Annotated in this window: 54 protein-coding genes and 1 other RNA gene; 48 read left to right on the plus strand and 7 right to left on the minus strand. The window is 34.0% G+C overall.

What is annotated here, in order from left to right:
- Nucleotides 1-164 precede the first annotated feature (164 nt).
- The 33 genes from WKT09_RS09400 (at nucleotide 165) to nth (ending at nucleotide 27,012) form a co-directional block, all read left to right on the plus strand.
- Nucleotides 165-947 carry a heptaprenyl diphosphate synthase component 1 gene (locus WKT09_RS09400; protein WP_340415779.1) on the plus strand — a complete coding sequence of 261 codons (783 nt, stop codon included), beginning with the start codon at nucleotides 165-167 and terminating at the stop codon, nucleotides 945-947.
- Nucleotides 948-952: 5 nt separating this feature from the next.
- Nucleotides 953-1,660, plus strand: a complete 708-nt coding sequence (locus WKT09_RS09405) for a demethylmenaquinone methyltransferase (protein WP_340415780.1) — start codon at nucleotides 953-955, stop codon at nucleotides 1,658-1,660.
- A gap of 41 nt (nucleotides 1,661-1,701) precedes the next feature.
- Nucleotides 1,702-2,679, plus strand: coding sequence for a heptaprenyl diphosphate synthase component II (hepT, locus tag WKT09_RS09410; protein WP_340415781.1), 978 nt, complete (start codon nucleotides 1,702-1,704; stop codon nucleotides 2,677-2,679).
- A 105-nt stretch (nucleotides 2,680-2,784) separates the two neighbouring features.
- Entirely contained in the window at nucleotides 2,785-3,231 is a 447-nt protein-coding gene (gene ndk, locus WKT09_RS09415) for a nucleoside-diphosphate kinase (protein WP_340415782.1), read from the plus strand.
- 66 nt (nucleotides 3,232-3,297) lie between these two features.
- Nucleotides 3,298-4,083, plus strand: coding sequence for a CheR family methyltransferase (locus WKT09_RS09420; protein ID WP_340415783.1), 786 nt, complete (start codon nucleotides 3,298-3,300; stop codon nucleotides 4,081-4,083).
- Nucleotides 4,084-4,142: 59 nt separating this feature from the next.
- Nucleotides 4,143-5,309 carry a chorismate synthase gene (gene aroC / locus WKT09_RS09425; RefSeq protein ID WP_340415784.1) on the plus strand — a complete coding sequence of 389 codons (1,167 nt, stop codon included), beginning with the start codon at nucleotides 4,143-4,145 and terminating at the stop codon, nucleotides 5,307-5,309.
- 2 nt (nucleotides 5,310-5,311) lie between these two features.
- Nucleotides 5,312-6,385, plus strand: a complete 1,074-nt coding sequence (gene aroB, locus WKT09_RS09430) for a 3-dehydroquinate synthase (RefSeq protein ID WP_340415785.1) — start codon at nucleotides 5,312-5,314, stop codon at nucleotides 6,383-6,385.
- Nucleotides 6,382-6,753 (plus strand): chorismate mutase, encoded by a 372-nt coding sequence (gene aroH / locus WKT09_RS09435; RefSeq protein WP_340415786.1) that lies wholly within the window; start codon nucleotides 6,382-6,384, stop codon nucleotides 6,751-6,753. Before aroB ends, aroH begins: the two co-directional genes overlap by 4 nt.
- Complete coding sequence (gene hisC, locus WKT09_RS09440; RefSeq protein WP_340415787.1) at nucleotides 6,753-7,847, plus strand: histidinol-phosphate transaminase; 1,095 nt, start codon at nucleotides 6,753-6,755, stop codon at nucleotides 7,845-7,847. Before aroH ends, hisC begins: the two co-directional genes overlap by 1 nt.
- Before the next feature lie 12 nt (nucleotides 7,848-7,859).
- The gene (locus WKT09_RS09445; RefSeq protein WP_340415788.1) at nucleotides 7,860-8,957 is read left to right on the plus strand and encodes a prephenate dehydrogenase; all 1,098 of its coding nucleotides are present in this window, start codon (nucleotides 7,860-7,862) and stop codon (nucleotides 8,955-8,957) included.
- 18 nt (nucleotides 8,958-8,975) lie between these two features.
- Nucleotides 8,976-10,268 carry a 3-phosphoshikimate 1-carboxyvinyltransferase gene (gene aroA, locus WKT09_RS09450; RefSeq protein ID WP_340415789.1) on the plus strand — a complete coding sequence of 431 codons (1,293 nt, stop codon included), beginning with the start codon at nucleotides 8,976-8,978 and terminating at the stop codon, nucleotides 10,266-10,268.
- A gap of 155 nt (nucleotides 10,269-10,423) precedes the next feature.
- Nucleotides 10,424-11,686 carry a tetratricopeptide repeat protein gene (locus WKT09_RS09455; protein ID WP_340415790.1) on the plus strand — a complete coding sequence of 421 codons (1,263 nt, stop codon included), beginning with the start codon at nucleotides 10,424-10,426 and terminating at the stop codon, nucleotides 11,684-11,686.
- 51 nt (nucleotides 11,687-11,737) lie between these two features.
- Nucleotides 11,738-12,262: a YpiB family protein gene (locus WKT09_RS09460; RefSeq protein ID WP_340415791.1), complete on the plus strand. Its 525-nt coding sequence runs from the start codon at nucleotides 11,738-11,740 to the stop codon at nucleotides 12,260-12,262.
- Nucleotides 12,263-12,277: 15 nt separating this feature from the next.
- Nucleotides 12,278-12,742, plus strand: a complete 465-nt coding sequence (locus WKT09_RS09465; RefSeq protein ID WP_340415792.1) for a DUF2487 family protein — start codon at nucleotides 12,278-12,280, stop codon at nucleotides 12,740-12,742.
- Between the two features lie 142 nt (nucleotides 12,743-12,884).
- Complete coding sequence (locus tag WKT09_RS09470; RefSeq protein ID WP_340415793.1) at nucleotides 12,885-13,391, plus strand: QcrA and Rieske domain-containing protein; 507 nt, start codon at nucleotides 12,885-12,887, stop codon at nucleotides 13,389-13,391.
- A gap of 20 nt (nucleotides 13,392-13,411) precedes the next feature.
- The gene (gene qcrB, locus WKT09_RS09475; RefSeq protein WP_340415794.1) at nucleotides 13,412-14,086 is read left to right on the plus strand and encodes a menaquinol-cytochrome c reductase cytochrome b subunit; all 675 of its coding nucleotides are present in this window, start codon (nucleotides 13,412-13,414) and stop codon (nucleotides 14,084-14,086) included.
- Nucleotides 14,087-14,101: 15 nt separating this feature from the next.
- On the plus strand, nucleotides 14,102-14,878 hold the full coding sequence (locus WKT09_RS09480) for a menaquinol-cytochrome c reductase cytochrome b/c subunit (protein WP_340415795.1): 777 nt from the start codon (nucleotides 14,102-14,104) through the stop codon (nucleotides 14,876-14,878).
- 271 nt (nucleotides 14,879-15,149) lie between these two features.
- A complete protein-coding gene (locus WKT09_RS09485) occupies nucleotides 15,150-15,740 on the plus strand; it encodes a DUF1405 domain-containing protein (protein ID WP_340415796.1) in 591 nt (196 codons plus the stop codon).
- 129 nt (nucleotides 15,741-15,869) lie between these two features.
- Nucleotides 15,870-15,989 (plus strand): sporulation protein YpjB, encoded by a 120-nt coding sequence (locus WKT09_RS09490; RefSeq protein ID WP_340415797.1) that lies wholly within the window; start codon nucleotides 15,870-15,872, stop codon nucleotides 15,987-15,989.
- A 60-nt stretch (nucleotides 15,990-16,049) separates the two neighbouring features.
- Entirely contained in the window at nucleotides 16,050-16,730 is a 681-nt protein-coding gene (locus WKT09_RS09495; protein ID WP_340415798.1) for a zinc metallopeptidase, read from the plus strand.
- Nucleotides 16,731-16,865: 135 nt separating this feature from the next.
- A complete protein-coding gene (locus tag WKT09_RS09500) occupies nucleotides 16,866-17,207 on the plus strand; it encodes a nucleotide pyrophosphohydrolase (protein WP_340415799.1) in 342 nt (113 codons plus the stop codon).
- A 9-nt stretch (nucleotides 17,208-17,216) separates the two neighbouring features.
- Nucleotides 17,217-18,023, plus strand: a complete 807-nt coding sequence (dapB, locus tag WKT09_RS09505; protein ID WP_340415830.1) for a 4-hydroxy-tetrahydrodipicolinate reductase — start codon at nucleotides 17,217-17,219, stop codon at nucleotides 18,021-18,023.
- Nucleotides 18,024-18,044: 21 nt separating this feature from the next.
- Nucleotides 18,045-18,464 carry a methylglyoxal synthase gene (gene mgsA, locus WKT09_RS09510; RefSeq protein WP_340415800.1) on the plus strand — a complete coding sequence of 140 codons (420 nt, stop codon included), beginning with the start codon at nucleotides 18,045-18,047 and terminating at the stop codon, nucleotides 18,462-18,464.
- Nucleotides 18,461-19,588 carry an N-acetyl-alpha-D-glucosaminyl L-malate synthase BshA gene (gene bshA, locus WKT09_RS09515; protein WP_340415801.1) on the plus strand — a complete coding sequence of 376 codons (1,128 nt, stop codon included), beginning with the start codon at nucleotides 18,461-18,463 and terminating at the stop codon, nucleotides 19,586-19,588. Before mgsA ends, bshA begins: the two co-directional genes overlap by 4 nt.
- A gap of 4 nt (nucleotides 19,589-19,592) precedes the next feature.
- Nucleotides 19,593-20,759, plus strand: a complete 1,167-nt coding sequence (locus WKT09_RS09520) for a CCA tRNA nucleotidyltransferase (RefSeq protein ID WP_340415802.1) — start codon at nucleotides 19,593-19,595, stop codon at nucleotides 20,757-20,759.
- Entirely contained in the window at nucleotides 20,735-21,709 is a 975-nt protein-coding gene (locus tag WKT09_RS09525) for a biotin--[acetyl-CoA-carboxylase] ligase (protein ID WP_340415803.1), read from the plus strand. Before WKT09_RS09520 ends, WKT09_RS09525 begins: the two co-directional genes overlap by 25 nt.
- 12 nt (nucleotides 21,710-21,721) lie before the next feature.
- Nucleotides 21,722-22,546 (plus strand): 3-methyl-2-oxobutanoate hydroxymethyltransferase, encoded by an 825-nt coding sequence (gene panB / locus WKT09_RS09530; RefSeq protein WP_340415804.1) that lies wholly within the window; start codon nucleotides 21,722-21,724, stop codon nucleotides 22,544-22,546.
- A 4-nt stretch (nucleotides 22,547-22,550) separates the two neighbouring features.
- Nucleotides 22,551-23,447: a pantoate--beta-alanine ligase gene (panC, locus tag WKT09_RS09535; RefSeq protein ID WP_340415805.1), complete on the plus strand. Its 897-nt coding sequence runs from the start codon at nucleotides 22,551-22,553 to the stop codon at nucleotides 23,445-23,447.
- Nucleotides 23,432-23,815, plus strand: a complete 384-nt coding sequence (panD, locus tag WKT09_RS09540) for an aspartate 1-decarboxylase (protein WP_336265589.1) — start codon at nucleotides 23,432-23,434, stop codon at nucleotides 23,813-23,815. The genes panC and panD overlap by 16 nt, the downstream gene beginning before the upstream one ends.
- A 28-nt stretch (nucleotides 23,816-23,843) precedes the next feature.
- Nucleotides 23,844-24,374 carry a hypothetical protein gene (locus WKT09_RS09545; RefSeq protein ID WP_340415806.1) on the plus strand — a complete coding sequence of 177 codons (531 nt, stop codon included), beginning with the start codon at nucleotides 23,844-23,846 and terminating at the stop codon, nucleotides 24,372-24,374.
- 21 nt (nucleotides 24,375-24,395) lie between these two features.
- On the plus strand, nucleotides 24,396-25,589 hold the full coding sequence (locus WKT09_RS09550) for a pyridoxal phosphate-dependent aminotransferase (protein ID WP_340415807.1): 1,194 nt from the start codon (nucleotides 24,396-24,398) through the stop codon (nucleotides 25,587-25,589).
- A gap of 81 nt (nucleotides 25,590-25,670) precedes the next feature.
- Nucleotides 25,671-26,345 (plus strand): DnaD domain-containing protein, encoded by a 675-nt coding sequence (locus WKT09_RS09555; RefSeq protein ID WP_340415808.1) that lies wholly within the window; start codon nucleotides 25,671-25,673, stop codon nucleotides 26,343-26,345.
- A gap of 1 nt (nucleotide 26,346) precedes the next feature.
- Nucleotides 26,347-27,012, plus strand: a complete 666-nt coding sequence (nth, locus tag WKT09_RS09560; protein WP_340415809.1) for an endonuclease III — start codon at nucleotides 26,347-26,349, stop codon at nucleotides 27,010-27,012.
- A gap of 273 nt (nucleotides 27,013-27,285) precedes the next feature.
- Here nth and WKT09_RS09565 read toward each other — a convergent pair whose 3' ends face one another.
- Together WKT09_RS09565 and recU are read right to left on the minus strand one after the other, a co-directional pair.
- Entirely contained in the window at nucleotides 27,286-30,060 is a 2,775-nt protein-coding gene (locus tag WKT09_RS09565) for a PBP1A family penicillin-binding protein (RefSeq protein WP_340415810.1), read from the minus strand.
- An 11-nt stretch (nucleotides 30,061-30,071) separates the two neighbouring features.
- Nucleotides 30,072-30,671, minus strand: coding sequence for a Holliday junction resolvase RecU (gene recU, locus WKT09_RS09570; protein ID WP_340415811.1), 600 nt, complete (start codon nucleotides 30,669-30,671; stop codon nucleotides 30,072-30,074).
- Between the two features lie 221 nt (nucleotides 30,672-30,892).
- Between recU and WKT09_RS09575 the strand changes: the two genes are divergently transcribed.
- From WKT09_RS09575 to WKT09_RS09605, 7 genes are all read left to right on the plus strand, one after another.
- Nucleotides 30,893-31,069: a hypothetical protein gene (locus WKT09_RS09575; RefSeq protein WP_340415812.1), complete on the plus strand. Its 177-nt coding sequence runs from the start codon at nucleotides 30,893-30,895 to the stop codon at nucleotides 31,067-31,069.
- A gap of 19 nt (nucleotides 31,070-31,088) precedes the next feature.
- The gene (locus tag WKT09_RS09580) at nucleotides 31,089-31,442 is read left to right on the plus strand and encodes a DUF1798 family protein (protein WP_340415813.1); all 354 of its coding nucleotides are present in this window, start codon (nucleotides 31,089-31,091) and stop codon (nucleotides 31,440-31,442) included.
- Nucleotides 31,439-31,828 (plus strand): cytidine deaminase, encoded by a 390-nt coding sequence (locus tag WKT09_RS09585; protein WP_340415814.1) that lies wholly within the window; start codon nucleotides 31,439-31,441, stop codon nucleotides 31,826-31,828. Before WKT09_RS09580 ends, WKT09_RS09585 begins: the two co-directional genes overlap by 4 nt.
- A 108-nt stretch (nucleotides 31,829-31,936) precedes the next feature.
- Nucleotides 31,937-32,242, plus strand: a complete 306-nt coding sequence (gpsB, locus tag WKT09_RS09590; protein WP_340415815.1) for a cell division regulator GpsB — start codon at nucleotides 31,937-31,939, stop codon at nucleotides 32,240-32,242.
- Between the two features lie 42 nt (nucleotides 32,243-32,284).
- Nucleotides 32,285-32,668: RNase P RNA component class B (gene rnpB, locus WKT09_RS09595), an RNA gene on the plus strand.
- Between the two features lie 101 nt (nucleotides 32,669-32,769).
- Nucleotides 32,770-33,915: a THUMP domain-containing class I SAM-dependent RNA methyltransferase gene (locus WKT09_RS09600; RefSeq protein WP_340415816.1), complete on the plus strand. Its 1,146-nt coding sequence runs from the start codon at nucleotides 32,770-32,772 to the stop codon at nucleotides 33,913-33,915.
- Between the two features lie 23 nt (nucleotides 33,916-33,938).
- Nucleotides 33,939-34,466, plus strand: coding sequence for a hypothetical protein (locus tag WKT09_RS09605; RefSeq protein WP_340415817.1), 528 nt, complete (start codon nucleotides 33,939-33,941; stop codon nucleotides 34,464-34,466).
- Between the two features lie 44 nt (nucleotides 34,467-34,510).
- Here WKT09_RS09605 and WKT09_RS09610 read toward each other — a convergent pair whose 3' ends face one another.
- From WKT09_RS09610 to WKT09_RS09630, 5 genes are all read right to left on the minus strand, one after another.
- Nucleotides 34,511-35,098, minus strand: coding sequence for an SCO family protein (locus WKT09_RS09610; protein ID WP_340415818.1), 588 nt, complete (start codon nucleotides 35,096-35,098; stop codon nucleotides 34,511-34,513).
- A gap of 54 nt (nucleotides 35,099-35,152) precedes the next feature.
- Complete coding sequence (locus WKT09_RS09615; RefSeq protein WP_340415819.1) at nucleotides 35,153-36,802, minus strand: b(o/a)3-type cytochrome-c oxidase subunit 1; 1,650 nt, start codon at nucleotides 36,800-36,802, stop codon at nucleotides 35,153-35,155.
- Nucleotides 36,802-37,284, minus strand: coding sequence for a cytochrome c oxidase subunit II (locus WKT09_RS09620; protein WP_340415820.1), 483 nt, complete (start codon nucleotides 37,282-37,284; stop codon nucleotides 36,802-36,804). The genes WKT09_RS09615 and WKT09_RS09620 overlap by 1 nt, the downstream gene beginning before the upstream one ends.
- Nucleotides 37,285-37,310: 26 nt before the next feature.
- Nucleotides 37,311-37,457, minus strand: coding sequence for a cytochrome c oxidase subunit 2A (locus tag WKT09_RS09625; protein ID WP_340415821.1), 147 nt, complete (start codon nucleotides 37,455-37,457; stop codon nucleotides 37,311-37,313).
- Nucleotides 37,458-37,836: 379 nt separating this feature from the next.
- Complete coding sequence (locus WKT09_RS09630; RefSeq protein ID WP_336265571.1) at nucleotides 37,837-38,043, minus strand: cold-shock protein; 207 nt, start codon at nucleotides 38,041-38,043, stop codon at nucleotides 37,837-37,839.
- A gap of 450 nt (nucleotides 38,044-38,493) precedes the next feature.
- On the opposite strand from WKT09_RS09630, the gene WKT09_RS09635 reads away from it, so the two are divergent.
- The 8 genes from WKT09_RS09635 to WKT09_RS09670 all read left to right on the plus strand — a co-directional run bounded on the left by WKT09_RS09635 (nucleotide 38,494) and on the right by WKT09_RS09670 (nucleotide 43,756).
- Nucleotides 38,494-39,438: a thymidylate synthase gene (locus WKT09_RS09635; RefSeq protein ID WP_340415822.1), complete on the plus strand. Its 945-nt coding sequence runs from the start codon at nucleotides 38,494-38,496 to the stop codon at nucleotides 39,436-39,438.
- Nucleotides 39,439-39,874: 436 nt separating this feature from the next.
- Complete coding sequence (locus tag WKT09_RS09640; protein ID WP_340415823.1) at nucleotides 39,875-40,042, plus strand: hypothetical protein; 168 nt, start codon at nucleotides 39,875-39,877, stop codon at nucleotides 40,040-40,042.
- A 169-nt stretch (nucleotides 40,043-40,211) separates the two neighbouring features.
- Complete coding sequence (locus WKT09_RS09645) at nucleotides 40,212-40,703, plus strand: dihydrofolate reductase (protein ID WP_340415824.1); 492 nt, start codon at nucleotides 40,212-40,214, stop codon at nucleotides 40,701-40,703.
- Nucleotides 40,704-40,819: 116 nt separating this feature from the next.
- Nucleotides 40,820-41,002, plus strand: a complete 183-nt coding sequence (gene tatA, locus WKT09_RS09650) for a twin-arginine translocase TatA/TatE family subunit (RefSeq protein WP_340415825.1) — start codon at nucleotides 40,820-40,822, stop codon at nucleotides 41,000-41,002.
- 71 nt (nucleotides 41,003-41,073) lie between these two features.
- On the plus strand, nucleotides 41,074-41,817 hold the full coding sequence (gene tatC, locus WKT09_RS09655; RefSeq protein ID WP_340415826.1) for a twin-arginine translocase subunit TatC: 744 nt from the start codon (nucleotides 41,074-41,076) through the stop codon (nucleotides 41,815-41,817).
- 220 nt (nucleotides 41,818-42,037) lie between these two features.
- On the plus strand, nucleotides 42,038-42,742 hold the full coding sequence (locus WKT09_RS09660; RefSeq protein ID WP_340415827.1) for a cytochrome c biogenesis CcdA family protein: 705 nt from the start codon (nucleotides 42,038-42,040) through the stop codon (nucleotides 42,740-42,742).
- 73 nt (nucleotides 42,743-42,815) lie between these two features.
- Nucleotides 42,816-43,256, plus strand: coding sequence for a Na(+)/H(+) antiporter subunit B (locus WKT09_RS09665; RefSeq protein WP_340415828.1), 441 nt, complete (start codon nucleotides 42,816-42,818; stop codon nucleotides 43,254-43,256).
- Nucleotides 43,257-43,261: 5 nt separating this feature from the next.
- Nucleotides 43,262-43,756 (plus strand): CcdC family protein, encoded by a 495-nt coding sequence (locus tag WKT09_RS09670; RefSeq protein ID WP_340415829.1) that lies wholly within the window; start codon nucleotides 43,262-43,264, stop codon nucleotides 43,754-43,756.
- The last annotated feature ends 207 nt before the right edge of the window (nucleotides 43,757-43,963 follow it).

Genomic DNA, 43,963 nt, shown 5'->3' on the forward strand with positions numbered 1-43,963 from the left:
TTTAGTTCCACACAAAAATCGTACTCTGTTTCTTTATTGACTCGTTTACTTTTATTTAATATACAATGTTGTTATAATATGAGAAGTAGTTTTAGTAAAATATCATTTTTTATATGTTATTTTATTGTGCTATACTATGAGTAATGAGGAATAGAAGGGCATAGGTGGTTTACGTGCGCACTTTAAGTTCGAAAGTTAATGAAATTGAAACAATGATATATAATAAAACAGAGCATCCATACGTGGAGAGATTTATTCAAAAGCCCTTTATCGATTCAGATAAATTATTTGTGTTACATCACTTATATGAAAAATCTTCTGTAAAGGACGATCTAAAACAACCATATATAGTATCCATTATGCTTGTTCAAATGGCATTAGATACACATGAAACCATTCCATCAGAATTTTCAACTCCTATGCAAGAAACGACAAAACAAATTACTGTTTTAGCAGGAGACTTTTATAGTGGGCTATACTATTACTTATTAGCAGACTTGGAAGATATCTCAATGATTCGAACGTTAGCACATGCGATCGAGCAAATTAACGAAGCAAAAATGAAGTTATATAAAAATGATTGTGTCTCATTTGATTCATTCGTACAAACGATTGAAAAAATAGAGACTTTCTTATTGGAAGCAGTCGTCCATGAAATAGGAATGGATACGGAGATGTTTTCGATTATTAAGCAATTTTTAACATTGCGTCGTCTAATGACAGAAAATGAAAAATGGATGAATGGACAAGTCTCTTATATTGAACAGTTTGCACGACAATATTTGTCTCATCTGCAAATGGAGCAATACGTTAAAGAAGAAATGAACCACTTTAAAGAAAAATTCATCGAACAATTGAAACATTCAGTTGTAGACATAGAGTTGCGGAATTATATGTGTGAAAAATTAAACGTTACGATAGATACAACGGCTGTGGAAGAAGGGTAATAGAGATGACTGGACAAACAAAAGAAGAACGAGTACATGGTGTGTTTGAAAAGATTTCAGAGCAATATGATACGATGAATTCGATTATTTCTTTCAAACGTCATATCGCTTGGAGAAAAAACGTCATGAAAAAAATGGACGTAGAAAAAGGTGCAAAAGCATTGGATATATGCACTGGAACAGGAGATTGGGCATTAGCACTTGCTGAAGCAGTAGGCCCTAGTGGAGAAGTGATAGGACTTGACTTCAGTGAAAATATGTTAAAAGTTGCACAAGAGAAAAAGAAAAATGCTCATGTAGAACATGTAACATTTATTCAAGGAAATGCAATGGAACTTCCGTTTGACGATAATTCCTTTGACTATGTTACGATAGGGTTTGGCTTACGAAATGTACCAGATTACAACCAAGTCATTCAAGAAATGTATCGTGTGGTGAAGCCTGGTGGGAAGGTTGTTTGTCTAGAAACATCACAACCGACTTTAATAGGCTATCGACAATTATATTTATTATATTTTCGTTTTATTATGCCACTGTTCGGTAAAATATTTGCGAAAAGTTATGATGAGTATTCATGGCTCCAAGAATCAGCAAGAGATTTTCCAGATAAACAAACATTGAAAGAAATGTTTCACCGAGTAGGATTTCCAGAAGTGTATGTGAAAGGGTATTCGGGTGGTGTCGCTGCAATGCATATGGCGATTAAACGATGAAAAGCTACGAATTGATTTTTATAATAAAAAGGTGAAATGTAATGAAACTTGCAAATATTTATGGCTTTTTAAGAAAAGACCTACAAGAAATCGAAAATGAATTAGCGAATACAATTGATGCAGAGCATCCTCTATTGAAAGAAGCTTCTATTCAACTGTTGCGTGCGGGCGGGAAAAGAATCCGTCCAGTTTTTGTTTTATTAGCAGGCCATTTCGGTCAATTTAAAGAACATGAAATACATATTAAAAAAGTAGCAGTCGCCTTAGAATTAATTCATATGGCAACACTTGTACATGATGATGTTGTAGATGATGCAGACTTACGACGTGGAAAACCAACTGTAAAGCAATTGTATGGAGACAGAGCAGCAATGTATACAGGTGACTATATGCTTGCAAAGTCATTAACATTAATTACAGAAGTGGAAAATCCATCTTTACATAAAACATTATCCAAAACATTAGTGAAAGTTGTAGAAGGCGAAATCGCTCAAATAGAAGATAAATATAATGTGGAACAAGATTTACGTAATTATTTACGACGAATTAAACGAAAAACAGCTTTACTTATTGCAACGAGTTGTAAATTAGGTGCAATTGCAAGTGGAGCTACAAAAAAGGAAGCTAATTTATTGTATCGGTATGGATACAATGTAGGGATGTCCTTCCAAATTATTGATGACATATTAGATTTTACTGCTTCGGAAAAAGAACTTGGAAAACCAACGGGAAGTGATCTCATTCAAGGGAACGTTACTTTGCCAATTTTATATGCAATGGAAAATGAACGTTTTTATTCCCGATTATCTTCTTTATTTGATGAACCGAATAAAGTAAATGAATCCAATATTAATGTTATTTTAGAAGAGTTAAAAGAGACCGATGCGATTGATCGTTCCTATCATTTAAGTAATTTATATTTACAAAAAGCTCTACACTGTTTAGACAGTTTACCAATGAACAAAGCTCGAAAAACATTAGAAACAATTGCTAAGCTTATTGGAAAGAGAAGATTTTAACGTTTATCTTTAATTGTATTTAATGTCATAATTTGATAAAATTTTATCGAATTATGTTATTTACACATAGGAGAAATTAATTTTACGAAAAGAGGAGAAATTATAATGGAAAAATCTTTTATCATGGTTAAACCTGACGGGGTACAAAGAGGATTAGTGGGAGAGATTGTAAACCGTTTTGAACAAAAAGGATTTAAATTAGTAAGTGCAAAATTAATGCAAGTTTCGACAGAATTAGCTGAAGAGCATTATGGTGAGCATAAAGAGCGACCTTTCTTTGGTGAATTAGTAGACTTTATTACTTCTGGACCAGTTTTTGCGATGGTTTGGGAAGGGGAAGAAGTTATTAAAACTTCACGTAACATGATTGGAGCAACGAATCCACAAGAAGCTACTCCAGGTTCGATTCGTGGAGATTATGGACTAACAGTTGGAAAAAATATTATTCACGGTTCTGACTCACCTGAAAGTGCAGAGCGTGAAATCAATCTATGGTTTAACGAAAACGAAATTACATCGTATACAAAGCAAGACCAAGATTGGATCTATTAATAAACTAAGTGGCCTCTGTAATTTACGGAGGCTTTCTACTATTTATTTTTGAAAGAGGACATAGAAGTGGCAGATTATGACCAGTTTATAGCGAAGGTACATGATAAAACAGGGATCGATTTACAGTTGTATAAGGAACAACAAATGCGGAGAAGATTAACCTCATTAAGAAATAAACGTGGATATGCAACATTCGCCCAATATTTTGATGCAATGGTCAAAGACGCAACATTAATGAAAGAATTTTTGGATCGAATGACCATTAATGTGACAGAGTTTTATCGTAATCCCAAACGTTGGAATGTGTTACAAGAGAAAATCATTCCGAAATTAACAGATGGAAAGCATCAAATTAAAATATGGAGTGCTGCTTGTTCAACGGGGGAAGAACCGTACAGTTTAGCAATCATGTTAAAAGAATATTTTCCACAATTACGTGTAACGATATTGGCAACAGATTTAGATGATGAAGCATTAAGACGCGCAAAAGAGGCGAAATATGCTGCGATAGCGTTAAAAGATTTACCAAATGAATTAAAAAAGAAATATTTTACATATAAAAATAATGTGTATGAACTAAATCGTGACATAAGGTCCATGGTTACATTTAAAAAACATAATTTATTGCATGATATGTATCCGGCAAATAATGATTTAATCGTCTGTCGAAATGTCGTGATATACTTTACAGATGAAGCGAAAGCACAAGTGTATAAAAGTTTTAGTGAAGCGCTCGTTTCTAATGGCGTGCTTTTCGTTGGGAGTACAGAACAGATTTTTCAACCGAGTACATATGGTTTTAAAATATTAGATACATTTTTTTATGAAAAACAATCTTCGTATACAACATAGGGGTTCATCATCTATACGTTCAAAATTTTAAAAATTCAATCTATTTAGAGGTGATAGAAGTGAGATATTTAACAGCTGGGGAATCACACGGGAAACAATTAACAACAATCATAGAAGGGATACCGGCACGTATGCCTTTATTGAAAAGTGATATTAATGCTTCGTTATTACGCCGTCAAAAAGGACATGGTCGTGGTCGACGTATGCAAATTGAAAAAGATTTAGTAGAAATTACGAGTGGTGTACGTCATGGATATACATTAGGCTCGCCAATCTCATTAACTGTAACTAATGATGATTATAAAGCCTGGGTAAGTATTATGGGAGAAGATCCTATCGATGAAGATGAAAAAGTCCGTCGTGTCGTCACACGTCCAAGACCAGGACATGCAGATTTAAATGGTGCATTAAAATATGGTCACCGTGATATGCGTAATGTGTTAGAACGTTCATCTGCCCGTGAAACGACTATGCGTGTTGCAGCAGGCGCGGTTGCTAAAACATTGCTTCGTCATTTAGGCATTGAAGTTGTCGGTTATGTAAAGGAAATTGCAGGAATTAAAGCTAAAGAAGTGGAAGGACTTGATGCAAAAGAACGTTTTGAGATTTCAGATGCATCACCAGTTCGTGTATTAGATAAAAATGTTGAACAAGAAATGATGGACTGTATTGACCAAGCAAAAGTTGATGGGGATTCCATTGGTGGTATTTGTGAAGTATATATTGAAGGAATGCCAGCTGGTGTTGGATCATATGTACATTATGACCGAAAATTAGATGCAAAATTAGCTAGTGCGGTAATGAGTATTAATGCTTTTAAAGGAGCCGAAATCGGAATTGGGTTCGAAGCTGCACGTAAAAACGGAAGTGAAGTACATGATGAGATCCTATGGGATGAAACACGCGGGTATTACAGACGAACGAATAATTTAGGTGGATTTGAAGGTGGCATGACAAATGGAATGCCTATTGTGGTAAAAGGTGTGATGAAACCCATTCCTACACTTTATAAGCCATTACAAAGTGTTGATATTGATACGAAAGAGCCATTTAATGCAAGTATCGAGCGTTCTGATTCATGTGCTGTTCCAGCAGCTTCCGTTGTGATGGAACATGTTGTCGCTTTTGAACTAGCTAAAGCAATTACAGAACAATTCCCAAGTGATAAATTTGATACATTAAAGAGAGCAATTGATGAATACCGCGAAGAAATAAGAGGGTTTTAATGATGAAAGAACTACATGTTCAAACGAGTACACATCCATATATGATTCATATAGGTGAACAAATTCGTTTCCACTTGAAAGATTATCTTGTGGAAACTTATTCATCTATTTTTATCATTACAGATGATACGATTGCCCCATTATATTTACAAGATGTGATATCAAACTTACAACATGAATCTGTCCATTTTGATATCATTCCTAGTGGAGAGGCATCTAAAAATATAGAAACGTATTATCGTCTACAAACAAAATTAATGGAAGCTCAATTAGATCGCAAATCATTGATCATCGCATTAGGTGGTGGTGTTATCGGCGATTTGGCGGGATTTGTTGCAGCAACATTTATGCGTGGTATTGACTATGTTCAAGTACCGACAACCATTTTATCTCATGACAGTAGTGTCGGTGGGAAAGTTGCGATTAATCATGAATTAGGAAAAAATATGATTGGTTGTTTTTATCCGCCAAAAGCTGTTATATACGATATAACGACATTACATACATTGCCAGCTCATGAAGTGCGTTCGGGCTATGCTGAGTTAATCAAAGAGGCATATATATATGATGAGGCTTTTGTACAAGAACTATTTACGTGTAATTTACAGAATATTAATAACTTGCCGTTAATTGATCATTTATATAGAGGCATAGCAATAAAAGCAAATATTGTTGAACAAGATGAAAAAGAATCAAATATTCGTATGTTTTTAAATTTTGGACATACGTTAGCTCATGCCATTGAAGCTTCACTAGGTTATGGCAAAATTACACATGGAGAAGCCGTGGCGATTGGTATGTTATTTGCACTTTATATAAGTGAGAAAAAATATCAAACACCCTTACAATTACCATCATATTTTAATTGGTTAAAACGAAATGGCTATCGTATGACATTGCCAGCTATACCGTTTGATCAAATTATTCAATTAATGAAACTAGATAAAAAGGCACAGTTTGGAACGATTCAAATGGTCTTATTGGAAAGAATAGGAAAGCCATTGATTGTTCCGATGACAGAAAATGAAATAGCAAACTATCTTCGTTCATTTAAAGAGGAGTGGAATATATCATGACGAGAGGGTTTCGAGGTGCAACGACAGTTACTGAAAATAATGCAAATGAAATTTTGCATGAAACAGCAAAACTAGTAAAAGAAATGGTACGTGTCAATGGGATTCAACCAGATGATATATCCCATGTATTTTTTTCTGTGACAGATGATTTAAATGCTAGTTTTCCAGCAAAAGCAGCTAGGGAACTAGATGGATGGACACATGTGCCGGTTATGTGTATGCGTGAAATTGACGTACCTAATAGTTTACCAAAATGTATTCGAGTCATGTTAGTAGCGACAACACCGTTAAAACAACATGAAGTGACACATATATTTTTAAATGATGCGATAAAATTACGACCAGATTTGATAGAAGGTGAACAATAATGACAGTTGGTAAATCGGTATTACAACATATGCAACCATATAAACAAGGAATGCAAATTGATGAGGTGAAACGTTTATATGGATTGAGTGATATTGTGAAATTAGCTTCAAATGAAAATCCGTTCGGCTTTTCTAGTAAAGTAAAAGAAGCATTCGAAACATATTCATTTGAAATGGAAATGTATCCTGATGGATATGCTTATGATTTACGTAAAAAACTAGCTGGAAAATTACAGATACAAGATGATCAACTTGTTTTTGGTAGTGGTTCAGACGAGCTTATCGCCATTATTTGTCGCACATTTTTACATGAAGGAACAAATACAGTGATGGCGTCACCCACTTTTTCACAATATCGACATAGTGCCATCATTGAGGGGGCGGAAGTGAGAGAAGTATCGACTGTAAACGGTCGTCATCAACTTGATGACATGTTGCAACAAATCGATGAAAATACAAAAGTTGTATGGTTATGTACACCTGATAATCCATCAGGAGAGTTGATAGAAGAAAAGGACTTCCTTTCATTTATACAAAAGTGCCCATCAGAAACAGTTGTCGTTTTAGATGAAGCATATTATGAGTTTGTAGATCAAGATAAACGTTATAATTTATTAAAAAATCTTGCATCATTTCCAAACTTAATCGTTTTAAGAACTTTTTCGAAAGCATATGGATTAGCGAATTTGCGACTCGGTTATGCTATTGCGAATGAGCACATCGCTAATTTATTAAATGTGGTACGTAGTCCGTTTAATACAACGTCCTTATCCCAATATTTAGCGGCAGTTGCGTTAGATGATAGCGACTTTGTTCAAAAAACGAAAAAGTTAAATGACGAAATAAAAGCATCGTTTCAAGCGTTTTTAGATGATATTGGCTGGACCTATAATGAGTCACATACGAACTTTTTATTAGTACATACGCCCATAAATGGAAATGAAATGACGCAATATTTATTAGAGAATGGATATATTGTACGTTCTGGTGAACTTTTAGGTTATCCAAACACGGTACGAATAACGATTGGTACAAAAGAACAAATGGATGGCTTACAAAATGTCATACGTAAATTTCAAACACAGCAAAAGTAATGAGGTATACAGATGAAAAAAATTTTAGTAGCAGGTTTAGGATTGATTGGTGGGTCAATTGCAAAAGCGTTGAATGGAGTAGAAGGTCGTTACGTAATCGGATATGACGTAAATGAAGCATCGTTAAAATATGCAGAAGAAACAGGGATGATTGCGGAATCAGAGACAGATTTTGAAACCGCATGTAAAAAGGCAGAAATCATCATTCTTGCGGCACCTATTTCAGCAACGATTCAATTAATGGAGAAAATTGCACATATATCTTTCGATCATCCCGTAATTGTCACAGACGTTAGCTCTGTAAAAGGTTCTATTTTACAAACATCCGATAGATTAGTAAATGACCAGGTAACTTTCATTGGTGGACATCCAATGGCAGGGTCACATAAAACTGGTGTGGAGGCGGCGAAAGAACATTTATTTGAAAATGCAATTTATGTATTAACACCACCAACTGACTGCGCAAAACAAAAAGTAGATACGTTAAAAGAAGTATTAGCTCCAACAAAATGTAACTTTATGATATTAGAGCCAAATGAACATGATGAAATGACGAGTGTTATTTCTCACTTTCCTCATTTAATTGCCTCTTCACTTGTGCATCAAGCGAGAAAATGGGAGCAAGTACATGAATATTTACCTGAACTTGCAGCAGGTGGATTTCGTGATATTACGAGAATAGCATCAAGTAATCCGAAAATGTGGCAAGATATTTTTCAACATAATGGGCAAAAAATGTCTAAACTATTACAAGATTGGATTAATGAAATGGTTACATTGAAAGAATTTCTTGATAAAAATAGTGCTGATGAGATGATTCAATATTTAGAACAGGCAAAACAATATCGAGATGGACTTGGGGAGAAAAAGACGCGTGGTGCATTACCGTCGTTTTACGATATGTATGTAGATGTTAAAGATGAGCCTGGATCTATCGCAAAGGTAGTACAGTTATTAGCGGATGCTTCAATTAGTTTAAAAAATATCCGCATATTAGAAATTCGAGATAATGTGAATGGTGCATTACGTTTAAGCGTGACAACGGAAAAAGATCGCCAACGTGCGATTACATTACTAAAGGAAAATGATTATGAAGTTACAGTGGAATAGTAGAAAGGGGCACTATATATGGGGAACATACAATTAAAACGTGCAACAACTCCGTTACAGGGAGAAGTATATATTCCAGGAGATAAATCGATTTCCCATCGTGCGATCATGTTTGCTTCTTTGGCAGAAGGTAAAACAGAAATAACTAACTTTTTAGATGGAGAAGATTGTTTACACACGATAGAGATTTTCAAAAAGTTTGGTGTGCAAATTGAACAGAGTGGAACAAAGGTAATTGTACAAAGTAAAGGTGTGAAAAACTTTGAAGAGCCAAAAGAACCACTTTATTTTGGTAACTCTGGAACGACGGCTAGATTGCTATTAGGGTTATTTAGTGGGATTCCATACTTTACGACCATGCATGGTGATCGTTATTTGACGGTTCGTCCCATGGACCGTGTCGTTCATCCATTAATAAAAATGGGGGCAAAAATAGATGGTCGTCAAAATGGGAAATATTTGCCAATTTCCGTTCGTGGAAAGCAATTGCAAGGGATGACTTATGAAGTTCCAGTGAAAAGTGCACAAGTAAAGTCTGCCATATTATTAGCAGGATTATTTGCAAAAGGCAATACGAACGTAATTGAATTAGCAAAAACAAGAGACCATACAGAAAACATGTTACGAGCATTCGGAGCAAACATAAAAATAGAGGGATTATCGGTAACTGTAGAGCCGGTAGATACGTTAACACCTGTAAATGTTACTGTACCGGGAGACATTTCATCCGCAGCATTTTTAATGGTTGCAGGAGCCATTGTGCCAAACAGTAGTATTACTTTAAAAAATGTAGGGTTAAATGAAACGAGAACAGGTATAATCGATGTCATGCAAAAAATGAATGCCAAGATGACGATTACGAATAAAAGAGAAATTAGTGGGGAATGGTTAGGAGACATCACTGTGTCATATGGACCGTTAAAGTCGATAACGATAGACGGTTCATATATGGCAAGATTAATTGATGAGATACCTATCATTGCCTTATTAGCAACACAAGCAGAAGGAATGACAGTTATAAAAGATGCAGAGGAATTACGTGTAAAAGAAACAGACCGAATTAAAGCCGTTGTGGACGTATTATCTACATTAGGAGCAAATATAGAGGAAACAGAAGATGGAATGATTATTCATGGTAAAACGGCGTTAAAGGGTGGTAATATTTCAAGTTATTATGATCATCGAATTGCGATGATGGGAGCAATAGCAGCTTTAATCGCTAACGATGAAGTATGGATAGATGATACGGACTCGATAAATATTTCTTACCCATCGTTTTTTGAGCATTTACGTATATTGTGTAAACAATAGTGTTTAGAAGGTTAGGCAGTTTCAAATGGAATGTAAAATACATTTTCTTTGCTATAATTATGAGAGAATAGTTATGATACAAAGGAAACTTTTACAAAACAATGAAACGATGTCTAACCTTTTTCGTTAGGCAAGATTTTTTAGGAGGAAATATGTTGGAAAAATTGGAGGAAATTGTTCAACTTTTTGAAATTGGCCAAGTAGAGGATGCGCTACAGTTATTAAAAGATTTTATGAAACATGCTACAGATGAACAGATGTTTACAATCAGTGAAATATATAGTCAATTCGGTTTTTTCGAAGAAGCTATCAACGTATTGGAATTATTATTGAAAAAATATCCAAACGAAGGACAAATTTTAGCTGGGCTTGCCCATATGTATATTGAATTAGAGGAAGACGATAAGGCGATTCAATTAATTAATGACATAGATCAAGAAGACCCTTTTTATGGACAATCATTGTTATATTTAGCAGATTTATACCAAGCACAAGGCTTATTTGAAGTAGCGGAACAAAAATTATTTGAAGCAAAAGCAATATATCCAGATGAGTTTATCATTGATTTTGCATTAGGAGAATTATTATTCTCTATCGGTCAAACATCGCGTGCATTGCCATTTTATGAAAAAGTATTAAAAGAAACGGATCAAGTAAATGAAGTATTGATTGAAGAACGAATAGCGGAATCCTATGCATTGATTGGAAAATACGAAGATGCATTAGCGTATTATAGTCACATTAACTCGAAAAATCCTAATACATTATTCAAATATGGAATGACAGCTTTTCAACAAAAACAATTTCGTTTAGCAATCCGTGTTTGGGAAGAATTATTAGAGCGTGATCCGTATTATCATTCAGTATATCGTGAATTAGCAACAGCTTGGAAAGAAGAAGGAATGGTACAAGAAGCATATGATACGGTTAAAAAAGGGTTAATGTACGATACTTTCGATAAAACGTTATATTTATTAGCAGGCCAATTAGCAGTACAATTAAATAATAATAAACAGGCAATGGAATATTTAGAAGAAGCAATCAAATTAGACCCCGATTATAAGGAGGCTATTATTGCATTAATCTCTTTATATAAGCAAGAAGGACAATTTGATCAAATCATTGCATTTATGACAGCTAATGAGTTAGATGTAAGTGATGAACCTGTTTACCATTGGGAATTAGCTAGAGCGTATAATGAGCTTGAAATGTATGATAAAGCTGTTCAATATTATGAGATGGCAAATGAATTTTTACAACATGATGTGGAATTTTTAAAAGAATTTGGCTATTTTATGATGGAAGAAGGGCAAATAGACATTGCTTTGGATGCATTGGAAAAGTATATTCATCAAGAACCATCTGATGAAGAAGTGTTAGCCCATATTGAACGGCTAAAATTTTCATCTTTTGATTAAAATATGATACGATGAATTTGTAAAATGAACTTGAAAGGATTGTTCTAACAGATGAATTATCCGGTAACGATTCAGTTAAAAAAACAATTTTTATTATGGTTTCAAGAAATGTATACGATAGATCATTACGAATATGATTGGTTTTTTGAAGAATTAATAGAAGATGAACAAGCATTATTTCATTTATATTTTGTAGACGATATTGAATATTGTCCTAAAGGTGTTATAGTCGATGTTGTAGATAGAGATCAAATGACTTTTCGTTTTTTTAAGGATCATGTAACAACAACAGATGTGTATACCGCATATCATGAATTGCAGTTGTATCGTCATGATTCATTTTATATGAAAGTTAATTTCTATGATGACCAACGTCCCACACTATATGATAAAGTCATTGAAAATGAACTGAGTTATGATTGCAACATAAAAGAAACTTCCGATGTCTTATTGCAATATTTATTAAAAGAAGGAAAAAATAAGTTTATTAAAGATGAGATAGACATTGCTTTAGAACAACGTAATGTAGAACGTTTTAAACAATTAACAAATTGGCTACAAATGAAAAACAATTAGGAAAGAAGGAGAACGATGAAGTGGTTTAGTGAAGATATGCCCAAATATGTTCAAGCAAAAGAATATATTGATACAGCGATTGTACCACTACAACAGTTTCATTTAACAGACGAAGTAAACTTGGAAAAAGATGCATTCCAGCGTGAGGTTTTATCGATATATGCGAATGAAATTGAAAAGGAATTAAGTGGTCGTATTTTATTAACTCCAACTTATCATTACTTAAAAGAAGAAAATATGAACATGGAAAATGAAGTAGAAAGGTTAAATGAGTGGATTACACATTTACAAACTCAACCATTTAAACATATTTTTGTTATGACATTTGATAATGGGTGGAAAAAGAACGAGCGAAACTTAGCTGGAGAATTGTTATGGCTTCCAGGAATTAAAAAAGGAAATATCCATTCGGAAGAGACAATTCATGTAATTAAGAGTCAAGTGGAACAAATAAGTGAGTTAATTCGCTCATATTGGTAAAACAATATGAAATATGCGAAATAATTCGTGACAAATTGTATAATTTATTGACCAAGGGAATAGTTTGAGATATTATAGAAATGTCCTAGTAATAAATTTATATAATTTTGTCCGTGATTAAGCAATAAGAGGGGGGAAAACCATGAGCGACAAAAAACAACAAGTGTCTCGTAGACAATTCCTTAACTATTCTTTAACTGGATTAGGGGGATTTATGGCTGCAGGTATGCTTGTACCGATGTTACGATTTGCAGTAGATCCTGTATTACAAAAATCAGCTTCTGATGGTGGTTTAGCAAGTGTTATTTCAGTAGATGATATTACAGATACACCACAGCGTGTTGACTGGAACGTTGACCAAGTTGATGGATGGTATGAATCAGAAGTAAACCGTACGGCTTGGGTCTTCAAGGATGAAAATGGAGATATTCAAGCATTTTCCCCGGTATGTAAACATTTAGGATGTTTCGTTTCTTGGGAAGGTAGTGACAAATATCAGAATGAATTCTTCTGCCCTTGTCACGATGGACGCTACAATAAAGACGGTACTAATATTCCAGGTACACCGCCTTTATCACCATTAGACGTATATGAACAAGAAGTAAAAGATGGAATGTTGTATCTTGGTGAAGCAAAACCTAGAGAATAAGGAAGGAGGCATATTAAAAGATGTTCCAAAAACTTTATGATTGGATTGACGATCGAATTGATGTTACTCCTATTTGGCGCGATATTGCTGACCACGAAGTACCTGAGCACGTTAACCCGGCTTACCACTTTTCGGCATTTGTATATTGCTTTGGGGGATTAACATTTTTCGTCGTAGTTATCCAAGTACTTTCAGGAATGTTCTTAACCATGTATTATGTTCCTGATATTGAAAATGCATGGAAATCTGTTTACTATTTACAAAGTCAAGTAGCTCATGGACAAATAGTACGTGGAATGCACCACTGGGGAGCTAGTGTTACGATAGTTATGCTTTTATTACATACTATGCGTGTGTTCTTCCAAGGAGCATACAAGAAACCTCGTGAATTAAACTGGATGGTTGGGGTATTAATTTTCTTCGTTATGTTAGGACTTGGATTTACTGGTTATTTATTACCATGGGATAACAAAGCATACTTTGCGACTCAAGTAGGTCTTGAGATGGCAGAACAAGTTCCATTTATTGGAGTATATTTAAAAACATTATTATCTGGTCACCCAACAATTGTTGGTGCACAGACATTGACACGTTTCTTTGCGATTCACGTGTTCTTCTTACCAGCTGCATTATTTGGATTATTAGCAGTTCACTTTATTTTAATCCGTAGACAAGGTATTGCTGGACCACTATAAAAAGGAGGGGTAGCTATGAAAAGAGGTAAAGGAATGCGCTTTGTCGGTGATTCACGAATTAATGCCGATAAAACGTCCCAAGTACCTAAAGATTATTCGGAATATCCTGGTAGAACGGAAGCATTCTGGCCGAACTTCTTATTAAAAGAGTGGCTAGTTGGATCTGTCTTTTTAGTAGGATTTTTATGCGCAACGATTGCTTCACCTGCTCCTTTACAAGGGCTAGCTGATCCTTCAGATGCAGGATATATTCCATTACCAGACTGGTATTTCTTATTTTTATATCAATTATTAAAGTATCCATTTGCGAGTGGAGATTTCATTATTTTAGGTATGATTGTATTACCTGGTTTAGCATTCGGAGCACTATTCCTTGCACCATTCTTAGACAATGGTCCGGGAAGAAGACCACCACAGCGTCCAATCGCTGTAGGAATGATGTTATTAGCGTTAATTTCTGCAATTTGGTTAACATATGAAGCTGCAGGTCCTGTTGACTTCAAACAGATCGCGGAAGATAACCCACCGGTATTACAAGCTGATATCGAAATTGATACAGAACATCCTGGATATGAAGCATACGAAAGTAGCTGTTTATCATGTCACGGTGATTCATTAGATGGTGGAGCAGCAGGTCCATCTCTAATCGGTATCGAACACACAGAGGAAGAAATTGCTGATATTGCTGTTAACGGTACTGGAGACATGCCTCCGGGAATGTTTGAAGGTTCGGATGAAGAATTAGCTGATTTAGCGAACTTCATTTTAACTGTAAACGAGGAAGCAGAATAATAGCAAAAACGAGACTAAGATATTATTAGTCCTTAACGATGAAAAACAGTCATGTGTATTAGAAATGATATACATGACTGTTTTTTTGTTTTAATCAATCGATGCTTACGTTTGTTTGTGCTCTTCTATCACGTACAGTATCAGACATATTATATTCATTTTCTTCTGTAGATTGTTATTCTTCTTTCAATGATATGTTTTCTTGGTTGTATACGAGTCAAGTTATGATACACTAAAAGATATTCCTGAAAAGAAGGGAGGATATCCACGTATGAATTGGAAATTCATATTGACGTATAAACCATTTTTAATCTTGTTATTTTTAATTAATTTACTTGGTACCATTTATGGATATTATTGGTACAAATATCAATTGGAAATTACTCCACCTATTTTTATCCCATTCGTACCAGATAGTCCAACAGCAAGTTTGTTTTTTACCATATTTTTGCTTTTTTTTATGTTTGGTAAGCACGTTCCTTATATAGAAGCATTAGCCATCACTTCTTTATTAAAATATGGTATTTGGGCTGTTGTCATGAATATTCTTACATTGATCATAACTGGAAGCTTAAACTGGCAAGGGTATATGTTAATAGCATCACATGGAGCAATGGCTATTCAAGGAGTTTTATATGCACCATTTTATAAGATACAATTAAAACATTTAGCTGTTGCAGCCGTTGTTTTATTACATAATGAAATAATTGATTATGTATATGGTATGATGCCAATTTACCCCGTTATAAATGAATACATGAAAGAAATAGGTTACTTTACATTTTGGTTATCCATTTTTACCATTGTTTGTACATATCATATAACGATTAAAAAGAATCCAAACAATTCAATACATAAATAAAAAAATGGATACATACAATGTCGTATAACATTTTTGAAGGTGGTGGTCTCTATACATTTTTATGTATCAATTATTCTCATTGGGATCATAATAAATGTATATATTTACACCCCGTTATATGAAGGGCAATTGTATCCATTTATGATCATTTTTATTATTATTTCTACTGTGATTATTTCTGTATTAACATATGTAAGTTGGAGAAAATATAAAGCGATGAAACAACAGGAAAAAGAACGTCATCGTTGACTTTTATCATTGATTTGACTATTATTGACGATAAGAGATGAAATAGTTGGAGGGTGAATCATGTCATTAGGAGCGTATATTCTATACTTTATCTTATTAATGATTATTCCATTGTGGGCCCAATTGAAGGTAAAAACAACATACAGTAAATATTCAAAGGTTGCAACATCTTCTTCCTTAACGGGTGCACAAGTAGCACGTAAAATATTAGATGAAAATGGGCTGTTTGATGTTCATATTGAAGAAGTAAAAGGAACGTTAACAGATCATTATGATCCGAGATCAAAGGTCGTTCGATTATCAACAGGAAATTACCATGGTCATTCTATGGCAGCTTCAGCAGTTGCGGCACATGAGGTTGGTCATGCGATTCAAGATGCTGAATCATATGCCTTTTTAAATTTCAGAACGGCTTTAGTACCGTTAGCTAGCTTTGGTTCGAATAGTGCATTCATCATTATTTTTGCTGGAATTATATTAAATTCCATGAATTTAGTATTATTAGGTATTATTTTTATGTCATTTGCCGTTTTATTTCAACTAGTAACGTTACCAGTTGAATTTAATGCATCAAGTAGAGCGATGGATCAGCTTGTGATGACAGGTATTATTACGAACAGTGAAGAAAGAGAAACAAAAAAAGTATTAAATGCAGCTGCTTTAACATATGTAGCAGCAGCACTTGTGGCAGTTGCCGAATTACTTCGTTTTATTTTGATGTTTTTAGCAAATAGAGATTAAAAAGATGGTAGTATGTAACGAGAAAGATTGTTATATACTACTTTTTTTATGTTAGAAATCAGTTAAAACAGTTGTCAAAAGAAGTTGTTTTCGTTAACATTATGATTAATTAATGAAAATAATGGAGCGATAACAATGAAAGATAATCCAGTTTATACAACAAAAGAAATTGAAAAAGCAGTAGATGATTATATTTCACAATTTAAAGAAGGATATTTTTCTCCACTCGCTTTAATGGCAAGGCTTTCCGAAGAAACTGGAGAGCTTGCAAGAGAAATAAATCATTATTACGGAGAAAAGCCGAAAAAGGCAACCGAAGAAGTGAAAACGGTGGAAGAAGAAATCGGTGATATATTGTTTGTTTTAGCGTGTATAACGAATTCACTCGATTTAAATTTATCAGATGCGTTCCATACATCTATTACTAAAATAACGACGAGAGATAAAGATCGTTGGACAAAAAAGGAAGAGAATTAGGGGGATATAATAGTGGCAATTAAAATAATATTAGCTGGTCCTAGAGGGAAAATGGGAAAAGAAGCGGTAAAAATGATTGAAAATGAACCTAAATTTGAATTAGTTAGTTGTATTGACCGAAAAAACAATGGAAAGAAATTATCGGAAGTATTGTCAAGTACAGCATTACAAGTACCAATTTTTGAGGACCCAGAATCATGTTTTTCGTCTGTTAAAGCAGATGTATTTATAGATTTAACGATCCCAAATGTTGGATATATTAATACGAAAGCAGCTTTAGAGCGTGGGATTCATGCAGTAGTAGGAACATCAGGTTTTACAGATGAACAATTAAGTGAATTAACTAAGACTGCAGAAGCAAAAGGTGTCGGGTGTATCATTGCACCTAATTTCGCATTAGGGGCTGTTTTAATGATGGTCTTTAGCAAAATGGCCGCAAAATATTTTCCTGATGTAGAAGTGATTGAAAAACATCATGATCAAAAAATTGATGCTCCATCTGGTACAGCAGTGAAAACAGTAGAAATGATTAAGGAAGTACGTCAAGCAAAGCAACAAGGGCATCCAGATGAATATGAAAGTATTGAAGGAGCAAGGGGAGCAAATATTGATGGTATTCATGTTCATAGTATGCGTCTTCCTGGCTTAGTAGCACATCAGGAAGTTGTATTTGGAAGTAAGAGTCAATTATTATCAATTAAACATGATTCATTCCATCGGGAATCATTTATGGATGGATTACATTTAGCAGTAGAAGAAGTGAGTAAATATAAAACACTTGTGTATGGTTTAGAGAACATTTTAGATTTACAATAAACAAGAAAGATTGGTGAAATAATGAACATTGCACTAATTGCACATGATAAAAAGAAAGATGATATGGTTAAATTTTCGATTGCTTATAAGCAAATTTTAGAAAAGCATACACTATTTGCAACAGGTACAACAGGTTCTTTAATTGAAAAAGAAACAGATTTACCGATTAAGAAATTCCAATCAGGACCGATAGGTGGAGACCAACAAATTGGTGCCTTAGTTGCAACGAATGATATGGATATTATTTTCTTTTTTCGGGATCCATTGACAGCACAACCTCATGAACCAGATGTTAGTGCATTAATGCGATTATGTGATGTTCATTTAATTCCTTTAGCGACAAATATTGCAGCTGCAGAAGTATTGATCCATGGATTAGAACGTGGAGATTTTCAGTGGCGAACGTATATGAAAAATCGAGAAGAGGGTTCTATTTCATGAGAAAAATCGGTATTACTTGCTATCCAACCGTTGGCGGGTCTGGAATTATAGCGACAGAACTTGGTAAAATGTTGGCGGAACGGGGATTTGAGATACATTTTATAACATCTAGCTTACCATTTCGTTTAGATTGTATTCATCCGAATATTTATTATCACGAAGTTGAAATTAACCATTATCCAGTATTTCAACATCCACCATATGATTTAGCATTAGCGGCTAAAATGGCTGATGTCATTGACCGCGAAAAATTGGATATTTTGCATGTACATTATGCTATGCCACATGCAATTAGTGCAATCTTAGCCAAAGACATCGCAAATCACGAGGTAAAAATTGTGACTACATTGCATGGAACAGATATAACGGTATTAGGCATTGATAAAACATTTAAACGAATGATTAAATATGGTATTGAGCAATCTGATGTTGTGACAGCTGTGTCAGATTCACTTGTCAATGACACGGTACAACAATTATTAGTCGAAAAAGAAATTCATGTTATTTATAATTTTGTCAACGAAGAACAATATTACAAAAAAGATCGCCAGTTTGTAAAAAAAGATTACGAGATAGAAGAAGATGAGAATGTAGTGATTCACATATCGAACTTCCGTAAAGTAAAACGAATTCAAGATGTCATTCAAACATTTTCATTTATTCAACAAGAAGTAAAAAGTAAATTATTGCTTGTTGGAGATGGACCGGAAATGCAAACAGCGATAGATTGTGTGAAAAAATACGATATGGAAGATAAAGTTTTGTTTTTAGGAAAACAAAAAAACATTAGTGATTTACTATCGATTTCTGACTTAAAATTATTAATGTCTGAGAAAGAGAGTTTTGGCTTAGTATTATTAGAAGCAATGGCTTGTGAAGTACCAACGATTGGTACAGATGTTGGTGGAATACCTGAAGTAATCATACATGATGAAACAGGATTTATTGTCCCGTTAGGTGATACAGAAAAAGCAGCTACATATGCCATTGAATTGTTAAATGATAAGGAAAAATTAGAACGATTTAGACATAATGCATTAGAGCGAGTCCATCAGATGTTTAGATCGGAAAAAATTCTAAATGAGTATATTACATTATATGACCAATTATTAGCAAATAGGTGAATCTATGTTACCAAAGTCATTTGAACCTGTATATGAAATTTTAGAACAAATTGAAAAAAATGGGGAAGTTGCTTATATCGTTGGAGGAGCAGTTCGTAACTATTTATTATCAAAAAGTATAAATGATATCGATATTACGACATCTGCAACTCCAACCCAAATTGCAACATTTTTCCCTAATGTTGTTGATATTGCTAGTGAACATGGAACCGTTTTAGTCATCCATCACAAAATTCCTTATGAAATTACTACTTTCCGTGGAACGAAAAATACATTAGAAGATGACCTCATGTATCGTGATTTTACAATGAATGCGATTGCAATGAATAAGAATGGAGACATAATAGATGTTTATGGAGGTACCACCCATTTAAATGAAAAACGTATTGTAGCGGTTCAACATGCAACCGATAGAATTAAGGAAGACCCTCTGCGAATTATTCGAGCTGTACGATTCGTTAGCGAACTTCAATTCTCCATAGATGATACATTAGCTAACGTCATGAAACATGAAGCATTTCGTTTAGAACAAGTTGCAACAGAACGGATATTACAAGAATGGACGAAGCTCATAAAAGGTCACTCTATTCAACTTGCATGGAAATGTATCGAAGCAACACAAATCGCTTTATATTTACCACTTTTTAAAGAGAAACCAACGCTTATGAATGAGTTAGCTACTATGACGGAACCATTTAATGGATTAGCAGAATTTGTCGCTTATATGTGCATACGGAATGATACATTTGACCTTCAACAGTGGATAAAAAAATGGAAAATGTCTAATGAAGTTAAAAATGATGCAAATAAGTTACTTCTTTATTATAATCATTATCAATTACATGGAATCGATGATATGCTAATATACGATGTGGAAGAACCTTTAATTACGCCATTTATACAACTATTACAAAAAGTAACAGAAAATTTATCAGCAAATATGCTTCGTCAAAAATGGATGGAAAAAAGAGATGCTTTGCCGATTAAGAGTCGTTCTACACTTGTTGTCACTGGACATGATATAATGGAATTATTCCCAGAAAAACGGACAGGTAAGTGGATAGGTGACTTACTTCGAGAAGTGGAAGTTGCTGTAGTAAGAGGTCATTTACCAAATGAAAAAATAATTTTAAAGGAGTGGATTCAATGTCATCCACCCGTAAACGATTAATAGAGTTATTAATGCATCATGAAGATACATATATTTCTGGACAAGTTTTGTCAGAAAAATTATCTATCTCTCGTAATGCGGTTTGGAAACATATGAATGAATTAAAAAAAGATGGATATACAATTGAAGCGAAAGCGAAATTAGGCTATAAAATTATAAGCTATCCGAATAAAGTAAGCGAAAACACCATTTCATGGGGGTTAAACACGAATTGGCTTGGTAACCGTATCGTCCATAGAGAAAAAGTTACTTCGACACAAAGGATTGCACATGAACTTGCTTTAGATGGTGCACAACACGGTACGATCGTGATTGCAGATGAACAAACAGAAGGAAAAGGTCGGATTGGCAAACAATGGGATTCAAAAAGTGGAAAAGGGATTTGGATGAGTATGATTTTACGTCCTAATATACCACCTTATTTAGCCCCACAATTGACTTTATTAACTGCAACGGTTGTAGCCGAAGTAATCGACAAAGAAACTTCCGTTACACCTCAAATTAAATGGCCAAATGACGTCTTAGTGGACGGTAAAAAAATTGCAGGCATTTTAACTGAAATGCAGGCTGAACAAGATAAAATATCATATGTAATTGTTGGAATTGGCTTAAATGTTAATCAGAAAAAAGATGAAATACCTGTTAATACAAATTATGAAGCAAGTTCCTTATTCGTAGAAACAAAACAGGAATTGAACATGGTCTCCCTTTTGCAAAAAATATTACAAACATTTGAAGATAAATATGATCGTTTCCTTGATCGTGGTTTTGAAGAAGTGAAACAGCAATGGGAAAGTTATGGTTTTCGTATACATGAACGTTTACAAGTAACGATTGCTAAAGAAACATGGGATGGTATTTTTCTAGGTATTGCAGAAGACGGTGCATTATTAATGGATCGAGCTGGAGAAATAAAACGAATTTATTCAGGAGAAATTGCTTGGTTTTAAGGAGGAAAACAATTGTTAACGACATTAAAATGGAAGCAAATGAAAGAGAATGATGAAAAAATTACGATGCTTACTGCTTATGATTATCCATCGGCTAAACAAGCAGAACAAGCAGGTGTTGATACAATTTTAGTTGGAGATTCTTTAGGGATGGTTGTTTTAGGGTACCAATCAACAACAGAAGTGACGATTGATGATATGGTGCACCATGCAAAAGCAGTTAGACGAGGAGCACCAAATACGTTCGTTGTCGTCGATATGCCTTTTATGTCTTATCATGAATCATTAGAAAAAGCAGTTGAAAATGCTACGCGATTGTTTCAAACATCGAATGCACAAGCACTTAAAATTGAAGGTGCATCCAGTTTAACATTGCAACTTATCGAACGTTTAACCGAAGGCGGTATTCCTGTAGTCGGTCATTTAGGTTTAACACCACAAATGGTTAATGTATTAGGAGGATATCGTGTTCAAGCTAAAAATAACGAAGCAATTGATCAATTAATGCATGACGCAAAACAGTTAGAAGCACATGGAGCGTTTTCCATTGTATTTGAATGTATACCGAAAGAAATTGGTGCACTAGTGACAGAATCTTTACATATACCAACAATTGGTATAGGGGCTGGTGCTGCATGTGATGGACAAGTATTAGTGTACCATGATATTTTACAATATGGCGGAGATAGTTATCCTAAATTCGTCAAACATTATGGTGATTTTAATCAAATCGGGGTTCAAGCAATTCAACAATACGTACAAGAAGTAAAATCAGGTGTATTTCCTGAAGAAACACATACGTATACAGTTGGAAAAGATTTGGTCAAAGAAGGGTAACGGTATGAAAGTTATATATGATGTAAAAGCATTAAATGAGGAATTAAATGCATGTCGTGATAAATCAATTGGTTTTGTCCCAACGATGGGTTATTTACATGAAGGGCATTTATCACTCGTTACAGAAGCCAAAAATGAAAATGATTTAGTTGTCATGAGTATTTTTGTTAACCCATTGCAATTTGGACCGAACGAGGACTTAGACACATACCCACGAGACGAAGAAAGGGATTGTGCATTAGCAGAAGCCGCGGGCGTAGATATTCTATTTATGCCTTCTGTAGACGTAATGTATCCAAATCATATGTCCGTTCAAATGACCGTAACGAGTAGAACGGACGTATTATGTGGACAGAGTAGGCCAGGACATTTTGACGGTGTGGTAACCGTGTTAACGAAATTATTTCATTTAATTATGCCGACTCGAGCTTATTTTGGATTAAAAGATGCCCAACAATTTGCGGTCGTTTATTATCTCGTAAAGGATTTAAATTTTCCATTAACAGTAATCGGCTTACCAACAGTTCGTGAACATGATGGATTAGCAAAAAGTAGTCGTAATGTATATTTATCTGAATCGGAAAGAAAAGATGCATTAGCATTATATCGTTCCTTACAACATGCGAAGGATTTAGTACAAAATGGGTGGACAGATGTTGTTCGTTTAAAGGAAGAAGTATATCGTTATTTAGAACATAATTGTACTGGAACGATTGATTATGTTGATATACTAAGTTATCCGAACTTAATGATTATGGACAAGCTTCAAGAACAAGTAATTATCGCCGTAGCAGTTCAATTTGAGAAAGCGAGGCTAATCGATAATATTATTTTAACTAAAGATGGTCATGAAGTGAAAACTGTAAATGGGGAGATGAATGATTCATGTTTCGAACGATGATGAAATCTAAAATACACCGTGCACGTGTGACAGAAGCAAACTTAAATTATGTTGGTAGTATAACGATTGACCAAGATATTATGGATCAAGTGAATATTATTGCAAATGAACAAGTACAAATTGTAAATAATAATAATGGTGCACGTTTCGAAACGTACGTCATTCCTGGCGAAAGAGGTTCAGGTATTATTTGCTTAAATGGGGCTGCTGCAAGATTAGTCCAAAAAGATGATGTTGTAATCATTATTGCTTATGCGATGGTCCAAGAAGAAAATTTAAAAACATTTACACCGAAGATTGCTATCATGAATGAAAAGAATGAAATCGAACAATATATCGAGGAAGAACCATCATTAACGATTTTATAAGGAATATATGAAGGAAGTTGGATGGAAAATGCTAACAAAACAACGTCCATACATTAATTGGAAGATCGTATTTATTTCTATCATCATTATCGCCATTTTGGCATGTGCGTTTTATATTCTTCAAAGTTATCGGGAGATTGTCGCATCAAAATTGCCTAATGAAGAAAAAGTGGAAAAATTAATTCTACAAGAAACAGATATAGTTGCAATAGATGACATTACTGAGTTCCAAGAAATAGATACAATTTATATCGCAACAGGTAAAAACGAAAAAAAGGAGCCTCTTATTGCTTTTATAAAAGAAAAAAGTGAGGATTCAAAACAATATATAAAACAGTATAAACAAGAAGAATTACAAAGTACAGAAGCGTTAGTAAACGAATGGGAAAGTGAATGCACTTCTTGTACATTAAAAAAGACAAATTATGCAATGATTGATAAAAATCCATTATTAGAGATAACGTATGAAGATGAACATAACCGTTACGTTTTTGTATATTATTCATTAGAAGATGGAAGTGTTTTTGAACAAATGAAATTAAACAGGAAATATCAATAGAAAGGTAAAGGTAGATATAAAATGGAGTTATCGAAACGTGTGCAATCTTTATCTGGGTCACCAACTTTAGCGATTTCAGCGAAAGCAAAACAATTAAAAGATGAAGGACATGATGTCATTGGTTTAGGGGTAGGGGAACCAGATTTTAATACGCCTACCTATATTATGGATGCGGCTAAAAAGGCAATGGATGCAGGCTTGACAAAGTATACACCAGCAGGCGGAATTTTAGCATTAAAAACAGCCATTGTAGACAAGTTACAAAGAGATCATCATTTAACATATGAAACGAATCAAGTAATTGTTACAACAGGTGCTAAATATGCGTTATATGCATTATTCCAAGTAATGTTGAATGAAGGGGACGAAGTAATCATTCCTACACCTTATTGGGTAAGTTATCCTGAGCATGTTCAGCTTGCTGGGGGAAAGCCTGTGTTTGTAGAAGGATTAGAATCGAATGACTTTAAGGTGACGAAAGAACAATTAGAAGCTGTCATTACATCTAAAACGAAAGCCATTATTATTAATACACCTAGTAATCCAACAGGGATGATGTATTCAAAAGAAGAATTAGCAACAATTGCAGAGGTTTGTATCAAACATAATATTTTAATTGTATCAGATGAAATTTATGAACGTTTAATCTATGCAAAAGAACCACATGTATCGATTGCAGAAATTAGTAACGCTGCTAAAGAACAGACAGTTATTATAAATGGAGTAAGTAAATCTCATGCAATGACAGGATGGAGAATTGGTTATGCAGTTGGACCTGAAAAGATTATTAAAGCCATGGTAAACCATGCATCACATGCGACATCAAACCCAACATCTATTGCACAATATGCAGCATTAGAAGCATATACAAATAAGACAGAAGATGAAAAAAATGCCAATGAAATGCGACAAACGTTTCATGAACGATTAGATCGTTTATATGAATTAATGAATGACATTCCAGGGTTTTCATGTGCAAAACCAAAAGGTGCATTTTATATTTTTCCAAATGTGATAGAGGCAGTAAAAATGAATGGTTTTAATGATGTGGAAGAATGGGCAAAAGCATTATTAGAGGAAGAAAAAGTTGCGGTTGTACCAGGTACCGGATTTGGTGCTCCAAATAATATTCGTTTATCATATGCTACGTCACTAGAACTATTAGAAGAAGCGGCTAAACGGATTAAACGATTCGTTATTGAACATCAACACTAAAATTTATTGAAATCGATAGAGAAATGTCCTTTTTACTCTATCGATTTTTTCATGCTATACTATAAGGTGGGAGGGGAAGAAATGAATGAACAATATAATATAGAACAAATGCTATTAGATCAAATGTCAGTTCCAATGAAACTACTAACTGATTACAAAAAAATTGGTCTCCATGAATATGATGTGATGGTTGTATTACAAATTCATCGTTATTTACAAAAAGATGAAGAATTTCCGACCCCTTCAGAACTTGCTAGTTGTTTAACGATTTCTGTCGAACAATGTATGGAAATCATTCGAAAATTAATGCAGCGAAATTTATTAACGATTGTACAAAAAGAAAATGAACTTGGTCAATTAACAGAAGCATATAGTTTATTATTGTTATGGAAAAAATTATATACAGAAACAAAACAAGAAGAAAATGAAGAGGGCACGATTTTTATATTATTTGAACAAGAGTTTGGTAGACCATTATCTCCATTTGAAATAGAAACAATTAGCGTTTGGTTAGACGAAGATAAAATGAAGCCATCGTTAATAAAGGCCGCTTTAAGAGAAGCTGTTTTAATGAGTAAATTAAACTTTAAATATATTGATCGAATTTTAAGGGAATGGAAGCGAAAAGGTATTCGCTCAGTTGAACAAGCAAGAACGGAAGGAGAAAAGTTCCGTTCAAACCAAGTAACAAAGCATTATGAAGCGGAAAAAAGAGACACTTCCATTTATTTCAATTGGCTCGAGGGGGACGACTAATTTGTTAACAAAAAAAGAAATTCGTTTTTGTTTAGATGAAATGGCAAAAATGTTTCCAGATGCTCACTGTGAACTAGTACACGAAAATCCATTTGAATTAGTGATCGCTGTTTTAATGTCAGCACAAACGACAGATGTGAATGTGAATAGGGTAACAGAAAAGTTGTTTAAAAAATACAAAACTCCAGAAGATTATTTAGCTGTACCATTGGAAGAATTGGAAAATGATATTCGAACCATTGGATTATTTCGTTCAAAGGCAAAAAATATTCAAAAATTATGCCGAACATTAATAGATGAATATAACGGGGAAGTTCCACAAACGAGAGAAGAATTAATGAAACTTGCAGGTGTAGGACGAAAGACAGCAAATGTTGTCATGTCAGTTGCATTTGGCGAACCAGCAATTGCTGTAGATACGCATGTGGAACGAGTAGCCAAACGACTAGCATTTTGTCGTTGGAAAGATTCTGTGTTAGAAGTCGAAGAAACATTAATGAGGAAAATACCGATGGAAGAGTGGAGTGTGACACATCATCGATTAATCTTTTTTGGACGATATCATTGTAAGGCAGCAAAGCCTAATTGCGAAATATGTCCTTTGCTTACGGTTTGTCGAGAAGGAAAAAAAAGAATGCGTGCAAAAGAGAAGGCACTAAAAAAATAATGTATCAATGAAGAAAAGGCTCTACAATATATGGTGTTGGTGGAAAAAATCCACCGACACTTTTTTTGCATAAAAATAAAATGACTTTAAGAAAGTCACCAACACTATTTGACAAAGAGCTAAAGAAAAACCCCTTAAGTAAACCAGATTTTTAAAATCGGTCTACTTTAAGGGGAGCATATCATTTTTCGACTAACACCATTTGTTGTAGGGTTTGAATTACTGAAATGATTTTTTGATCCTATGGTGTGATCGATTGTTTATTACACGATATTATTCTTCATTTTCATTGTTGTTATTCTCATTTGGTTCGTTATTATTATTATCTGCATCTGCTTCTACTTCGTTGTTTTGTTCCTCATTCTCATTATTTTCCTGTTGATTATTACTATTATTGTTTTCTTGTTGATTATTATCATCATCATTATTACTGTTATTATTATTATTATTATTTTCATTATCATTTTCATTATTATTTTCACTATCATCTGGGACGTCTACACTCGTGCTCTTACTATTTCCTTGCTCTCCATCGACAACAGGGGTCACAGTAATGGTGTACGTTGTTCCTGGTTCGACATCAGAAAACTGTAAACTTGTCGATGATACAGAATCGTTTTGACCATTTATGTCCACTTCAAATGTTGCACCGTCTCCGTCATAATCCCAATTTGCAGATATTGTGTTGGAAGAGGCATCATAACTAGCTTGGAGGTTTTCTATTTCCCCTATATCTTCTTCTTCATTAATGGTGATCGATGTTGATGCAGGATCACTTTTTTCATTTGATTCTTTGCTAACTGCAACAACCTCTATCGTATACGTTGCACCATCCTCTACGTCAGATATCGTTGCCCCAGTATCAGAAGTTGAAGTTAAATCATTCATGGACCCATCATCTTTTTTATAACGAACATCAAAGCTTACGTCCAAGTCACTATCGTAATCCCAACTTATATCAATTTCATTTCGATCCGCATCATATGTTGCACTTAAATTAGAAACAGGATCTAAGGAATCTACCTCGTCATCCACTTCATCTGGAACGGTTCCTTTGACGAATAACTCCCTCGTAACACTGTCGGAAGCTCCTCCACTACCAGCAACGACAGGAGGGTTAGAACCTTTCACAATATATTGTTCCACAACAGAGTCTGGTTTTACAAAATCATCTGTTTCAATATCCTTTGATAATTCTGTCATAATATGTCTGAATAAGTGTAACGGTATTTGTGTATCAGGTAATATTTCATTATTATCATTATATCCAGTCCATGCTGTTATCGTATAGTTGGTGGAATATCCAGCAAACCAAGCGTTGTTAGATCCAGCCTTATCAGGATGATTGGTTGTACCTGTTTTACCAGCAATCGGTAAATGAGAGATATTCGCATTTGTTCCGGTACCTCTTTCGACAACATCTTTTAACATGTCTGTCACCATATATGCTGTATAATCTTCCATGACCGGTTCAGATTTCGGCTTTAAGTCAACGACAGAACCATCTTCAAATTCAACTTTTGTTACAGCATATGGTTCTGTATAAACCCCTTCATTTCCAAATGCACTAAATGCACCCGCCAGCTCTAATGGTGAATATTCATTTACAGTTCCACCGATGGCATCTCTAGGGTCTAATACATCTGTGTTAAATGAGAGTCCTAAGTTTTCTCCAAATTCTTTTACTCGATCAGAACCAATCTCTTCTAATGTTTTAGCTGCTGGTACGTTATAAGATTGTTCTAAGGCAAATCTTTGTGAAACCCAACCGTGATATTGTCTATCCCAGTTTCGAATTGTATTTGAGCCAGTAGGTGTATATTCCTCATCTAAGATTTGATGATACGTAGACCATTGTTCATATTCAATTGCAGGACCATAAGCTAGTAGTGGTTTTACGACTGACCCAGGTTGTCTATGTGCGTTAATTGCATAGTTTGAACCAAATGCATTTTCTCTATTTCTACTACCACCAATTGCCTGAATCGCTCCTGTTTTAGTATCAATTACAGATACTCCAGCTAATAAATCTTCGTCTGGATATGGGATTGGGTTTTCTTCGCTATCCGTTAATAAAAATTCCACATATTCTTGCGCGTCTGTATCAAGTGTTGTATAAACTTTTAATCCTGCTGTATTAATATCTGTACCTTCTAATTTTTCTTCTAATTCTCTTTCTACTTGTTGAATAAATGCGTCATAAGGGAATGATTTTGGCTTTTCATCTGTTAACACAGAAGATACGTCAATAGCCGCAGCTTCATCTGCCTCTTCTTGTGTAATCTTCCCATGGCGCACCATTAAATTTAATACTGTATCCACTCTTTCTTGCATTAACTCAGGATTTTCAAAAGGGTTATATGCAGACGGTCGTTGTGGTAATCCAGCTAACATTGCCGCTTCAACTAATGTTAAATCATGTAAATCATCTTTACCAAAATATACCTCTGCTGCTTTTGCAACACCATACGCATTACTTCCATAGAATATTTTATTTAAGTACATTTCCATTATTTGTTCTTTTGAAAATTCTCTTTCTAACTTCATTGCAATCCATTGTTCTTGTACTTTTAATTTAATAGACTTTTCTGGAGTTAAAAATAAATTTTCTGCAACTTGTTGAGTAATCGTACTAGCTCCTTCTGAACCGAATCCTCGTTGGAAGTTTGCCTTCACTGCACCAGCGATTCTTCGTAAATCGATTCCTTTATGTTCAAAGAATCGAACGTCTTCCGTTGCGGTAACCGCATCAATTAAAACTTGAGGCAAATCGTCATATTCGATTTTTATTCTATTTTCCGCACCTCTGTCAGCGAATTGATTGCCATCCTGATCATAATATTGCGAAGCGAATGCTACATCAAGTTTGTCAATATCAATTTTTGGAGCAGTTATAATGAAATAAGTAAAAATTCCGCCGACTACTATAAACATGAATAATATAAAGGCGAATAAATACGTAATTACTCGTTTCCATACTGGCTTTTTATTTTTTTTGGACTTTTGTTGTTTTTGTCTTCTTGCTGTTCTAGATTTTGTATCTGCCATATTAAATCCTCCTAACTAAAAAAACGTTCATCAATAATTGGTAGGTAGTTTACTCTAGCTTGAAATTGTAGTGGAATTGGTTCGCCTTTTGTTTTTATTTCCTCATATGAAAGTGACTTCTTTCCACCTTGTATCATTTTTTCGTATGCTTGTAATATGAACTTTGCTTCAATGAAATATGTTTCATCCATCGCTGTAAAACGAATGAGACAAAAACAGATTCCACCATGTTCTATAACTTGTTTCATATGGGAAAACTGGTGGTCATGAAAATTTGCTAAAGGAAATAATGTTTTATTTTTTGTTTCTTTCGCTTCAAAATCAATATGTTTTCCTCGATAAATCCCATTATAATCTGTTGTTGATTTACTTTGAAAATAAGCTTCTGTTATTACAGCTGCACTACGCTTTGGATAATGTACACGGACGATTTGAATCGGTGTCGGTTTTTTATGAACAATGGCTTTGTTCGTTGCAAGATAATATTCATTCGTTGCATTAATATCTTCTTCTAATGACATTCCTCTATTACTATAAGATTGGACATGATTCGTTTTTTTTACACGGTTCGATTGATTCGTACGTGGACGAACTCCATTTGGATAATTCATGCTCATCCTCCTAACACCTTATATTATAGTATTACTTTTTGAAACCTACAACATGTAGCATCTTATTCTCATCGTATTCTCATAATATTTTGACGTTCTTTAGACAAATAAAAAAAACGAATTGTCATTTCATGTCATATTTTAAAATCCTTTGTCATTTAAAAGGATTATGATGATTTCATCAAGAAAAATAGTAGTAAAACTAAAGGATGTGGAAATATATGTTAAAGGTAAAAGAGAAAGAAGTAGATGAGTTATTTCAAAATTTGTATATACAATGTGTTAAAATTGAAAGAATGTATGCAAAAAAAGTAAATGAATATATTTCAACCGAATTTAAAAAATATGATACTTTCATTGATTTTTATGAGAAAATTATTGATAATATGAATAATTAGATAGAAAAGGTTGATGCACATGACAGAAGTGAAACAATTAACAGAATCACTCATAGCATATATGCAAAAATTAGAAACAGTTTTTAATAAAGGCGAAAAGCCTATTCATAATGATCATGAATTTTTTGAAAAGGTACGGACTGAAATAAATCCGATATATGATACGGTAGAAGCATGGGAAGAAAAAACAAGCTATCTTATACAGCAACGAAAAGTGAACTTGCATCCAAAACAGGTTGATGCAACAGTAAAAAGCATAAAAGCTATTGCATTACATAGTTATTATCTTGATGTTCGCAAGAGAAGATATCAAGATATAAAAAAATCAGTTGAATATGTATTGCAATTATTATTAAAGGAGTTGTCTTCATGAAGGAAACATTAATTGAACGAGCAAAAAAGGCACAAGAAAAAGCACATGTGCCATACTCGAACTTCCGGGTAGGAGCTGCCTTACTGACAAAGGATGGCAAAATTTATGAAGGGTGCAATATTGAAAGTAGTTCCTTTTCATTAACGTGTTGTGCAGAAAGAACTGCTATTTTTAAAGCGGTATCTGAAGGAGAAAAACAATTTAAGGCAATGGCTGTAATTGGAGATAGTGAGGATCCAGTAAGCCCATGTGGAGCATGTAGGCAAGTGATGGCAGATTTTTTTGAACAACATATGACGGTTTATTTAACGAATCACCACAACGAAATAAAAGAAATGACAGTAGCACAATTATTGCCATATTCCTTTTTATTAGATAAATCATAATGTTTATTTAAGGAAGCTTTTTGTAAGCTTCTTTTTTATGGTATAATATATAAAAGTAGAAATATAAATAATGTGAAGTTGTTTATATGAATTGTTGAGGTGATTTGTATGTCAATTAATCGAATTCAATTATCCGTAAATGATATTTTAGAAAAAGATTTTAAAAAGTCTATGCGTGGATATAATGAAGAAGAAGTAGATGCATTTTTAGACATTATAATCCAAGATTATGAAGCCTTTCAAAAAGAAATTGAAGCATTAAAACAAGAAAATGAACGATTTAAAAGAAGTGAAACACCAACACCACAAAGACAACAAACAACACCTTCCCAAGTTAATTATGATGTTTTAAAAAGATTATCCAACTTGGAAAAGGCCGTTTTCGGACAAAAGTTATCCGAAAAAGAAGGGTAAAACTTGTTTGAAAATGACTGTGTATAGTATACTATTTTAGGAATACTTTTGTAATCGCTGCGTGCATTGTGTACGTAGAGGAAAGTCCATGCTCACACAAACTGCGATGTTTGTAGTGTTCATGCTTGACGAAAAAATAAGTCAAGGTAGCTGTATAAGGCTAACGGCAGGAGTTTATTCCTACGTCGAAATCGATATGGAATAAAGCCTTGAAAGTGCCACAGTGACGAGGAAGATTGGAAACAATCGGAAGTGGAACGGGTAAACCCCATGAGTGAGCAACCCAAACTATGGTAGGGGCACTCTCTTAGTAGGAAATGAACGAACGGAGAGACGAGTAGAAATACTTGTAGATAAATGATTACAACTGGAGTACGAGGTTGACCACCGTTTGCAGTACGAAAGAACAGAACATGGCTTACAAAGTATTCCTAGGTCATTGATACAAAAAGATGAAACCTGTTTAGCAGTATTTACTGTAAATAGGTTTTTATTTTTTATTAATGGATATAGAGAGGGACAATAATATGGCACAAACAGTAAAACTAATAGCTACTAGTGCAATGGGTTTAGAAGCACTTGTAGCAAATGAAGTGCGTGATTTAGGATATGAACCAACTGTAGATAACGGAAAAGTTGTTTTTGAAGCACCAATTTCCGCAATTCCACGTTGTAATTTATGGCTTCGCGTTGCAGACCGTGTAAAATTAGTCATCGGAGAGTTTAAAGCTGTTACATTCGATGAATTATTTGAGAAGACGAAAAGTCTTCCTTGGGAAAAGTATATTTCTGAGGAAGGGAAATTTCCTGTATCAGGAAAGTCACATAAATCAACATTGTTTAGTGTTTCGGATTGTCAAGCAATCGTAAAAAAGGCAATTGTAGATCGATTAAAACAAAAACACGGAGTAGCAAGTAGAATGCCTGAAACGGGAGAAATGTATAAAGTAGAAGTTGCTTTATTAAAGGACATTGCAACATTAACGATTGATACATCTGGTGAAGGACTTCATAAAAGAGGATATCGTGTAGGGCAAGGGGATGCACCTTTAAAAGAAACATTAGCTGCTGCTTTAGTCCAATTAACGAATTGGTCACCAGAGGACTTATTTATGGATCCATTTTGCGGGTCTGGTACGATTGCGATTGAAGCAGCTTTAATTGGACAAAATATTGCCCCTGGTTTTAATCGCGCTTTTGTATCAGAAGAATGGGGGTTTATTAAACAACGATTTTGGGATGAGGCATTTGAAGAAGCGGAAAACAAAGCAAATTATGATCAAGACTTACACATTATTGGGACAGATATTGATCACAAAATGATTGAAATAAGTAAACAAAACGCATTAGAAGCTGGTTTAGGAGATTTAATTACATTTAAACAAATGCAGGCAGCAGATTTATCCATCAAAGAAGAAAATGGTTATATCGTCACAAACCCTCCATATGGAGAAAGAATAAAAGATGCGGCATATGTTCATGAGTTGTACAACACATTAGGGAAAATAATGAATGACCATCCAACCTGGAGTGTATATGTGTTAACTTCCTATAAAAAATTTGAACAGGCCTATGGTTCAAAAGCAACGAAACGAAGAAAATTGTTTAATGGTTTTATTGAAACGCAATTTTATCAATATTTTGGGAAGAAGAAGTATCGCTCAGCTAAATGAGGGATTGGAAACAGGGGAGACGTATGATAAGAAAATTCACAATCATTTTAGGAGTCGTATTATTAGTAGTAGCATGTGGAAATAATGAGCAAAATATAAATGAAGCAAATAGGAATAATGGGGAAGAAGTAGAATTAGCTCCTAGTATAACAGGAGATAAAACAGAAGGGTTCCAATTAATTCATGAACAAGCTCATAATATAAACGTATATGAAGATGAATGGATTAAGATGACATTAACACAATCAATACATGGAAGAAGTAATGTAAGAGATGTAGTTGAATTGAAATTTGCGGTTGAAAACAAAACAGATAAACCATTTCATATTAATTTTGATCATGTGATTTTTGATGATCGTAATATTGAAGGAACAAAGTTAAATATGTTTGGTACAACTGTCAATGAAAAGGCAACAACGGTATTAGACGTAATGATTTCCAATGAAAATGAATTAATTTTTAAAGAAAATATTTATGGAGAATTTCGATTGAAAACGGAAGATGATGGGGTAGAGACCATTGAATTCCAAACAGATATTGACTATGAATAAAAAAATCAGGGATGAAAACATCTATTTGTTTTCTCCCTGATTTTTTAATTGATTGTTCTCATAATGCGTTTATATGCACGATCACGATCAAAGTCTTCTCCCATTGTAAATTTTTCAAGTAAGTTATCATTTTCATCCATGAAGTATGTGTAAGTAGAATGTATGATTTCTCCTGAACCTGGGTCACGATATGCAAAGTCTAGAGCGTCCGCAATTTTTCTCGTTTCTTCTTCAGATCCAGTTAAAAATAGCCAACCATCATCATCTGATTCTACTTCAAATCGACCTGCATAATCGCGTAAAACTTCTGTTGTATCATGTTCTGGATCAATGGTAATTGTAATGAATTCAACTTTATCGCCGAATACACCTTCTTCTTCTAAAGTAGATTTTAACTTAGCCATTTCAAGCGTCGTAACGGGACATACATCAGGACATGATGTATACATAAATTCAATTAAACGTGCACGTTTTGGCAGTTCATTAAAATTAACTGTTTCTTCAAATGCTGTTTCCATAACAACGTCTTCCGGAAGTTCAGCTGTTCCAGGACGGAAAATCTCTAAATAATAAATACCAGCACCAACCCCTAAAACAAATAGGGCGATAAAAGTAATATAAATTTTTTTCATCTTACTTCCTCCATTAAAAATGATAAAAGAGGGGGAGAGAACCCCTCTTTTACATTACCATAATTTGAATCCCTTAGCTCCCGGAGGGGCACTTTGAATAATATCAATTAAAGGAATTGTGTATGCAAATAAAACTAATGCTAATGTAACTGCAGTCCATAGTTTCCAGTTTTCGAAAACTTTAGGTGGTGCAATTGCTTTATCACTTACTTCAGCAATCGGGTATTCTTCCTCTCCTTTAGGGGCGAAGAATGCTAAATTGATGAAAATAATGATCATAACAATCATACCTAAGAATAAGATTGATCCACCAACAGCTTGTGCAATTTGATATGCACCCCATGCAGCAGTATCTTCGTTTCCTGCATAGGTAGAAAATGCAGAACGACGTGGTCCACCTAATAAACCTTGAATATGCATTGCTGTAGACATTATAGTCATACCAACTGTCCATAAAATCGTTTGTGTAACTGCTAATTTATTGATTGATTTTGTATAAGTTCTTCCTGTTAAAGAAGGTACTAACCAGTATGCTGCACCGAAAAATGTTAACATTACTGTCGTTGCAACGGTTAAGTGGAAGTGACCTGTTACCCAAATCGTGTTGTGTACAACTTGGTTCATTTGGTTTGACGCGTTTACGATTCCACCAGCACCACCAGGAATGAAGAATAGCATACCGATGAATGGAGCTAAAAATCTAGCATCTCCCCATGGCATTTTCTTTAACCAACCGAACATTCCTTTAGCACCAAGCTCACGTCCACGTGCCTCGAATGTTGCAAACATACTGAATGCTGTCATCATAGAAGGGATAACAACAATCATCGTTAAAATAACTTGAATGAATTTCCAGAATGGATCGATACCAGGTTCTGTTAACTGGTGGTGGAATCCAACTGGGATTGAGAATAATAATAATAAGATAAATGTAAATCTAGCTAAAGAGTCGGAGAAAATTTTTCCACCGATAATTTTTGGTATAATTGCATACCATATCATGTAAGCAGGTAATAACCAGAAATAAACTAATGGGTGACCAAAATACCAGAACAATGTACGGCTTAATAAAACGTTCACTGTTTCTGTCCAACCTAATGCCCAAGGAATCATTTGGAAAATAACGGAAATCGCAACACCTAGAGAAGCAATTTGCCACATTAACATCGTTATAACAGCCATATAGCTTAATAAAGGTGTTTTTTCCCCAGGATTTTCTTTACGGAAACGTGCATGACGTTTAAAAATAACAAATCCATCAATCCATGTACCAATAATAACTAGTGCTAAACCGATATAGAAAATAACATGTGCTTGTAGTGGCGCGTAAAATGTATATAAAACAGATGCTTCATTTAGTAAAATCATCGTCGCTGCCATGATGGTACCAGATACCATTAACCAAAATGCGATCCATCCAAGCGTACGTTCTGTTTTGTTGTATCCACCTGTCGTTTTACTTTGAGCAGATAACATGAAACCTATAATAAAAAATGTCGTTAATACTAACCCTAAAATAACACCATGTATCGTTAAGATTTGATAATATCCAATACCTGCTGGTAATTGGAAGTGACCTGAACGTTCTAATGTTTGTAATAAACCACATGTTGCCCCAATAAATAGTGAAATAAAAGCAACATACATATGGGACATAACAAGGCGTGATTCTTTTTTAGATAAACTTCTTACTCCTTGTGCCATTATTCAACCACCTCAATCGTAGCAGACATTAAATGGTGACCTACACCACAATATTCATTACATACTAATGTATATGTGCCTGCATTTTTAAATGTATTCGTATAGGTACTAATATAACCTGGCTCTAACATCATGTTTACGTTTGTTCCAGCAATCTCAAAACCGTGGATAACATCTGTTGTTGTTGAAGAGACATGTACTTTCGCACCTTTTGGAATTTCAATAACTTTTTCAGGGTTTCCTACATCATAATCGAATGCAGAGGCAACAATCGTTAATTGATATTCGTTGTCTCCGATTTCTTTTAATCCAGGTTCTTTAAAGAGTGCATGCTCTCTAACTGTTTCAGGATCTAATGTTACTGCACAACTAGGTGGCTTGTTTCCCATATAGAAAGCACTTATTCCAACTAATGTTAGGAATACTAGTAATGTTGCAGAACCAAAAAAGATCCATATTTTCTCATATTTGTGCATATTCATTTAACTATTCCTCCCAATCTCTCGGTCTATCTTGATAAGAATAAAGACCAAACTCCAAACCACATAATAATAATGACGAAACCTACTACACCAACACCGAATAAAGTACCTCGTAAATCAATGCCTTCATGTTCATCTACATGTGCTTGATTTTTCTTTTGCGGTTCTCCCATACTTATCTCTCCCCTCTATCACAAATTCATTCATTAAAGATAATGTATAAGTACAATAGAATTAAAAAACAAAATGTTTCCTCCTGTTTTGTAACAACTATTGTTTTTTAACTCTATCTTTATCATACACGAGAAAAGGCCTTATAAAAGGCTTCATGTCAACGTTTCACAATTTAGACGAAAGTCTTTTAAAAGGTAAATTCGCATAGTTTTTAAAACATACATGTTATAAAAGTATGTGAAAAAAATGTGACCATTTTTTGGATAAAACGTTACAAGAGGGGAGGAAAAAGAAGAATAACAGAAAAAAAATAACCTTCCTCACTTTATAAGTAAGAAAGGTTATTTTATATACTCGGACTTTTATGTGTCCCTTATTTTAGTTTGTAACTTTTTCAACGTTTGCTGCTTGAGGTCCACGTTCACCTTCAACAATTTCAAAAGTAACTTCTTGACCTTCTTCTAATGATTTAAATCCTTCTTCTTGGATTGCAGAGAAGTGTACGAATACATCGTCTCCTTCTTCTAATTGGATAAAACCATATCCTTTTTCGGCGTTAAACCATTTTACAACTCCATTTTGCATGTACATAATCCTCCTAAATTCTTTCACGAATGCCGTGTTGATATACAAAGAAACGATTGAACATAAAAAAACATCATGTTGAAGGTGGATTGCGTTTGTACCTGCACACATGAAGTAACTTTTATGAATCCATTCAACTTCTTTGTTATATATTAATATAACGATTATCATTTATATAGTCAAGCGGTTACATTCATAACTTTCAGTTAATTTGAAACCAAATGATATTATATTCTTTTCTTTCATAGGAGTTGTTTACTCTGTATAGAATTTACAATAATAGAATCTATGAGAAACTGTATCGTTTTAAACGGGCTATTACGAGTCGAAAAATCCATTCATTTTTTGATTCGTAAGGTTGGATGATCGTATAAAATTGCTTTCGTAACTATATCATTAATGATATAGTTTATTAAACGATAAAATTTATAAGTAAGAATGGTGAGATAGATGCAAAATTACGTACAATTATTGGAAGATATTTTACAAAATGGAACGACAAAAGGGGATCGAACTGGGACAGGCACGGTTTCTGTATTCGGGCGTCAACTCCGCTTTGACTTGCAAGAAGGCTTCCCATTGTTAACGACGAAACGGGTACCATTTCGTCTCGTAGCAAGTGAATTATTATGGTTTTTACGAGGGGATACAAATTTAAAGTTTTTATTAGAACATCAGAATAATATATGGAATGAATGGCCGTTTAAACGATGGGTAGAAAGTGAAGATTATGATGGACCTGATATGACAGATTTCGGGTTACGTAGTCAAACAGATCCAGAGTTTAAAGCAGTTTACGAAGCTGAAATGGAAAAGTTTAAAGAACGTATTTTAACGGATGATTCATTTGCCAAACAATATGGAGAATTAGGTCCTGTTTATGGAGCGCAGTGGAGAAAATGGGAAACGAAAAATGGTCGTTTTGTCGATCAAATGACGAATGTCATCAAGCAAATTAAACATAATCCGAATTCGAGACGTTTGTTAGTCAATGCATGGAATCCAGGAGAAGTAGATCATATGGCATTACCGCCATGTCATTATGCATTTCAGTTCTATGTTGCAGATGGTAAATTGTCTTTAATGTGGCAACAAAGAAGTGTTGATACATTCCTCGGTCTACCATTTAATATTGCAAGCTATGCTCTTTTAACACATATGGTTGCAGCACAGTGTGATTTAGAAGTAGGGGAATTAATCTTTACCGGAGGAGATGTGCATTTATATAGTAATCATATAGAACAAGCAAAAATATTAATCAGCCGGACGCCAAAGAAATTACCGACTTTAATCTTAAAACGAAAACCAGAAACAGTATTTGATTATACAATGGATGACTTTGAGTTAGAAGGGTATGACCCACATCCTACAATAAAAGCAGATATTGCAGTATAAACTTAAAAAGATGAGTAGTGGATTGGTTCAAAAATTGTAAATGCCTTTTCAGATATACTTTTACGTTTCCCAGCAAAAGTACAAATAAGGAGCACCTTTGTAAACTAGCGTTTGATACGTTAATTTTACTAGCGTGTGCTCTTTTTGCATGTTTACATTTAATAAAAGCGGATTAATTTTTTTGTTGATTACGGCTAGCCTGTGGAGCGCGTAGTAAGGGGAAGAAGCATTGTACATTTGGATCGAACAAAAATGATTCCCAATTTAATTTATATTCATTTTATATGTGATTAGTCGGTTGCTAGTATATTTTATCTGCTCGTCTTCTATGTGATGAAATTCATCGTCAATGTATTTCCTTTACTCCGCTCCTTTTTTTAAAAATTATGATAGGATATGGTACAATGTGGATATAATAAAAGAAAGGATTGACTCGATGGCACTAATGTTAATTTTTGGAATTGGCATCTTTTTTATTATTATTGTGTTGTTATCGATTGTTTCCGTTATAAGTAATCGAATCAAGATACCGAGAGATGCATTACTTCAAGAAATAAAAGAATTAAAACAACGAGTAGAAAGACTTGAAAAGGAAAGACTTTAATAAGAGTAGCAACTATTTTTGTCTCGATTACAATTATGTTGAGAAAAAATATAACCTACTATATATAAGAAGAACAGGCCTTGAAAGAAGATAGGTCGCAATAGAAAAGGCATATTTCCTATGCTATAATTCGGATTGTGTAAAAAACAATAGGTGAGGAGTATTACGTATGTTATCCCTTATAGTCGCAATGGATAAAAATAATGTCATCGGTAAAGATAATGATATGCCTTGGCATTTACCAAAAGATTTACAACATTTTAAAGAAACAACATTAGGTTCAACAATAATTATGGGTAGAAAAACGTTTGAATCTATTGGACGAGTTTTACCTGGTAGAACGACAGTCGTATTAACGAGGGGAAAACAATCATTTCCTGAAGGTGTCGAAGTGATCCATTCTATTGAAGAGATTTTTGCATTGCAGGAAAAGGATCAGGAAAAAGAATTATTCGTCATTGGTGGAGGCCATTTATTTGAACAAATACTTCCACATGCAGATCGTTTATATGTGACAGTTATCGATGAAACTTTTGAAGGCGATGTTTATTTTCCGGAAATAGATCCAATCATATGGGAAGAAACAACCAAGGAAAAAGGGATAAAAGATGACAAAAATGTGTATGATTATTACTTTATCCAGTATGATCGAAAAAAATAAATGTTCTTTATTGTAATGATAAAGTAATTCGCTTATAATAAAGATGGTTAAATTAGGAACATACTTTTAGCAATGACTGTGTGTATTGTATATGTATAAAAAATGAGGTGAAATTCATGGCGCAAATTGGAATTCCAGGATTAATTTTAATTTTAGTTGTCGCGTTATTAATTTTCGGACCTTCAAAGTTACCTGAAATTGGGAAAGCTGCGGGAAGTTCGTTAAGAGAATTTAAGAATGCAACAAAAGGTATGATGGGTGACGATGAAAAAGAAGATAAAAAAGAGTCAAACGAATAAATTGGTGTAAGGACATCCTTACATCTTTTTTAATCGTACACATTTGTGTAACAAAGGAGCGATAGGGCAAAATGTCTACTAATGTAAATGGGAAGGAAATGAACGTCGTTGGACATTTGTCTGAACTGAGGAACCGCTTAATGGTTACAGCTTTTGCTTTCGTTGGTTTTTTTATCCTTGCATTTATTTTCATTAAAGATATTTACAGTTTTTTTGAAAGTGATATTGATTTTAAATTAACTGTGACAAGTCCAGGGGATATTATTTGGATTTATTTTACGATTGCGGGGCTTGTAGCGATAGTAGCAACCTTACCAGTTCTTAGTTTACAATTATGGTTATTTGTAAAACCTGGATTAACAGAGAAAGAGCGAAAAGTGTCTCTATCTTACATACCAGCAGTATTTATATTGTTTCTTGGTGGATTAGTATTCGGGTATTTTATGTTTGTTAAATTAATTTTACCATTTTTATTAAATTTAAATGACGGCATGTTTAATGAACTTTTTACGGTAGATAAATATTTCCGATTTATGATGCAAATTACATTGCCATTTGCTATTTTATTTGAACTACCGATGATTATTATGTTTTTAACGAGTTTAGGCATTTTAACACCGGACTTTTTAAGAAAGTCACGGAAATATGCATATTTTATATTATTAATAGTTGGGGCCCTTGTAACCCCGCCAGATGTTGTACTACAAGTAACGGTAGCAATTCCACTTTTTATTTTATATGAAATTAGTATTTATTTATCACAGATCGTTTATCGCAAGAAAATTAAACGACATTTAGAATATATGAACGAGTAATGTAATGGCACATTACTCGTTTTTTTGATGAGAATAGGGATAATTCGACAAATTGTATCTTTATTCTTTGTGGGAATTGTAACATTTTGCGGGTACCCGGGAAATAAGAAAGGAAATTAATTGGGAAATGAAAACGTTCAGATAACTGTCAAACAGATGACGTTAATTTCATAAAATATCTGATACAATATGTATGATGGCTTGTTTTAGGGGGAGAGAAATGGAAGAAGTAAATTTATTTTTAGCGTTCGGAGCAGGATTCTTATCATTTATATCACCATGTGTGTTGCCTTTATTTCCGGCATTTTTATCATATATTACTGGAATGAGTGTAAACGAATTAACGAATGATGATAAAAAATTTAATATGAACAGTATAATCCATACAGTTATTTTCTTATTAGGATTTTCACTAGTATTCGTTATGTTAGGATTTTCGGCGAATGCATTTTCCAAATATTTATTAATGTACCAAGATTTAATTAGACAAATTGGTGCGATTGTTATTATTTTCTTCGGTTTAGTTATTGTTGGGGTATTAAATTTTGAGTTTTTAATGAAAGATCGATCGATAAAATTTAAAAATAGACCGTCAGGATTTATCGGTACATTTATTATCGGTTTAGCATTTGCGATGGGATGGACACCTTGTATGGGGCCTATTTTAGCCATCGTTTTATCCATGGCGGCAACCCATCCAGATCAAGGGATTCTTTTAATGATTAGTTATGTATTAGGTTTTGCAATTCCATTCTTAGTATTGTCCTTCTTTATAGGAAAAATGGATTTTATAAAACGTCATAGCCAAAAAGTAGTAAAAATTGGTGGCTATATTATGGTTGGATTTGGTATTGCATTATTTTTCAATTGGATGGCGAAATTATCATCCTTATTTGCTGAATGGACAGGATTTTATGGGTTTTAATTAGCGCTTTCATTTTTAGTTATATTCGTGTAAAATAGAGAAAGAAATGATGAAACATATAAGGAGTTTTACGATGCATAAACCGAATAACCTAATTTTAAAATCAACATCTTCTTTAATTGTATTTATTTTATTAGGCTTTGCTGTATACTTACTATTGGCTGGACATAATTCTCCTGGTGGAGGGTTCGTTGGTGGATTAACGACGACAGCGGCAGTTTTATTAATGTTCATGGCATATGGAGAAGAACAAGTAAATAAAATCATTCGTATTAATTATATCCAGCTCATTCCGTTAGGATTGCTTGTTGCAATTTTAACTGGACTAGGTTCATTATTATTTAATGTCCCGTTTTTAACACACACATTTGGCACATTTACAATCCCTTTAGTTGGCGAAGTGGAACTAGCAACGGCGATGTTATTTGACCTTGGTGTCTATTTCACTGTATTCGGTTCTACCATGACAATTATTTTAACAATTGCTTCAGATAGAGGCTCAGTGAAAGAGTAAGCAAAATGATTGAATCAATTGATCAAACAATTTTAGTTGCAGCCAGTACAATAGTTGCATTTGGGATGGCGACCATCATGATTTTTGTACGGGCAAAAGCTGCAACAAAGCCAATTACTCCCAAAAAAATTATTTTGCCCCCTGTCTTCATGAGTACGGGGGCTTTTATGTTTCTTTTTCCGACATTCCGTGTTTCTTTATTAGGGATTGGAGAAGCGGTAATGGTTGGACTATTTTTTTCGATTTTTCTTATTAAATTAACAAAATTTGAAATTAGCGAAAAAGATATATATGTAATTCCGTCAAAGGCATTTATCCTGATCTTAATCAGTTTATTAATGATCCGCATGATCATTAAAATGATTATAGGAAGTGTCATTTCATTTGGAGAAACGAGTGGGATGTTTTTCATACTTGCTTTTACTATGATTTTAACTTGGCGAGTCGCAATGCTTCGAAAATATTATCAATTGAAAAAAGTTATCGAAAAAGGAATGTAGCTAAATGCTATGTTCTTTTTTTTTATGAAAAGAAACGAAAATATCTATAAGTATACTTGCGTTGGAGTGAGAAAAGAAAATGTTATTTTACCACGTTCAAATCTAAAGTAAATCAAGTTTATTTTCCATTGTCATTATCGTTCCTTTCCATAAATTTAAAAGTGTAAAAGCCTAAATATAAAGGCCGTTTTGAAAATAAGATACAAT

It is taken from the genome of Pseudogracilibacillus sp. ICA-222130 (genome assembly GCF_037892545.1).
Taxonomy (GTDB): domain Bacteria; phylum Bacillota; class Bacilli; order Bacillales; family Amphibacillaceae; genus Pseudogracilibacillus.

Coding starts and splice junctions, on each gene's coding strand:
- recU (WP_340415811.1), bottom strand. CDS start 30,671: ATGAATTATCCAAATGGAGTTCGTCCACGTACGAATCAATCGAACCGT.
- WKT09_RS09580 (WP_340415813.1), top strand. CDS start 31,089: ATGACAGAAGTGAAACAATTAACAGAATCACTCATAGCATATATGCAA.
- aroH (WP_340415786.1), top strand. CDS start 6,382: ATGACGAGAGGGTTTCGAGGTGCAACGACAGTTACTGAAAATAATGCA.
- hisC (WP_340415787.1), top strand. CDS start 6,753: ATGACAGTTGGTAAATCGGTATTACAACATATGCAACCATATAAACAA.
- WKT09_RS09630 (WP_336265571.1), bottom strand. CDS start 38,043: ATGCAAAATGGAGTTGTAAAATGGTTTAACGCCGAAAAAGGATATGGT.
- WKT09_RS09645 (WP_340415824.1), top strand. CDS start 40,212: ATGTTATCCCTTATAGTCGCAATGGATAAAAATAATGTCATCGGTAAA.
- aroB (WP_340415785.1), top strand. CDS start 5,312: ATGAAAGAACTACATGTTCAAACGAGTACACATCCATATATGATTCAT.
- WKT09_RS09625 (WP_340415821.1), bottom strand. CDS start 37,457: ATGGGAGAACCGCAAAAGAAAAATCAAGCACATGTAGATGAACATGAA.
- ndk (WP_340415782.1), top strand. CDS start 2,785: ATGGAAAAATCTTTTATCATGGTTAAACCTGACGGGGTACAAAGAGGA.
- hepT (WP_340415781.1), top strand. CDS start 1,702: ATGAAACTTGCAAATATTTATGGCTTTTTAAGAAAAGACCTACAAGAA.
- WKT09_RS09545 (WP_340415806.1), top strand. CDS start 23,844: ATGCTAACAAAACAACGTCCATACATTAATTGGAAGATCGTATTTATT.
- aroA (WP_340415789.1), top strand. CDS start 8,976: ATGGGGAACATACAATTAAAACGTGCAACAACTCCGTTACAGGGAGAA.
- WKT09_RS09605 (WP_340415817.1), top strand. CDS start 33,939: ATGATAAGAAAATTCACAATCATTTTAGGAGTCGTATTATTAGTAGTA.
- panD (WP_336265589.1), top strand. CDS start 23,432: ATGTTTCGAACGATGATGAAATCTAAAATACACCGTGCACGTGTGACA.
- WKT09_RS09635 (WP_340415822.1), top strand. CDS start 38,494: ATGCAAAATTACGTACAATTATTGGAAGATATTTTACAAAATGGAACG.
- panC (WP_340415805.1), top strand. CDS start 22,551: ATGAAAGTTATATATGATGTAAAAGCATTAAATGAGGAATTAAATGCA.
- WKT09_RS09495 (WP_340415798.1), top strand. CDS start 16,050: ATGTCATTAGGAGCGTATATTCTATACTTTATCTTATTAATGATTATT.
- tatC (WP_340415826.1), top strand. CDS start 41,074: ATGTCTACTAATGTAAATGGGAAGGAAATGAACGTCGTTGGACATTTG.
- WKT09_RS09460 (WP_340415791.1), top strand. CDS start 11,738: ATGAATTATCCGGTAACGATTCAGTTAAAAAAACAATTTTTATTATGG.
- WKT09_RS09575 (WP_340415812.1), top strand. CDS start 30,893: ATGTTAAAGGTAAAAGAGAAAGAAGTAGATGAGTTATTTCAAAATTTG.
- WKT09_RS09665 (WP_340415828.1), top strand. CDS start 42,816: ATGCATAAACCGAATAACCTAATTTTAAAATCAACATCTTCTTTAATT.
- WKT09_RS09620 (WP_340415820.1), bottom strand. CDS start 37,284: ATGAATATGCACAAATATGAGAAAATATGGATCTTTTTTGGTTCTGCA.
- WKT09_RS09445 (WP_340415788.1), top strand. CDS start 7,860: ATGAAAAAAATTTTAGTAGCAGGTTTAGGATTGATTGGTGGGTCAATT.
- WKT09_RS09520 (WP_340415802.1), top strand. CDS start 19,593: ATGTTACCAAAGTCATTTGAACCTGTATATGAAATTTTAGAACAAATT.
- gpsB (WP_340415815.1), top strand. CDS start 31,937: ATGTCAATTAATCGAATTCAATTATCCGTAAATGATATTTTAGAAAAA.
- qcrB (WP_340415794.1), top strand. CDS start 13,412: ATGTTCCAAAAACTTTATGATTGGATTGACGATCGAATTGATGTTACT.
- WKT09_RS09585 (WP_340415814.1), top strand. CDS start 31,439: ATGAAGGAAACATTAATTGAACGAGCAAAAAAGGCACAAGAAAAAGCA.
- WKT09_RS09640 (WP_340415823.1), top strand. CDS start 39,875: ATGGCACTAATGTTAATTTTTGGAATTGGCATCTTTTTTATTATTATT.
- WKT09_RS09465 (WP_340415792.1), top strand. CDS start 12,278: ATGAAGTGGTTTAGTGAAGATATGCCCAAATATGTTCAAGCAAAAGAA.
- WKT09_RS09470 (WP_340415793.1), top strand. CDS start 12,885: ATGAGCGACAAAAAACAACAAGTGTCTCGTAGACAATTCCTTAACTAT.
- WKT09_RS09500 (WP_340415799.1), top strand. CDS start 16,866: ATGAAAGATAATCCAGTTTATACAACAAAAGAAATTGAAAAAGCAGTA.
- WKT09_RS09660 (WP_340415827.1), top strand. CDS start 42,038: ATGGAAGAAGTAAATTTATTTTTAGCGTTCGGAGCAGGATTCTTATCA.
- WKT09_RS09670 (WP_340415829.1), top strand. CDS start 43,262: ATGATTGAATCAATTGATCAAACAATTTTAGTTGCAGCCAGTACAATA.
- WKT09_RS09405 (WP_340415780.1), top strand. CDS start 953: ATGACTGGACAAACAAAAGAAGAACGAGTACATGGTGTGTTTGAAAAG.
- tatA (WP_340415825.1), top strand. CDS start 40,820: ATGGCGCAAATTGGAATTCCAGGATTAATTTTAATTTTAGTTGTCGCG.
- WKT09_RS09555 (WP_340415808.1), top strand. CDS start 25,671: ATGAATGAACAATATAATATAGAACAAATGCTATTAGATCAAATGTCA.
- WKT09_RS09480 (WP_340415795.1), top strand. CDS start 14,102: ATGAAAAGAGGTAAAGGAATGCGCTTTGTCGGTGATTCACGAATTAAT.
- mgsA (WP_340415800.1), top strand. CDS start 18,045: ATGAACATTGCACTAATTGCACATGATAAAAAGAAAGATGATATGGTT.
- WKT09_RS09565 (WP_340415810.1), bottom strand. CDS start 30,060: ATGGCAGATACAAAATCTAGAACAGCAAGAAGACAAAAACAACAAAAG.
- WKT09_RS09525 (WP_340415803.1), top strand. CDS start 20,735: ATGTCATCCACCCGTAAACGATTAATAGAGTTATTAATGCATCATGAA.
- WKT09_RS09615 (WP_340415819.1), bottom strand. CDS start 36,802: ATGGCACAAGGAGTAAGAAGTTTATCTAAAAAAGAATCACGCCTTGTT.
- WKT09_RS09600 (WP_340415816.1), top strand. CDS start 32,770: ATGGCACAAACAGTAAAACTAATAGCTACTAGTGCAATGGGTTTAGAA.
- WKT09_RS09485 (WP_340415796.1), top strand. CDS start 15,150: ATGAATTGGAAATTCATATTGACGTATAAACCATTTTTAATCTTGTTA.
- bshA (WP_340415801.1), top strand. CDS start 18,461: ATGAGAAAAATCGGTATTACTTGCTATCCAACCGTTGGCGGGTCTGGA.
- WKT09_RS09610 (WP_340415818.1), bottom strand. CDS start 35,098: ATGAAAAAAATTTATATTACTTTTATCGCCCTATTTGTTTTAGGGGTT.
- WKT09_RS09550 (WP_340415807.1), top strand. CDS start 24,396: ATGGAGTTATCGAAACGTGTGCAATCTTTATCTGGGTCACCAACTTTA.